The organism is Erwinia sp. 1181_3 (assembly GCF_052824965.1).
Genome location: NZ_VTDE01000008.1, coordinates 1 through 57,671, shown reverse-complemented (window position 1 = coordinate 57,671; position 57,671 = coordinate 1). Strand labels below are relative to the sequence as shown.

General features: G+C 50.4%; 52 protein-coding genes, 1 other RNA gene and 1 pseudogene (1 of these 54 running past the window's edge). 23 read left to right on the top strand and 31 right to left on the bottom strand.

The window, feature by feature from the left end; translation table 11 throughout:
• The 3 genes from qseG to purL form a co-directional block, all read right to left on the bottom strand.
• Window positions 1–513: the 5' portion of a two-component system QseEF-associated lipoprotein QseG gene (qseG, locus tag FY046_RS17885; protein WP_133845847.1), read on the bottom strand. Its footprint begins 219 nt before the window's first position; only the first 513 of its 732 coding nucleotides appear in the window; its start codon is at window positions 511–513; its stop codon lies off the left edge, out of view.
• A complete protein-coding gene (locus FY046_RS17880) occupies window positions 513–1,943 on the bottom strand; it encodes a sensor histidine kinase (RefSeq protein ID WP_133845846.1) in 1,431 nt (476 codons plus the stop codon). The genes qseG and FY046_RS17880 overlap by 1 nt, the downstream gene beginning before the upstream one ends.
• Window positions 1,944–2,564: 621 nt before the next feature.
• Window positions 2,565–6,449: a phosphoribosylformylglycinamidine synthase gene (gene purL / locus FY046_RS17875; protein WP_159338032.1), complete on the bottom strand. Its 3,885-nt coding sequence runs from the start codon at window positions 6,447–6,449 to the stop codon at window positions 2,565–2,567.
• 270 nt (window positions 6,450–6,719) lie between these two features.
• Between purL and mltF the strand changes: the two genes are divergently transcribed.
• Entirely contained in the window at window positions 6,720–8,177 is a 1,458-nt protein-coding gene (gene mltF / locus FY046_RS17870) for a membrane-bound lytic murein transglycosylase MltF (protein WP_133845844.1), read from the top strand.
• Window positions 8,178–8,220: 43 nt separating this feature from the next.
• On the opposite strand, the gene tadA is transcribed toward mltF, so the two are convergent.
• From tadA to murQ, 4 genes are read right to left on the bottom strand one after another with little or no spacing between them, the layout of a single operon-like run.
• Window positions 8,221–8,730, bottom strand: a complete 510-nt coding sequence (gene tadA / locus FY046_RS17865) for a tRNA adenosine(34) deaminase TadA (protein WP_197931309.1) — start codon at window positions 8,728–8,730, stop codon at window positions 8,221–8,223.
• A 41-nt stretch (window positions 8,731–8,771) separates the two neighbouring features.
• Window positions 8,772–9,410: a phosphatidylglycerophosphatase C gene (gene yfhb, locus FY046_RS17860; RefSeq protein ID WP_133845842.1), complete on the bottom strand. Its 639-nt coding sequence runs from the start codon at window positions 9,408–9,410 to the stop codon at window positions 8,772–8,774.
• A 3-nt stretch (window positions 9,411–9,413) separates the two neighbouring features.
• Complete coding sequence (locus FY046_RS17855) at window positions 9,414–10,778, bottom strand: PTS transporter subunit EIIC (RefSeq protein WP_133845841.1); 1,365 nt, start codon at window positions 10,776–10,778, stop codon at window positions 9,414–9,416.
• A 17-nt stretch (window positions 10,779–10,795) separates the two neighbouring features.
• Window positions 10,796–11,692 (bottom strand): N-acetylmuramic acid 6-phosphate etherase, encoded by an 897-nt coding sequence (gene murQ / locus FY046_RS17850; RefSeq protein ID WP_133845840.1) that lies wholly within the window; start codon window positions 11,690–11,692, stop codon window positions 10,796–10,798.
• A 187-nt stretch (window positions 11,693–11,879) separates the two neighbouring features.
• Between murQ and FY046_RS17845 the strand changes: the two genes are divergently transcribed.
• A complete protein-coding gene (locus FY046_RS17845; RefSeq protein ID WP_133845964.1) occupies window positions 11,880–12,719 on the top strand; it encodes a MurR/RpiR family transcriptional regulator in 840 nt (279 codons plus the stop codon).
• A 58-nt stretch (window positions 12,720–12,777) separates the two neighbouring features.
• The gene (locus tag FY046_RS17840; protein WP_133845839.1) at window positions 12,778–13,032 is read left to right on the top strand and encodes a YfhL family 4Fe-4S dicluster ferredoxin; all 255 of its coding nucleotides are present in this window, start codon (window positions 12,778–12,780) and stop codon (window positions 13,030–13,032) included.
• On the opposite strand, the gene acpS is transcribed toward FY046_RS17840, so the two are convergent.
• The 11 genes from acpS to rpoE all read right to left on the bottom strand — a co-directional run bounded on the left by acpS (window position 13,029) and on the right by rpoE (window position 22,356).
• Window positions 13,029–13,409: a holo-ACP synthase gene (acpS, locus tag FY046_RS17835; protein WP_159338031.1), complete on the bottom strand. Its 381-nt coding sequence runs from the start codon at window positions 13,407–13,409 to the stop codon at window positions 13,029–13,031. The two genes, FY046_RS17840 and acpS, sit on opposite strands and share 4 nt — an antisense overlap.
• Window positions 13,409–14,140, bottom strand: coding sequence for a pyridoxine 5'-phosphate synthase (gene pdxJ, locus FY046_RS17830; RefSeq protein WP_133845837.1), 732 nt, complete (start codon window positions 14,138–14,140; stop codon window positions 13,409–13,411). The genes acpS and pdxJ overlap by 1 nt, the downstream gene beginning before the upstream one ends.
• A 74-nt stretch (window positions 14,141–14,214) precedes the next feature.
• Window positions 14,215–14,952 (bottom strand): DNA repair protein RecO, encoded by a 738-nt coding sequence (gene recO, locus FY046_RS17825; protein ID WP_133845836.1) that lies wholly within the window; start codon window positions 14,950–14,952, stop codon window positions 14,215–14,217.
• Between the two features lie 5 nt (window positions 14,953–14,957).
• On the bottom strand, window positions 14,958–15,863 hold the full coding sequence (gene era / locus FY046_RS17820; RefSeq protein WP_133845835.1) for a GTPase Era: 906 nt from the start codon (window positions 15,861–15,863) through the stop codon (window positions 14,958–14,960).
• Entirely contained in the window at window positions 15,860–16,540 is a 681-nt protein-coding gene (gene rnc / locus FY046_RS17815; RefSeq protein ID WP_133845834.1) for a ribonuclease III, read from the bottom strand. Before rnc ends, era begins: the two co-directional genes overlap by 4 nt.
• Before the next feature lie 140 nt (window positions 16,541–16,680).
• On the bottom strand, window positions 16,681–17,616 hold the full coding sequence (gene lepB, locus FY046_RS17810; protein WP_133845833.1) for a signal peptidase I: 936 nt from the start codon (window positions 17,614–17,616) through the stop codon (window positions 16,681–16,683).
• A gap of 29 nt (window positions 17,617–17,645) precedes the next feature.
• Window positions 17,646–19,445, bottom strand: coding sequence for a translation elongation factor 4 (gene lepA / locus FY046_RS17805; protein ID WP_133845832.1), 1,800 nt, complete (start codon window positions 19,443–19,445; stop codon window positions 17,646–17,648).
• Between the two features lie 238 nt (window positions 19,446–19,683).
• Window positions 19,684–20,148, bottom strand: coding sequence for a SoxR-reducing system protein RseC (gene rseC / locus FY046_RS17800; protein ID WP_133845831.1), 465 nt, complete (start codon window positions 20,146–20,148; stop codon window positions 19,684–19,686).
• Window positions 20,145–21,101, bottom strand: coding sequence for a sigma-E factor regulatory protein RseB (gene rseB / locus FY046_RS17795; protein WP_133845830.1), 957 nt, complete (start codon window positions 21,099–21,101; stop codon window positions 20,145–20,147). Before rseB ends, rseC begins: the two co-directional genes overlap by 4 nt.
• Window positions 21,098–21,751 (bottom strand): anti-sigma-E factor RseA, encoded by a 654-nt coding sequence (gene rseA / locus FY046_RS17790; protein WP_133845829.1) that lies wholly within the window; start codon window positions 21,749–21,751, stop codon window positions 21,098–21,100. The genes rseB and rseA overlap by 4 nt, the downstream gene beginning before the upstream one ends.
• A 29-nt stretch (window positions 21,752–21,780) precedes the next feature.
• Window positions 21,781–22,356, bottom strand: a complete 576-nt coding sequence (gene rpoE, locus FY046_RS17785) for an RNA polymerase sigma factor RpoE (protein WP_062744587.1) — start codon at window positions 22,354–22,356, stop codon at window positions 21,781–21,783.
• A gap of 474 nt (window positions 22,357–22,830) precedes the next feature.
• Between rpoE and nadB the strand changes: the two genes are divergently transcribed.
• A complete protein-coding gene (nadB, locus tag FY046_RS17780; RefSeq protein WP_133845828.1) occupies window positions 22,831–24,432 on the top strand; it encodes an L-aspartate oxidase in 1,602 nt (533 codons plus the stop codon).
• On the opposite strand, the gene trmN is transcribed toward nadB, so the two are convergent.
• The gene (trmN, locus tag FY046_RS17775) at window positions 24,433–25,170 is read right to left on the bottom strand and encodes a tRNA(1)(Val) (adenine(37)-N(6))-methyltransferase TrmN (protein ID WP_446186331.1); all 738 of its coding nucleotides are present in this window, start codon (window positions 25,168–25,170) and stop codon (window positions 24,433–24,435) included. It lies immediately after the preceding gene.
• A 132-nt stretch (window positions 25,171–25,302) separates the two neighbouring features.
• On the opposite strand from trmN, the gene srmB reads away from it, so the two are divergent.
• On the top strand, window positions 25,303–26,631 hold the full coding sequence (gene srmB / locus FY046_RS17770; RefSeq protein ID WP_133845826.1) for an ATP-dependent RNA helicase SrmB: 1,329 nt from the start codon (window positions 25,303–25,305) through the stop codon (window positions 26,629–26,631).
• A 229-nt stretch (window positions 26,632–26,860) separates the two neighbouring features.
• Here srmB and grcA read toward each other — a convergent pair whose 3' ends face one another.
• On the bottom strand, window positions 26,861–27,244 hold the full coding sequence (gene grcA, locus FY046_RS17765) for an autonomous glycyl radical cofactor GrcA (RefSeq protein WP_133845825.1): 384 nt from the start codon (window positions 27,242–27,244) through the stop codon (window positions 26,861–26,863).
• A gap of 290 nt (window positions 27,245–27,534) precedes the next feature.
• On the opposite strand from grcA, the gene ung reads away from it, so the two are divergent.
• Both ung and FY046_RS17755 read left to right on the top strand, forming a co-directional pair.
• On the top strand, window positions 27,535–28,218 hold the full coding sequence (gene ung, locus FY046_RS17760) for a uracil-DNA glycosylase (protein WP_446186330.1): 684 nt from the start codon (window positions 27,535–27,537) through the stop codon (window positions 28,216–28,218).
• A gap of 190 nt (window positions 28,219–28,408) precedes the next feature.
• Window positions 28,409–29,974: a methyl-accepting chemotaxis protein gene (locus FY046_RS17755; protein ID WP_339507024.1), complete on the top strand. Its 1,566-nt coding sequence runs from the start codon at window positions 28,409–28,411 to the stop codon at window positions 29,972–29,974.
• A gap of 90 nt (window positions 29,975–30,064) precedes the next feature.
• On the opposite strand, the gene grpE is transcribed toward FY046_RS17755, so the two are convergent.
• Entirely contained in the window at window positions 30,065–30,646 is a 582-nt protein-coding gene (grpE, locus tag FY046_RS17750; protein WP_159338557.1) for a nucleotide exchange factor GrpE, read from the bottom strand.
• Window positions 30,647–30,769: 123 nt separating this feature from the next.
• Between grpE and nadK the strand changes: the two genes are divergently transcribed.
• The 3 genes from nadK to bamE all read left to right on the top strand — a co-directional run bounded on the left by nadK (window position 30,770) and on the right by bamE (window position 33,927).
• The gene (nadK, locus tag FY046_RS17745; protein WP_133845821.1) at window positions 30,770–31,648 is read left to right on the top strand and encodes an NAD(+) kinase; all 879 of its coding nucleotides are present in this window, start codon (window positions 30,770–30,772) and stop codon (window positions 31,646–31,648) included.
• Between the two features lie 86 nt (window positions 31,649–31,734).
• Window positions 31,735–33,396 carry a DNA repair protein RecN gene (recN, locus tag FY046_RS17740; protein ID WP_133845820.1) on the top strand — a complete coding sequence of 554 codons (1,662 nt, stop codon included), beginning with the start codon at window positions 31,735–31,737 and terminating at the stop codon, window positions 33,394–33,396.
• A gap of 183 nt (window positions 33,397–33,579) precedes the next feature.
• Window positions 33,580–33,927 (top strand): outer membrane protein assembly factor BamE, encoded by a 348-nt coding sequence (gene bamE / locus FY046_RS17735; protein WP_133845819.1) that lies wholly within the window; start codon window positions 33,580–33,582, stop codon window positions 33,925–33,927.
• A gap of 42 nt (window positions 33,928–33,969) precedes the next feature.
• On the opposite strand, the gene FY046_RS17730 is transcribed toward bamE, so the two are convergent.
• Both FY046_RS17730 and FY046_RS17725 read right to left on the bottom strand, forming a co-directional pair.
• A complete protein-coding gene (locus tag FY046_RS17730) occupies window positions 33,970–34,257 on the bottom strand; it encodes an RnfH family protein (protein ID WP_159338559.1) in 288 nt (95 codons plus the stop codon).
• The gene (locus tag FY046_RS17725; protein WP_133845817.1) at window positions 34,250–34,684 is read right to left on the bottom strand and encodes a type II toxin-antitoxin system RatA family toxin; all 435 of its coding nucleotides are present in this window, start codon (window positions 34,682–34,684) and stop codon (window positions 34,250–34,252) included. Before FY046_RS17725 ends, FY046_RS17730 begins: the two co-directional genes overlap by 8 nt.
• Window positions 34,685–34,843: 159 nt before the next feature.
• Here FY046_RS17725 and smpB point away from each other — a divergent pair, with 159 nt between their 5' ends.
• From smpB to FY046_RS17710, 3 genes are all read left to right on the top strand, one after another.
• The gene (smpB, locus tag FY046_RS17720; RefSeq protein WP_133845816.1) at window positions 34,844–35,326 is read left to right on the top strand and encodes an SsrA-binding protein SmpB; all 483 of its coding nucleotides are present in this window, start codon (window positions 34,844–34,846) and stop codon (window positions 35,324–35,326) included.
• A 49-nt stretch (window positions 35,327–35,375) separates the two neighbouring features.
• Window positions 35,376–35,739, top strand: a transfer-messenger RNA (tmRNA) gene (gene ssrA, locus FY046_RS17715).
• 204 nt (window positions 35,740–35,943) lie between these two features.
• Window positions 35,944–37,185, top strand: a complete 1,242-nt coding sequence (locus tag FY046_RS17710; protein WP_413453760.1) for an integrase — start codon at window positions 35,944–35,946, stop codon at window positions 37,183–37,185.
• 186 nt (window positions 37,186–37,371) lie between these two features.
• Here the strand turns inward: FY046_RS17710 and FY046_RS17705 are convergent, their stop codons facing one another.
• From FY046_RS17705 to FY046_RS17680, 6 genes are all read right to left on the bottom strand, one after another.
• Window positions 37,372–39,708 carry an AAA family ATPase gene (locus FY046_RS17705; RefSeq protein WP_446186329.1) on the bottom strand — a complete coding sequence of 779 codons (2,337 nt, stop codon included), beginning with the start codon at window positions 39,706–39,708 and terminating at the stop codon, window positions 37,372–37,374.
• Window positions 39,683–40,348, bottom strand: a complete 666-nt coding sequence (locus FY046_RS17700; RefSeq protein ID WP_446186328.1) for an ABC-three component system middle component 1 — start codon at window positions 40,346–40,348, stop codon at window positions 39,683–39,685. Before FY046_RS17700 ends, FY046_RS17705 begins: the two co-directional genes overlap by 26 nt.
• Complete coding sequence (locus FY046_RS17695; protein ID WP_136374704.1) at window positions 40,338–41,570, bottom strand: ABC-three component system protein; 1,233 nt, start codon at window positions 41,568–41,570, stop codon at window positions 40,338–40,340. The genes FY046_RS17700 and FY046_RS17695 overlap by 11 nt, the downstream gene beginning before the upstream one ends.
• Before the next feature lie 281 nt (window positions 41,571–41,851).
• Entirely contained in the window at window positions 41,852–45,001 is a 3,150-nt protein-coding gene (locus FY046_RS17690) for a DEAD/DEAH box helicase (protein WP_446186327.1), read from the bottom strand.
• Between the two features lie 70 nt (window positions 45,002–45,071).
• The gene (locus FY046_RS17685) at window positions 45,072–45,899 is read right to left on the bottom strand and encodes a hypothetical protein (RefSeq protein WP_136374706.1); all 828 of its coding nucleotides are present in this window, start codon (window positions 45,897–45,899) and stop codon (window positions 45,072–45,074) included.
• 174 nt (window positions 45,900–46,073) lie between these two features.
• Complete coding sequence (locus tag FY046_RS17680) at window positions 46,074–46,772, bottom strand: hypothetical protein (RefSeq protein ID WP_446186326.1); 699 nt, start codon at window positions 46,770–46,772, stop codon at window positions 46,074–46,076.
• Between the two features lie 126 nt (window positions 46,773–46,898).
• Here FY046_RS17680 and FY046_RS17675 point away from each other — a divergent pair, with 126 nt between their 5' ends.
• Together FY046_RS17675 and FY046_RS17670 are read left to right on the top strand one after the other, a co-directional pair.
• Entirely contained in the window at window positions 46,899–47,111 is a 213-nt protein-coding gene (locus tag FY046_RS17675; RefSeq protein WP_021530648.1) for a helix-turn-helix transcriptional regulator, read from the top strand.
• A 147-nt stretch (window positions 47,112–47,258) separates the two neighbouring features.
• Entirely contained in the window at window positions 47,259–48,791 is a 1,533-nt protein-coding gene (locus FY046_RS17670) for a YfjI family protein (protein WP_446186325.1), read from the top strand.
• A gap of 356 nt (window positions 48,792–49,147) precedes the next feature.
• Here FY046_RS17670 and FY046_RS17665 read toward each other — a convergent pair whose 3' ends face one another.
• The gene (locus FY046_RS17665; RefSeq protein ID WP_032819788.1) at window positions 49,148–49,771 is read right to left on the bottom strand and encodes an inovirus Gp2 family protein; all 624 of its coding nucleotides are present in this window, start codon (window positions 49,769–49,771) and stop codon (window positions 49,148–49,150) included.
• Between the two features lie 593 nt (window positions 49,772–50,364).
• Here FY046_RS17665 and FY046_RS17660 point away from each other — a divergent pair.
• From FY046_RS17660 to radC, 6 genes are all read left to right on the top strand, one after another.
• The gene (locus FY046_RS17660; protein WP_446186324.1) at window positions 50,365–50,799 is read left to right on the top strand and encodes a hypothetical protein; all 435 of its coding nucleotides are present in this window, start codon (window positions 50,365–50,367) and stop codon (window positions 50,797–50,799) included.
• A 19-nt stretch (window positions 50,800–50,818) separates the two neighbouring features.
• Window positions 50,819–51,622 carry a hypothetical protein gene (locus tag FY046_RS17655; protein ID WP_446186323.1) on the top strand — a complete coding sequence of 268 codons (804 nt, stop codon included), beginning with the start codon at window positions 50,819–50,821 and terminating at the stop codon, window positions 51,620–51,622.
• Between the two features lie 50 nt (window positions 51,623–51,672).
• Complete coding sequence (locus FY046_RS17650; RefSeq protein ID WP_123428825.1) at window positions 51,673–51,852, top strand: hypothetical protein; 180 nt, start codon at window positions 51,673–51,675, stop codon at window positions 51,850–51,852.
• 35 nt (window positions 51,853–51,887) lie between these two features.
• A complete protein-coding gene (locus tag FY046_RS17645) occupies window positions 51,888–52,316 on the top strand; it encodes a hypothetical protein (protein ID WP_446186322.1) in 429 nt (142 codons plus the stop codon).
• Between the two features lie 74 nt (window positions 52,317–52,390).
• Entirely contained in the window at window positions 52,391–53,212 is an 822-nt protein-coding gene (locus FY046_RS17640; RefSeq protein WP_050287073.1) for a DUF932 domain-containing protein, read from the top strand.
• Window positions 53,213–53,283: 71 nt separating this feature from the next.
• Window positions 53,284–53,754 (top strand): RadC family protein, encoded by a 471-nt coding sequence (gene radC / locus FY046_RS17635; RefSeq protein WP_446186321.1) that lies wholly within the window; start codon window positions 53,284–53,286, stop codon window positions 53,752–53,754.
• Between the two features lie 64 nt (window positions 53,755–53,818).
• Here radC and FY046_RS17630 read toward each other — a convergent pair whose 3' ends face one another.
• Window positions 53,819–56,308, bottom strand: a complete 2,490-nt coding sequence (locus FY046_RS17630) for a hypothetical protein (RefSeq protein WP_446186320.1) — start codon at window positions 56,306–56,308, stop codon at window positions 53,819–53,821.
• A gap of 437 nt (window positions 56,309–56,745) precedes the next feature.
• Here FY046_RS17630 and FY046_RS17625 point away from each other — a divergent pair, with 437 nt between their 5' ends.
• Together FY046_RS17625 and FY046_RS17620 are read left to right on the top strand one after the other, a co-directional pair.
• Window positions 56,746–57,066: a TA system toxin CbtA family protein gene (locus FY046_RS17625; protein WP_446186319.1), complete on the top strand. Its 321-nt coding sequence runs from the start codon at window positions 56,746–56,748 to the stop codon at window positions 57,064–57,066.
• 398 nt (window positions 57,067–57,464) lie between these two features.
• Window positions 57,465–57,671: pseudogene (locus FY046_RS17620) on the top strand (integrase arm-type DNA-binding domain-containing protein); the annotation flags it as partial.

The following is a 57,671-nucleotide window of genomic DNA, read 5'->3' as shown; positions in this document are numbered from 1 at the left end:
GTGGGCATAACGCATCCGCTCTTCGGATAGCTGTAAAAGCGATCCCTGCCCTTCACGCCACAACATCATTAACGGGCGCACAGAGGCCGGATAATCATAGCTGTAACTGTCCAGACGGTTCAAATACTGGCGACGCTCAACGGGGGTAATATTGCCATTATTCAACAATACGGCCTGTTTGAAGGCACTCTGCCAGTTATCCGTTGGCCAGCGCCGTGCTTCAGCACGTGCATCGGCTGGCGATAGCCGGATGCCACAGTCAATAGCGCGCAGCCAGTAAAGAGGATTACCCGTTGCGGCCTCATCGTTAAATGCCCATATATGCTCACAGGACACCAGCTGATAGTCGACGATTTTAACATCAGGCTCATTCAGTGTGATATCGGCGCGGCTGGCCACCTTTTGCGACGGCTGCTGGCTACACCCCAGCAGGCCAAACGCCAGTATGAAGGCGCCGGTCAGTCTGCCCATACGCCCGTGTTGCAGTAAGGCAGAAAAACGTGATGATTGCATTATAATAACGTCCCGGCGGTAGTGTTTAATTCGATGCGAAAGCAGACATCAGCATCAACGCTGTCGATCAGTTGCAGATCGCCCTGCAGCCGGCGCAGGCAGTCTTTCGCAATGCTTAATCCCAGCCCGCTTCCTTTTACCGCGCCTTTGCGCTGTAGATTTCCCTGGAAGAACGGTTCAAAGATCATTGCTCGCTCAGCCGCAGGAATAGGCGGGCCGGTATTTGCTACCTCAATCACCACGCGGTTTCCTTGCTGAAGACTGCGGATCCAGATATTTCCAGATTCAGCGCCGTAGTGTACCGCATTGGAGTAAAGATTATCGATTGCCCTCAACAACAACGTCGGTTCGGCACGACAGCTGTCAGCCTTAAGGTCGATGTTGATATGGAGTTGTTTAGCGCGGGCCGTGAGGCTGTGAGCGGCAACCAGTGAGTCGATCAGCGGCCGCAGCTGAACATCTTCCAGCGCTACCGGGCCATCAGCCAGCTTTCGGTTGTAGTCCAGCAGCTGTTCAATCAGCGTTTGCAGATGACGACTGCTGTCGTTAAGAATGCTGACCACCTCTTTCTGGTCAGCAGTCAGCGGCCCGGCAACCTCGTCAGCCAGCAATTCAGTGCCCTCACGCATGCTGGCCAGCGGTGTTTTTAATTCATGGGAAATATGGCGGAGAAACTCATGACGCTGCGACTCCAGCCAGGCCAGCCGCTCACTGAGCCAGATAATACGCTGTCCGAGTGAACGGAGCTCACGCGGGCCTTTGAACGCCAGACTGTGCCCCAGCGGCCGCCCTTCCCCCAGACGATTAATCATGCGCTCTACCGCTTTTACCGGGCCGATAATCATACGGGTAAACAGCAACACCAGCCCCAGGCTGAGCAGGAAAAGAATCAATGCCTGCCAGCCAAAATACTGGCCGCGTTCGGCAATCTCTCGTTGCAGTTGTAACCCACGTGAGAACACCACTTCACGTGTAGCCTGAACCAATTGACCGTTGGCGGCAGAGAACAGCTCGAGCTGATCGGCGGCCTGCGACACCGGGCTGCTGTTTTCGCATTTCATCTGGCTGAGTTGAGTGAGGTTCTGACGCAGGCTTTGCCAGGTACGAATATCCGGCAGTACCGGGGCGTGGGCATCCAGCATTTGTGAATAGCGGCTGCGCTGCGTCTGGTAGAGGCGTGCCAGCATCGGATCATCTAACACGCAATACTGGCGGTAGCTACGTTCCAGTTCCAGGGCGGTACGGGCCATGGCTTCGCTGCGACGCACATCGGTCAGCGTGGTGCGATTGGTATCGGCCGCCCGGTCGCTCAGCGCCGAGAGGCTTTCCCATGCCTGCCAGGCCAGCACCAGCAGCGGTAATAACACCAGTAAAAACGCCATCAGCACCAGCTGACGTAGCGATCGCGGTAACAGACGCCATTTCTTCACGACACAATTTCTCTTTCCAGGAGTTAGGGCGATGCTAGCTGAGAGTGAGCAGAGAAGAAAGTGTGAAAGCGTAAAATGAAAATGGCCGGTTCACTGAACCGGCCACTGGCGTTACGCCGGTGAGCCAGCGTAACTGAATAGGTGGTGCCTTACTCAACGTTGCGTCCGATGTTTGATAACGTCACAGAGTGAACGATTATCGGTGAGGTGGACGACAGGCACCGTATTGTGCGTCATTCTGGGTGTTATGAGCACTTGTCCGCTTACGCAGGGCTGTCATAACCAGGTGAATGAGCCACTGAGGTGATTATAGCAATTAACATGCCACATTGAAAATAAATTTATAAGCCATTAATAAATAAAACCTTATACATTGGAAGTATTCATCGGGCAGGTAATTTTGACCATCGGGTCCGGTTAAGTGTCGCCATATAACAACACCCACAGATAAATTTAATTTTTACCATTAAAATCAATAAATTAAACGTCTCCATTTAACGACAACTCACATCTAATTTGTTGTGAAATGGCAACACTCCCCTGCTAATCCCTTTAAGACAGGCGAAAAAAAACCGGCCATACGTTCAGGCCGGTTTATTACCATCGCGTCAACGCAGAGGATTAGCCCAGTTGTTTACGCGCATTGCGGAAGATACGCATCCACGGGCTGTCTTCGCCCCATTCTGCCGGGTGCCATGAGTTGCTGACCGTGCGGAACACACGCTCCGGGTGCGGCATCATGATGGTCACGCGACCGCTTTCATTGGTCACCGCCGTGATACCGTTCGGGGAACCGTTCGGGTTCGCCGGGTACTGCTGGGTCACTTTGCCAAAGTTATCCACGAAGCGCAGCGCCACCAGACCTTTGCTTTCCAGCTGGGCCAGATGAGCATCATTACGCACTTCCACGAAGCCTTCACCATGCGATACGGCGATTGGCATACGGGAACCGACCATGCCGTCCAGCAGCAGAGAAGGGCTGGCAGCCACTTCAACCAGGCTGAAGCGGGCTTCAAAACGCTCGGACTGATTGCGCACAAAGCGTGGCCACTCTTCACTGCCCGGAATCAGTTCACGCAGATTAGACATCATCTGACAGCCGTTACAGACGCCCAGAGCCAGTGTCTGTGGACGGTGGAAGAAGGTTTCGAATTCGTCACGTACGCGGGCGTTAAACAGAATCGACTTCGCCCAGCCTTCACCCGCACCCAGGACGTCACCGTAAGAGAAGCCGCCGCAGGCAACCAGCGCCTGCACGTCATCCAGACCACGACGGCCAGCCAGCAGGTCGCTCATATGCACGTCTACCGCATCAAACCCGGCACGATGGAAGGCCGCAGCCATTTCAACATGAGAGTTAACGCCCTGCTCACGCAGCACAGCCACTTTAGGACGTGCACCGGTCGCAATATAAGGCGCAGCAATATCTTCCTGTGGCTTAAAGGTCAGTGCAACGTTGAGGCCCGGATCGCGATCGTCTTTCTTCGCGTCATGTTCCTGATCGGCACAGATTGGATTATCGCGCAGACGCTGCATCTGCCACGTGGTTTCAGCCCACCAGGTACGCAGCGTGGTACGGCTTTCGCTGTACACGGCAGAGCCGCCGGAAGTGATCACAAAACGATCCCCTTCCACGGCCTGGCCCAGCACATGCACACAGTCAGCTAACCCATGAGAGGCAAAGACCTGCTCAACCGCCGCCCGATCGGCCGCTGCGATCTGAATCACCGCACCCAGCTCTTCGTTAAACAGGGCAGCCAGGCTATCGCTGCCCAGTGCCGCGATGTCGACGTCTACACCGCAGTGACCCGTGAAGGCCATTTCAGCCAGCGTGACCAGCAGGCCGCCGTCAGAACGGTCGTGGTAGGCAAGCAGTTTGCCGTCGGCCACCAGCGCCTGGATGGCATTATAGAAGCCAGCCAGTTGCTGCACATCACGCACATCGGCAGGCTTATCACCCAGCTGACGGTAAACCTGTGACAGCGCCGTTGCGCCGAGGGCGTTGGCCCCTTTGCCCAGATCGATCAGCAGCAGCGCGTTATCACCGGTCTGCAACTGCGGTGTGACGGTTTTACGCACGTCTTCCACTCGGGCAAATGCGGTGATCACCAGGGACAGCGGAGAAGTCATCTCACGCTGCTCATTCCCCTGTTGCCAGCGGGTTTTCATCGACATAGAGTCTTTGCCGACCGGGATAGTGATACCCAGCGCCGGACACAGCTCTTCACCCACCGCTTTCACCGCTTCATACAGGCCGGCATCTTCACCCGGGTGACCGGCAGCGGCCATCCAGTTGGCTGACAGCTTGATGCGCGTCAGCGGGCCAATGTCGGTTGCCGCAATGTTGGTGAGTGCTTCGCCGACGGCCAGACGACCGGAGGCCGCAAAATCCAGCAGCGCGACAGGAGCACGTTCGCCCAGCGACATCGCTTCACCGTAGTAGCTGTCGAGGCTGGCGGTAGTCACCGCACAGTTCGCTACCGGGATCTGCCACGGGCCGACCATCTGGTCACGGGCAACCATACCGGTTACCGAACGGTCACCGATGGTGATCAGGAAGGTTTTTTCCGCCACGGTTGGCAGGTGCAGTACGCGATTCACGGCATCTGCAACAGTCATTCCCTCACGCACCAGCGCGTCACCTTTCACTTTCAGTGTGGTCACGTCACGGGTCATTTTCGGGGTTTTACCCAACAGCACGTCCAGCGGCATATCAATTGGCGTGTTGTCGAAATGGCTGTCAGCCAGCGACAGGTGCATCTCTTCGGTCGCTTCACCGATCACGGCGTACGGTGCGCGCTCACGTTTACACAGCGCATCAAACAGCGCCAGGCTATCCGGCGATACAGCCAGAACATAACGTTCCTGAGATTCGTTACACCACACTTCCAGGGGGCTCATGCCTGGCTCATCGTTAAGGATGTCACGCAGGTTGAAACGACCGCCACGTTCGCCGTCGCTCACCAGCTCCGGCATGGCGTTAGACAGACCGCCCGCGCCCACGTCATGGATAAACAGAATCGGGTTCTCTTCACCCAACTGCCAGCAGCGGTCAATCACTTCCTGGCAACGACGTTCCATTTCCGGGTTGTCGCGCTGTACTGAAGCGAAATCGAGATCCGCGTCAGACTGGCCTGAGGCCATTGAAGACGCCGCACCGCCACCCAGGCCGATGTTCATTGCCGGGCCACCCAGCACGATCAGCTTGGCACCAATGGTGATTTCACCTTTCTGCACGTGGTCGGCACGAATGTTACCGATACCGCCTGCCAGCATGATCGGTTTGTGGTAACCGCGCAGCTCTTCGCCGTTATGGCTGTTAACGCGTTCTTCGTAGGTACGGAAGTAACCCGTCAGCGCCGGACGACCAAATTCGTTGTTAAATGCCGCGCCACCCAGAGGGCCTTCGGTCATGATGTCCAGTGCCGTCACAATACGGTCCGGCTTACCGAAATCTTCTTCCCACGGCTGTTCAAAGCCCGGGATACGCAGGTTAGAAACAGAGAAGCCGACCAGACCCGCTTTCGGTTTAGCGCCACGCCCGGTTGCGCCTTCATCACGAATTTCGCCACCGGAACCGGTCGCCGCACCCGGCCACGGAGAAATCGCCGTTGGGTGGTTATGGGTTTCAACCTTCATCAGGATATGCGCATCTTCCTGATGGAAATCATAGCGGCCCTGTGGATCGGCGTAGAAGCGCCCTACCTGAGAACCTTCCATAACGGCCGCATTGTCTTTATACGCTGACAGCACATGGTCCGGGGTTTTCTCGAAGGTATTTTTGATCATCTTGAACAGCGATTTCGGCTGCGTTTTGCCATCAATCACCCAGTCGGCGTTGAAGATTTTATGACGGCAGTGCTCAGAGTTAGCCTGAGCAAACATATACAGCTCGATATCGTTCGGGTTGCGCCCGAGTTTTTCAAACGCCGCCTGCAGGTAGTCGATTTCGTCATCGGCCAGTGCCAGGCCCAGTTTGATATTGGCCTGAACCAGCGCGTTGCGGCCTTCACCCAGCAGGTCGACGCTTTGCAGCGGTGCAGGCTGATGATGAGCAAACAGCGCATCGGCCTGGCTCAGATCGGCAAAGACGGTTTCCATCATGCGGTCATGCAGCAGTGCAGCCAGCTCTGACCACTGCGCTTCGCTCAACTGCGGTGCCTTCACATAGAAGGCCAAGCCGCGCTCAAGACGCAGTACCTGAGGGAGATCGCAGTTGTGGGCGATGTCTGTCGCTTTCGAAGACCACGGCGAGATAGTGCCGGGACGCGGAGTGACCAGCAGCAGGCGGCCTTCCGGGGTATGTTCAGCCAGAGAGGGACCGTATTTCAGCAGACGCTGCAAACGGGATTTTTCATCCTCGCTCAGCGGCGCGCTGACATCGGCAAAATGGACGTACTCAGCGTAAATATCACTCACCGGCAGGTGAGCATCCTGAAAGCGGGTCAGCAGTTTGTTAATACGAAATGCCGACAGAGCGGGCGAACCACGCAGAATTTCCATCATTAAAGATCTCTCGTCTCGAAGCGCCGGGCGACGCTTCTTTGGGCGCAACAGGGGAAAACGGGCGGTATTATAGAGAATCCCCACCGGTTACGAAACCGTTTGCGCAGAATTAATCGCGATAAGGAATTGACTGAAAAACGCACAAAACAGGTGGATTTCAGTTGCGGAGCTGCGCGGAGTTGAGCAGAATGCCCCACGCTCAGGACCAATTATAGACAATAAATACTGCCATAGAAGACAGATACCTGAGAACCATCGAGAGATAACTATTTGAAACGCCTTAAATTTAATTATCTGCTGGTCGGGCTGATCACCGTGCTTCTTGCGCTGGCACTGTGGCCCTCGATACCGTGGTACGGCGGTTCGACCGACCGTATCGCACAGATAAAATCGCGGGGAGTGCTGCGTATCAGCACCATAAATTCTCCGCTGACTTACTACACAGTCAATCAATCCCCAGCGGGTATGGACTACGAGCTGGCGAAGCGCTTCGCCGATTATTTAGGGGTTAAGCTGGAAATCACCGTGCGTCCGAACCTGGGCGATCTGTTTGATGACCTCGAAGATGATAAAGCCGACATGCTGGCGGCAGGGTTAATTTACAATAATGAACGGCTGGCGCGTTTTCGTGCGGGTCCGTCTTACTATTCTGTTTCACAACAGCTGGTGTACCGTATCGGCGCACCACGGCCGAAAAATTTGGGCGATCTGAAGGGGCGCCTGACGGCGGCGTCAGGATCGGCTTATCTGTCGACCCTGCGTGAAATGAAAGCGCATCAGTACCCCGATCTTGACTGGGCGATCTCGACCGATCAAACGCCTCAGGGCCTGCTGGAAGCCGTGGCCGATGGCAAACTCGACTATACCGTGGGCGATTCCGTCACTATCGCGCTGATGCAGCGCATCCATCCACAGCTGGCAGTGGCTTTTGATATCACGGATGAAGAGCCGGTCACCTGGTATGTCCAGCGTGAACAGGATGACAGCATGAATGCCGCGCTACTCGACTTCTTTAATCAGATGGGCGAAGAAGGCGCAATGGCCCGTCTGGATGAGAAGTACCTGGGGCACGTCGGCACGTTCGATTATGTCGATACTCGCACCTTTCTGCGTGCCATTGACGGAACGCTGCCAGACTTCCAGCCACTTTTCGAGAAGTACGCGCAGGTTATTGACTGGCGTTTACTGGCAGCCATCTCTTACCAGGAGTCCCACTGGAACCCACAGGCCACATCCCCGACTGGCGTGCGTGGCCTGATGATGCTGACGCGCAATACTGCGGATAGCCTGAATGTCAGTGACAGGACCGATCCGGAACAGAGCATTCGTGGCGGCAGTGAGTATCTGGTGCGTATGATGGAAAAGGTACCGCCAACGATCCCTGAAGACGAACGCATCTGGTTTGCTCTGGCGGCGTATAACATGGGTTACGCCCATATGCTGGACGCGCGTAAACTGACGGATAAACAGAAGGGTAATCCGGATAGCTGGGCCGACGTGAAGATTCGCCTGCCGATGCTCAGCCAGAAACGCTATTACAGCCAGACCAGTTACGGCTATGCCCGCGGCCATGAAGCCTATGCCTATGTGGAAAATATCCGCAAATACCAGATAAGCCTTGTCGGCTATTTGCAGGATCAGGAAAGAAAGCTGGCACAACAGGCGGCAACGGAAGCCGAACTGGGTAACGGCTATCCAACGGTTGAAGCGAAAATCGCATTGAACTGATGACTCAGCTCAGACAGGCGGACCGAAAAAAGAAGGTCCGTCCCTACGGGCGCTGGGCCTTCTTTTCGGCACGCCGCTGGCGGAAAAATTCACTCAGCAGCGCAGCACACTCTTCAGCAAGGACCCCCTGCTCAATCTGCACCTGATGATTCATCCCCGGGTGTCGCAGCACATCAAGCAGCGAACCGGCTGCCCCGGTTTTTGCATCTCGCGCGCCAAAGACCAGACGTCCAATACGACCGTGTACCATCGCCCCCGCGCACATCACGCAGGGTTCCAGCGTGACGTACAGTGTGGTATCCAGCAGGCGGTAATTTTCAATGACTTTGCCGCCCTGACGTATTGCCATCATTTCGGCATGCGCCGTTGGATCATGGTGACCAATCGGGCGGTTCCAGCCTTCACCAATCACCCTTCCTTCATGCACCAGAACGGCACCCACCGGCACTTCGCCCTCGTCCCAGGCGCGCTGAGCCAGTTGAAGCGCGTGGCGCATCCAGAATTCATCGTTAATGTCGGTCACCTGAGTCTCCAGCAAAAAAAAGCGCGGCATTATAGCGTTAAATGTCGCGGAGAGACTATCCTGCCAGACGCTTATTCCAACTGTTGTAACTCACCTACAGGTGTCACTCGGAAACGATGCTGGCAGAAAAACAGCAGTGGGTTATCCTGCTTGCTGTCGCTGTAACCGCTGTAAAGTTGTAACGGTGTGCCAATTTGCTCTTCCAGCTGCGCGACCTTTTCATGGCCGAGGCAGCGCATCGAGAGTACCCGGCCACCATAAGCGCGTGACATCTGGCTGGCGATCAATTTGACGCGCGGCAAAAATGCGGAGTCAAAATAGACCTGTTCGACCAGCGGCTGCGGTGAACCGGTTATCAGCCAGACATCGGCATCTTCACTGCTGAGATAATCTGTCAGCCGCTGCTGCACTACGGGAAATGCGGTCACTCGCTGGCGGAACCAATGGGCAAACTGCTGCTCTCGTTCTGCCAGACGCGCTTCACTGCGGCCAAACGTAATCGACCATAGCAGCAGGCTCATCGGCCAGCGCGCCGCACGACCTTTAATCAGCAACCCAAGCCCTGTCACCGGCAGCAGTGGCACCACCAGCAATAAATTGAGCGGCTGACGCCACAATAGCCAGCGCATAAAAGTGCCAAACATATCCTGCTGGTGCAGGGTGCCATCAAGGTCAAAAAATACCACGCGTCGTTCCCGACTGGTTGTCAAACCTTACTCCTCAGGGTCATTGAAGCCCATAAACCAGGCAAACAGGAAACCACAGATAACTGCGGTCAACCAGCCTGCCAGATACATCATGACCTTACCGGCCACAATCGTCAGTGCCAGTGGCAGCCCGGAAAGGCCAAACGTAATCAACGTGGCGACCTTAGCATAGCTAATGACCGCTCCGCCAACGGCGCCGCCGAGGCAGGCGGCAATAAACGGGCGCCCCAGCGGCAGGGTGACACCAAAAATCAACGGTTCGCCAATCCCAAGAATACCTACCGGCAGTGCACCTTTGACCAGTTTTTTCAGCCTTGCGTTACGTGTTTTGAGTAGTACCGCCAGCGATGCGCCAATCTGCCCTACCCCGGCCATGGCCAGGATCGGCAGCAGCGCATTCGCACCGTGCGCCTGAACCAGTTCAACGTGGATCGGCACCAGTCCCTGATGCAAACCGGTCAGCACCAGTGGCAGAAAGGTTCCGGCCAACAAGGCACCGACCAGCACACCACCGCGGTCGATCGCCAGTGTCGCCCCATGGGCAATCGTATCAGAGATCATCCCACCGACAGGCTGTAACAGTACAATAGCCAGTGACGCAGTAATAAGTGTAGTCAGAAGTGGGTTGAGGATCAGCTCCAGCGATTCGGGCAGACGCTGGCGCAGACGTTTTTCAATCCAGCACATCAGTACCACCACCAGCAGAACCGCTATTACCCCACCGCGCCCCGGTTGTAGCGGCTCACCAAATAACGTGATCTGCGCCAGTGCGGGGCTGGAGAGAATGCCCGCCATCACGCCACCCAGCGCGGTGGAACCGCCAAAAACTTTGGCGGTATTCACCCCAACCAGAATATTCATTATCGTGAAAACGGCACTGCCGAAGATCGCGGCCAGACCGATCAGATTAGGGTACTGCGTAGCAATATTCCCCACGATATCCGGACGTTTGATGATATTGATCAGCCCGGTGATCAAACCGGAGGCAATAAATGCCGGGATCAGCGGGATAAACACATTCGCCAACTGACGTAATGCATCACTCAGCGGCGCACGATATTTCGCTTTCGCCTGTGCCTTGTTCTGCTGCACAGTGTCGCCCGCCGCGATAACGCCTGCGGGTGAGATGAGGTTGCGCATCGCGTCCGTCACTTTTGCTGCCGCTCCGGGACCTGCGATAAACTGGTGCTGACTTCCCTGCTTCACGTACCCTTTTATCCCCTCCAGCTGACGCAGGTTATCCAGCGCCAGTTTGCTCTCATCAATGACTTCAACGCGTACCCGCGTCATACAGTTTTCCAGTCGGGCAATATTGGCAGCTCCGCCAATGCCCTGTAACAGCGCCTGTGCCAGCCGGGTGGATTTGTCCATGAGGGATCCTTTTTCCGTTATTCGTTAGAAAGTGCCGCGCGTAAAAATCCTTTATGCTGTGTCAGCCGCTGCTTTGCCTGCTCGGCCGGGAGATCCGCCAGGATCATTAAAATGGCCGTCTTAACTTCGTAGTGCACCTGCAGCAAGGCTGTTTCGGCCTGTTCTGCATCGCAGCCCGTCGCCTCACACACCATACGCCGCGCACGATCGACCAGTTTGATATTGGTCGCCTGCATGTCCACCATCAGGTTCTGGTACACCTTACCGATTTTCACCATGGCGCCAGTAGAGAGCATATTCAACACCAGCTTCTGTGCAGTGCCGGACTTCAGGCGGGTTGAACCGGTCAGTGCCTCCGGCCCGACAACCGGTGAAATAGCAATCTCTGCTTCGTGTGCGATCGGTGAGTCCGGGTTACAGGAGATCGCCGCAGTGCGGCAGCCAAACTGCCGGGCATACCGCAACGCGCCAATGACGTAAGGCGTTCTGCCAGATGCGGCAATGCCCACCACCATGTCGTTCACCGTCAGATTCAGCGCCTGTAAATCGCTGATGCCCAACTGCTCGTTATCTTCCGCTCCTTCCACCGCCTTGAGTAACGCACCAGGGCCACCGGCAATCAGCCCCACAATAACGCCATGCGCCACCCCAAAGGTAGGAGGACATTCGGATGCGTCCAGCACGCCGAGACGGCCGCTGGTGCCCGCCCCCATATAAATCAGGCGGCCGCCCGCGGTGAGCGCAGCAGCGGCCGCATCCACCGCCATTGCAACCTGCGGTAATGTCAGGGCAACGGCCGCAGCAACGGTCGCATCCTGCTGATTAAATTTAGACACCATCTCAAGCGTTGACAGATTGTCGAGGTCGAATGTGTCCGGGTTACGCGTTTCTGATACCAGTGAACCGAGATTCATTATTTCTCCTTTTGAATTTTTAATTCGCACTTAAGTTATAATAAATGAATATTTTATTCTACGCGACGACACATTTTCCCGTTCTTAATCATGGAAACCATTAAATGTCGCGTTAGACTTAGCCTGCTGAATGTTATCATTACAGATAATTCAATATGATGGGCCTGATTTCGCAAGAGGAAAAATGATGAGTTCATTGCTGCGTATCCGTCAGCTTTATCCTAGCCTGGCGCTGAACGAACGTCGGTTAGCTGACTACCTGCTGTCGCAGCCTGACCGGGCACGCCACCTGAGTTCACAAAAGCTGGCGGATGAATCAGGCGTCAGTCAGTCAAGCGTGGTAAAATTTGCGCAAAAACTCGGCTATAAAGGGTTCCCTGCACTGAAGCTGGCGCTGAGTGAATCGCTGGCCGAGAAAGATGCGATTACCGTGCATAACCATATTCTCAGCGATGATGCGCTGAAGGTGGTTGGCGAAAAACTGTTCACCGAGAAAAGCTCTGCCATTCGCGCTACGCTGGATATTAACAGTGAAGAGATGCTGCTGGAGACATTGCGTCTGCTGAAGCAGGCAAGGCGTATTGTGCTGGTCGGGATTGGTGCTTCAGGTCTGGTGGCGAAAGATTTTTCCTGGAAGCTAATGAAGATTGGCATCAGTGCCGTGGCCGAGCAGGATATGCATGCACTGCTGTCCAGCGTGCAGGCACTAGATGTGGGTGATGTGCTACTGGCTATCTCCTATACCGGTGAACGTCGCGAAATCAACCTCGCAGCACAGGAAGCACAGCGCATTGGTGCCACCGTGCTGGCCTTTACAGGCTTTACACCGAATACACTGCAACAGTCGGCCAGCCACTGTCTGTATACCGTTGCAGAAGAGCAGACAACACGCAGCGCCGCCATCTCGTCAACCACTGCGCAGTTGGCGCTGACAGACCTGCTGTTTATGGCGCTGATTCAGCGCGATCCAGAACGTGCTTCCAGTCATATTCGCCACAGTGAAGCGCTGGTGAAAAAGCTGGTTTGAGCCTGGAGTGCGCGTATAATACCCGCGCACTTTATCCTGTTAATGACTTGAGAGAATTATGGCACTGCTGATCACCAAAAAATGTATCAATTGCGATATGTGTGAACCGGAGTGCCCTAACGAAGCGATCTCAATGGGGGATGAATTCTACGAGATCGATACCGATCGCTGTACGGAGTGCATCGGCCATTACGACTCCCCCACCTGCCAGCAGGTGTGCCCGATTGATCATACGATTATCGTTGATCCGCTGCATATCGAGAGTCATGACCGACTGTGGGAAAAGTTCGTGGTGCTGCATCCTGCGGGCTAGCTCTCAATAATTACCGTCGCACAGGCATAGTGTCGTTCATCAGCCAGCGTAACGTGCACGTGCGCCACCCCCAGCTTCTTCGCCACTTCTTCAGCATGCTGGAAAAAACGCAGTCCGGGTTTACCCAGCTCGTCGTTATAGACTTCAAACTGATTAAACGCCAGGCCACCACGGATCCCGGTGCCAAAGGCTTTGGCTGCCGCTTCTTTTACCGCGAAACGCTTGGCGAGAAAACGCACCGGCTGCTGGTGTGCCTGGTACTGTGCCCACTCATTATCACTCAGCACACGCTTTGCCAGGCGGTCGCCGGACCGGGAGATCACCCCTTCAATGCGGGCGATCTCGACAATATCTGTACCCAGACCCAGGATTGCCATTAACGACGTGCTTCACGCATCAGCAGTTTCATCTCTTTCACTGCCTCAGCCAGACCGCTAAATACAGCACGCCCAATAATGGCATGCCCGATGTTCAGCTCGTGCATTTCTGGCAGAACGGCGATCGGTTGCACGTTGTGGTACGTCAGGCCGTGTCCGGCATTGACCTTCAGGCCTTTCCCGGCGGCATAGGTGGCAGCTTCAGCAATGCGCGCCAGCTCAGCATCGCGTGCCGTGCCTTCTTCGGCTTCAGCGTAAGCACCGGTGTGGATCTCGATATAAGGTGCACCGGCAGCAACAGCGGCATCAATCTGGCGATGGTCAGCATCGATAAACAGTGATACCAGGATGCCGGCATCATTCAGCCGTTTTACCGCCGCCGTCACTTTGTCCTGCTGTCCGGCCACATCCAGCCCACCTTCGGTCGTCACTTCTTCGCGCTTCTCAGGGACCAGACAACAGAAGTGCGGCAGGATGTCACAGGCAATGTCCACCATTTCATCCGTAACGGCCATTTCCAGGTTCATGCGTGTCTGGATGGTCTGACGCAGGATGCGCACATCGCGATCGGTGATATGACGGCGGTCTTCACGCAGATGCACGGTAATACCGTCTGCTCCTGCCTGCTCAGAGACAAATGCCGCCTGTACCGGATCCGGATAATGCGTACCACGTGCATTACGTACGGTAGCAACATGATCGATATTAACGCCCAACAACAGCTCTGCCATGATAGTCCTCTGAAGATCGCGAAAGGTTTTAGGGAGTGTACAACGTTCACGGCACGCAGGGATATTACCCGTGGCTATTCATCACCAGGAAGGGCTGCATCTGGTCGTTTTCTCGGCAAAAACTGGCGAAACAGTTCCGTGCTCTTTAGCGGTTTGCCCCCCAGATAAGGTTTAAGGGCAATGCGGGTAAAACGTTTGGCTGCGCGCAGGGTGTCTGCATCCGGGAATTCGCGCAGATACAGTGCGCGTAAATGGCGACCGGTAAAACTGCGATGCCCGACCACAAGACTGGCAATAAACCCCTTCTCTTCACGATAACTGTACGTCATGCCATCGGCGACTTCTTCGCCGCTGCCTGCGCAGTGAAGAAAATCGACGCCATAACCAAGATGACCCAGCATAGCCAGTTCAAAACGCCTGAGTGCAGGTTCGGGTGACCCGGCGTCAGCCGCCAGCGCCTGAATACAGTGCAGGTAGTCGAAGAAAAGCTCGCTAAAGGGGGTTTCATCTTCCAGCACGCGCGAAAGAAGTTCATTGACGTAGAGGCCGCAGTAGAGCGTTGTACCGCTGAGAGGAAGCGCCAGCGACACAGGTTCAGCGCCGCGCAGGGTTTTCACCTCGCCACGGCCGCCCCAGCGTACCAGCAGCGGCGTGAAGGGTTGCAACGCGCCCTTCAGACTGGAGCGCTTGGAACGGGCGCCTTTAGCCAGCACCCGTACCCTGCCATGCTGTTCAGAAAACAGGTCAAGCAGCAGGCTGGTTTCGCTCCAGGGACGTCCATGCAGGACAAATGCGCGTTGCCAGCCATCCATCAGTATCAGAGGTCGTCGGTGTAGCCCAGGCTGCGTAAGGCGCGTTCATCATCCGCCCAGCCGGACTTCACTTTCACCCACAGTTCGAGGTGAACTTTCGCCTCAAACATCTCTTCCATATCACGGCGAGCTTCCGTACCGATGACTTTTATTTTGGCGCCTTTGTTACCGATCACCATCTTCTTCTGGCCTTCACGTTCGACCAGAATCAGACCATTGATCGTCAGACCACCACGCTCGTTCGTCAGGAACTGTTCGATCTCAACCGTGACGGAGTACGGCAGTTCGGCACCGAGGAAGCGCATCAGTTTTTCACGGATAATTTCAGACGCCATAAAGCGCTGGGAACGATCGGTGATGTAGTCTTCCGGGAAGTGATGCTCCGCTTCCGGCAGGCGCTTACGGACGATACTGGCGATAGTATCAACATTAGTGCCTTTTTCGGCTGAGATCGGCACCACATCCATAAAGTTCATCTGCTGACCCAGGAATTGCAGGTGTGGCAGTAGAATACTTTTGTCTGTGAGGTTGTCGACCTTGTTGATCGCTAACAGCACCGGTACTTTGCCGTCTTTCAGCTTATTCAGTACCATCTCATCGTCGGCAGTCCACTTGGTCCCTTCAACAACGAAGATCACAATTTCAACATCACCGATCGAGCTGCTGGCAGCACGGTTCATCAGGCGGTTGATCGCCCGTTTTTCTTCCATATGCAGGCCCGGGGTATCGACATAGATCGCCTGATAATCCCCTTCGGTATGGATGCCCATAATGCGGTGACGCGTGGTTTGCGGCTTACGCGAGGTGATGGAAATCTTCTGCCCCAATAACTGGTTCAGTAAGGTAGATTTACCAACGTTCGGACGGCCTACAATAGCAATAAAGCCGCAATGGGTAGTTTGTTCGCTCATTCAATTCCCAGCTTAATCAGCGCCTGTTCGGCTGCTGCCTGCTCAGCTTTGCGACGGCTGGATCCGGTTCCCACAACCGGTTCTGCCATGCCGCTTACCTGACAGTGAATAGTAAATTCCTGATCGTGCGCTTCGCCCCGCACCTGTACCACCAGATAGGATGGTAACGGCAGATGACGACCCTGCAAGAACTCCTGCAGACGCGTTTTTGGATCCTTCTGTTTATCGCCCGGGCTGATCTCATCAAGACGGCTGGCGTACCAGCTCAGGATGAGTTGTTCCACCGACTGAATGTCGCTGTCGAGGAATACCCCGCCAATCAGCGCTTCTACGGTGTCAGCCAGAATCGATTCACGGCGGTAGCCGCCGCTTTTCAGTTCACCCGGCCCAAGGCGCAGACACTCGCCAAGGTCAAATTCCCGTGCCATCTCTGCCAGCGTGTTGCCGCGAACCAGCGTGGCACGCATACGGCTCATGTCACCTTCATCCACGCGCGGGAAGCGCTGATAAAGGGCATTAGCAATCACGTAGCTCAGAATAGAGTCGCCCAGGAATTCCAGTCTTTCGTTGTGTTTACTGCTGGCACTACGGTGAGTCAGCGCCTGCTGTAACAATTCCTGATGGGTAAAAGTGTAGCCCAGCTTTCGTTGAAGCTTGTTAATTACGATGGGGTTCATGCGTTACCAATTTCTTAATGCGTCAATTATCCTGCACACGGAACAGGGCTGAGCCTGAACACCAACACGATCTGTTTCGTGTGCAGTGGCCTGCCAAACCTGGCAGACCACCCTTTGCTAATGTCGCCCGCAGGCGATCATTAATGAATGCCGCCGATACGACTCAGGCGAACGCCGGTTGGCCATTGGCCTTCCTGCTTATCAAAGCTCATCCAGATTGCGGTCGCTTTACCCACCAGATTACGCTCAGGAACAAAGCCCCAGTAACGGCTGTCAGCACTGTTATCACGGTTATCGCCCATCATAAAGTACATGCCTTCAGGCACGACCCAGGTGGACTGCGGCTGACCTGCCTGCTGGTAGTAAGAGCCTGGCTGGCTCGGTGCCTGTGCAATCAGTAAAATACGGTGAGTGACATCCCCCAGCGTCTCGTTGCGGGTGGCTAAACGCACGCCACCCTGCATCGTTTCACCTTTCGGCTTCTGGAAGAACCCGTTGCCCAGTTCATTACCACTGAAACCGCTGAAGGTCTGAATGAAGTCACTCTCTTCAACATCCGAGTAAGTGACGGGCAGCGCAGTAGATGTCTGCTGAATCGACACGGTTTTGCTCAGCGGATCGTAAGTCACCCGATCGCCCGGCAACCCGATGACACGCTTGATGTAATCCATGCTGGGATCTTTCGGGTATTTGAACACCGCGATATCGCCACGCTTCGGATGACCCGTTTCGATCAGCGTCGTCTGGGTAATCGGATCTTTAATGCCGTAGGCATATTTCTCCACCAGGATAAAATCACCGATTAACAGCGTCGGCATCATTGAACCTGACGGGATCTGGAACGGCTCATAAATAAACGAACGCACCACAAACACCACGAACAGCACCGGGAAAACCGAAGCCGTTGTTTCTACCCAACCTGGCTGTTTGTCTGCCTTGGTGGCTTCGATACCTTGTGCCTGCGCGGCAGCACGTTTCGCACGCCGGGCCGGTGCCCATTTATATTTGTCGATACACCAGACAATGCCGGTAATCAGCGTTGCTATCGCCAAAATCAGGGCGAACATATTAGCCATTCCAGTTCCCTCGAAGCCCGAAGCCGGGCTTATTTACTGTCTTTACCCACGTGGAGGATGGCAAGGAACGCTTCCTGCGGTAACTCAACGTTACCGACCTGTTTCATGCGTTTCTTACCGTCTTTCTGTTTCTGCAGCAGCTTTTTCTTACGGCTGACGTCACCGCCATAACATTTGGCAAGGACGTTTTTGCGCAACTGTTTAACCGTAGAACGGGCGATAATGTGGTTACCAATCGCCGCCTGAATCGCAATATCAAACTGCTGACGCGGGATTAATTCTTTCATCTTCTCAACCAGATCACGGCCACGGTACGGCGCGTTATCATTGTGCGTAATCAGCGCCAGCGCATCCACGCGCTCGGAGTTGATCAACACATCTACGCGCACCATGTTCGATGCCTGGAAACGTTTGAAGTTGTAATCCAGTGACGCATAACCGCGAGAGGTGGATTTCAGACGGTCGAAGAAATCGAGCACCACTTCCGCCATCGGAATTTCATACGTCAGCGCAACCTGATTACCGTGGTAAACCATGTTGGTCTGCACGCCACGCTTCTCAATACACAGCGTGATCACGTTACCGAGGAACTCCTGCGGCAACAGCATATGACACTCTGCAATCGGCTCACGCAATTCTTCGATGTTGTTCAGCGGTGGCAGTTTGCCCGGGCTATCAACGTAAATGGTCTGATTGTCCGTTGTGACGACTTCATAAACCACCGTCGGCGCGGTAGTGATCAGCTCAAGGTCGTATTCACGCTCCAGACGTTCCTGGATGATCTCCATGTGCAGCAAACCAAGGAAGCCACAGCGGAAACCAAAGCCCAGCGCGGTAGAGCTTTCTGGTTCATAGAACAGAGACGCATCGTTCAGGCTCAGTTTACCGAGCGCATCGCGGAAGGCTTCATAATCATCAGAGCTGATCGGGAACAGACCGGCATAAACCTGAGGTTTAACCTTTTTGAAACCAGGCAGTGCTTTGTCTGCCGGGTGACGAGCCAGCGTCAGGGTATCCCCTACTGGTGCGCCGAGGATGTCTTTGATCGCACAGACCAACCAGCCGACTTCGCCGCAGTTCAGGACATCGGTATCAACGCGTTTCGGGGTGAAGATGCCCAGACGGTCAGCATTGTACGTCTGACCGGTGCTCATCACCTTAATTTTTTCGCCTTTGCGCATGGTGCCGTTTTTAATACGCACCAGAGAGACGACGCCAAGGTAGTTGTCGAACCAGGAGTCAATAATCAACGCCTGCAGCGGGCCATCCGGGTCACCCTGTGGTGGCGGGATATCACGGACCAGACGTTCAAGCACGTCAGGCACACCAATACCCGTTTTTGCCGAGCAGCGCACGGCATCGGTGGCATCAATGCCGACGATGTCTTCAATTTCCTGGGCAACACGATCGGGATCGGCAGCAGGTAAATCGATCTTATTCAATACAGGTACGACTTCCAGTTCCATTTCCATTGCGGTGTAGCAGTTTGCCAGGGTCTGGGCTTCTACGCCTTGCCCGGCATCTACCACCAGCAATGCACCTTCGCAGGCGGCCAGAGAGCGTGAAACTTCATACGAGAAGTCTACGTGACCTGGGGTGTCGATAAAATTGAGCTGGTAAGTTTTACCATCTGGCGAATGGTAATCGAGGGTAACGCTTTGCGCTTTAATGGTAATACCGCGCTCGCGTTCCAAATCCATAGAATCCAGAACCTGCGCAGCCATTTCACGTTCAGACAATCCACCACAAATCTGGATCAGACGGTCAGAAAGCGTTGATTTGCCATGGTCGATGTGGGCGATGATAGAAAAGTTTCTTATGTGCTTCATTATTGAGATTTTTCTGCCTTACAAATTCTGGAACTCTCGCGATGCGAAGTCAGGAGAGCGTGATATCACAGGCGAACACTGGCCCGAAAGGCAGCATTCTACACTACATATCAAAGGGGTGGAATCTTCACGGTCAGGCAAAAACGCATGCATGACCATATCGAACGGGAAACAGGGAAGATGACGAGGTGAAATAAGGCGGTTGGCGAGGGAATACAGCCAACCGTCTTTTCGCGGGTCAGGCATCGGTACTGACGTGAATAGCGTCAGGTGGCAATGCCACGCTGAGGATCACCGGCTGGAAAGAGGCAGAACGGCCCAATATTCCGGAGATACCTTTTGCAATAATAAACCCGCCCACGCCGCCCAGCAGCGCACCGCAGGCAGCCGCCAGATCGCTGTGAAACAACATCTGAAACACACCGGCCAGGACAAAAAGCCCGATCAGCGGGGTCATGTAAACCAGAAACGCCGAGCTGAGCAGGCTGGTTTCAGCAATGCCCAGTTCGATACGCTGGCCGGGGGTAAGCGGCTGCGCACTGGCGATTTTCATCACATGCGCGTTCTTCGGCCCGAGCTTATCCAGCATGTGACTGCCGCAGCCTTTGCGTGCCGAGCAGCTGCTACAGGATGTTTTGATTTCGGAGTGCAGCGTGGCAATACCATTCTGCCACGACACTACCGTTGCCCATTCTCTCATCATGGCGCGGCCCCTAAAGTGACACTATCAGCAATACGTTTAGCGGTAGCCGGTGGCAGTTCACCCACTACCGTGATCTCCGCATTATTACGCACTTCAGTTTGGACCGTACGACGACCAGTGCGCAATTGCTGTGGCGAACTGGTTTTATCGGCAAGCGTCACGTTAATGGAGAAGCTAAACAGGCCATCAGTAAAGAGGATGGTTTCAACCGGACGGTCAAGTGAGGGAAGCTGACGGCGGCTTTTCGCCACTTCCTTCATCCCTGCTGGCAGCCAACCCGCTTTCCAGTTAAATGTCACGGCATTTGACGTAGGGACAGATAACACCGGAGGAAGCTTGGCGCTTTCCAACCCCTGCATGATATTGCGAACGCCGTCATCCACCGCGAAACTGACCACCCGATACTGTTCGAGTGTCTCGCCATCACGATCGAGGAGATCAACCCGCAAAGGCAGTTTCGTTTCGCTGTCCAACCAGACGATATAACTGTAACGAGTGCCATCACGAGGGACGATGCGAATCACTTCACACAGCTGATCGGCAATACGCGTGCGTCCAACGGAAACAAAATCGTAGGTTTCAGCCAGACGGTCGAAATCTGCATACACCAGCGCAGGCAGCGAATCGACAATATGATCCCCCGTCATGGTGAACGGCTCAAGGCCCGATTCAAAATAGCTGACCTCATTGCCACGCTGGATAATCTCGCGGCGCGGGCCATCCATCTGAAGCAACTGCGCATAGCTTTTGTTGTTGATGATGGAATGACGGTAGCGTAGTGACTCGATGCCCAGTCGCGATACGTTGATATAGGCGAGTTCATAGCTGAGAGACTGACTGGCCTGTTCCATCTGATGTAACAACGCCCCGGAGGGCGTTGACGCGGCCGGGGCGACAGAGGAGTAAATCAGGCAGCCAGCGATAAAACTGGCGGCGCACCAAAACGGCTTCATTGCTGCGGTTGCATTCCTAACGACTGAGTACCTGGAACCTGAGCAGCAGCCTGTTGATCAGGGCTTTGCTCAAACTGTAACTGCTCAGCATGCAGACGACGTTGCAGTTCGTAATCCTGCAATAGCGCGTTAACGCGGCGACGTTGATCCTGCACCTGCTGATTCGCATTAAGCTGCGTACTGGCGTTGTCCGCTGGCACACCGAGGCTGACCGGAGAGGCTTGCCCCATCATCGGCAACGTATTGAATACCGGAGAATCTGGGGACTGGACATCAGCCGGTTTGTTGTACTGCTGCACACCGACGATCACCGCCAGTGAAACGCAGGCAGCCAGGCCCACCTGAGTAATCTGAGCCGCCCATGGACGCAGTTTCGCCCAAAATGGCATGGCTGCGACCTGTGCCGGCACAGGCTGTTCTTCCGGAATCAGATGCGTAATATTTTTTGCTGGCTCATTCTCAATCGCTGCCATCACACGGGCAGAAATATCAAAATCAAGCAGTTGTGGGACATCGCCGCGCAGTGTGTCGCGAATCAGATGATAGCTTTCCCAGTCTTTTTGCAGCACAACGTCTTTAGACAACGCAGACATCAATTCATTGTCCAGCGTTTCACCGTCCATAAGAGCGGAAAGTTGTTCTTTCTGCATGCCTCAATACCCTTCCTGTGTCGCTATCGCTAGCGTTGGATAAGCGGTTGAATTTTATTATCAATAGCTTCACGGGCGCGGAAAATACGTGAACGAACCGTACCGACCGGGCAATCCATGATCACAGCTATCTCTTCGTAGCTCAGGCCATCGAGTTCACGTAAGGTGATTGCCATACGCAAGTCTTCGGGTAACATCTCGATGGTACGAAAAACTATCTGTCTCAATTCTTCCGACAACATTAAGTTCTCAGGGTTCGAAATTTCTTTCAGCGCTCCCGCACTTTCAAAATTCTCGGCGTCGATAGCGTCCACATCGCTCGATGGTGGACGACGTCCCTGAGCAACCAGGTAATTTTTGGCCGTATTGACGGCAATCCGGTAGAGCCAGGTATAAAAAGCACTGTCGCCCCGAAAAGATTCCAGCGCACGATAGGCTTTAATAAACGACTCTTGCACTACATCAGGCACATCCCCTGACGGCACATAGCGGGAAACCAGACTGGCCACTTTATGCTGATAGCGAACTACCAGTAAGTTAAATGACTTCTGATCTCCCTTCTGCACTCGTTCAACGAGGACCTGATCCGTTAGCTGCTCGCTCATCCGAGGTAAGATCTCCCCAAACTTGTCTCCACGCGTAATCGCACTTCCAGCAATAACTCAATCATTATGAACAAGCATCCAGTCTGAGTCGCATTCATCGGAAAAGTTCCATTACGCCATTATATTTGTTGTGCCATCAGGGGACATCGACAAACCAGCACGCGTTTTTATGCATTCTCGCTGACCTGTGGGCCACTGCCTCTCTCTCACTCCCGGAACATCATCGCTCAGGAGCCTGATGACGCCCGCAGAGTAACGCAAGAAGCCAGTTTTTTCACCTTATAATCACGTCAACACGTGACAGTTCGCCAGAGTAAAGCCTGCCTGGTGCATTTACGTGATGTCACCAACGCCGTGAGGCTTGTTCAATTTTTGATTTAGCTCCCACTGTGGAGAGGGGCCAATAAAAAGCCTTTTTGCCTGGATAAGTGAGTGCTATGCTCAACAAACAATCTGTTTAGTAAATTAAACAACATGACTCTTTCTTCCGATTACAGCTGTGATGTGTTGATTATTGGTAGTGGCGCGGCGGGCTTATCACTGGCATTACGCCTGGCAGAGAAACATCAGGTCACCGTACTGAGTAAAGGTCCGGTCAGTGAAGGCTCAACGTTTTATGCCCAGGGCGGGATTGCCGCCGTGTTTGATGAAACAGACAGCATTGAGTCGCACGTTGAAGATACGCTGATTGCAGGGGGCGGCCTGTGCGATCGCGAGGCCGTCTCGTTTATCGCCAGTAATGCACGCCATTGTGTGCAGTGGTTGATTGATAACGGCATGCTGTTCGATAAAGAAACCCCGGTGGACAGCGAAGAACGCTATCACCTGACGCGTGAAGGCGGTCACAGCCATCGTCGCATTCTGCACAGCGCGGATGCCACCGGGAAAGCCGTGGAAAACACGCTGGTCAGCCAGGCGTTAAGTCACCCAAACATTACCCTGATTGAGCGCGGTAATGCTGTTGACCTGATCGTCTCCGATAAAATCGGCCTGCCTGGCGAGCGCCGCGTGGTGGGCGCTTACATCTGGAACCGTCAACGAGAAGCCGTAGAAACCTGCCGTGCACGTGCCGTGGTACTGGCCACCGGGGGGGCAGCAAAAGTCTATCAGTACACCACCAACCCAGATGTGGCCTCCGGGGACGGTATTGCGATGGCATGGCGCGCGGGCTGTCGGGTCGCTAATCTCGAATTCAACCAGTTCCATCCGACCTGCCTGTTCCACCCGGATGCACGTAACTTCTTGCTGACCGAGGCACTGCGTGGAGAAGGCGCGGTGTTAAAACGCCCGGATGGCAGCCGATTTATGCCCGACTTCGATGAACGAGGCGAACTGGCGCCACGCGATATTGTGGCACGCGCCATTGACCACGAAATGAAACGCCTTGGCGCTGACTGCATGTACCTGGATATCAGCCACCAGCCGCCGGAGTTCGTGCGCGCGCACTTCCCGATGATCTACGAGAAACTGCTGACACTGGGCATTGATCTCACCACACAGCCGATCCCGATTGTTCCGGCAGCGCACTACACCTGCGGCGGTGTCATGGTCGACCAGCAAGGGCGTACCGACCTTAACGGACTTTATGCTATTGGAGAGGTCAGTTATACCGGGCTGCATGGCGCCAACCGCCTGGCATCGAACTCGCTGCTGGAGTGCCTGGTGTACGGTTGGTCTGCGGCAGAAGACATCAATCAGCGCCTGCCTGCTGTTGAGAGGGTCGAGGGCCTGCCCGCGTGGGATGAAAGCCGCGTGGATGATTCCGATGAGCGCGTGGTCATCCAGCACAACTGGCATGAACTGCGGTTATTTATGTGGGACTACATGGGGATTGTACGCACCACGAAACGGCTGGAGCGCGCGCTGCGCCGCATCACGACGCTACAACAGGAAATTGACGAGTATTACGCCCATTTTCGCATTTCCAACAACCTGCTGGAGCTGCGTAACCTGGTGCAGGTCGCTGAGCTGATGGTACGCTGTGCAATGGCACGTAAAGAGAGCCGGGGCCTGCATTACACCCTCGACTATCCGGAAGCCCTGGGCGAGGCGTTACCAACGATTCTGGCGCCCTGATTAGCGGAACAGATAGAAATCGCGGGTCAGGCTGCAGTGAGCATCGGAATACTGATGGTCCGGCCCGCGTATCGTCATGCGATCCAGTAATTGCTCGCCCGGCTTGGGTGATAACGCCAGCAGCACCCGATTGGGCGGCCGGGTATCATTATCGGCAACATCAGTGCGAAAACGCAGATGCCAGCCGCGCTGTAAAGCCAACTCAACCAACTTACTTCCCGCCGACTCCGGCAGGATCACACAGAAGAAGCCCTCTTCCGCGATCAAGTTTTCCGCGCACACCAACAGCACATCATGCGTCAGATCGGTGGTATAGCGCGCCGAAGCCCGCTCAGGCGATGCACATTCCGACCCCGGTGAAAAATAAGGGGGGTTACTGACGATAAGCGAATAACGCTGATCGCAGCGCTGAGACCATTCGACAATATCGGCCTGGTGCACATGCACTCTTCCCGACCAGGGCGAGGCCGCCACATTTTCCTGCGCCTGCGCGGCCGCCATTTCATCCAGTTCAACGGCATCAATGTTCACTGACTCTGCCGTTCTCTGCGCCATCATCAACGCGATCAAGCCGCTGCCCGTGCCGATATCCAGCACTCGCTGTACATTCGCGACAGGGGTCCATGCACCGAGCAGCACACCATCGGTGCCGACTTTCATGGCACAGCGATCGTGGGCGACAAAAAACTGTTTGAAGGTGAATCCGTTGGCGCGGAGAATGGCTTTCTGTTGTGACATTTGACTGACCTGAAAGGGAAACGGCGCTAGCATAGGACAAACTGTGACGAAGGAAAAGTCATTAACTCCACACAAACAGATGAAGATCGTGTTCAATCTGTCTATAATCAGCGCCCCAAACTGAGGTAGACCATGACTGTAACCACTTTTTCCGAACTCGAACTAGACGAGAGCCTACTGCAAGCCCTGCAGGAGAAAGGCTACACGCGTCCTACTGCCATACAGGCAGAAGCTATTCCGGCAGCACTGGAGGGTCGCGACGTTCTGGGTTCGGCACCAACCGGTACAGGCAAGACTGCGGCCTACCTGCTGCCCGCATTACAGCATCTGCTCGACTTCCCGCGTAAGAAGTCTGGCCCGCCACGCATTTTAATCCTGACCCCAACGCGCGAACTGGCGATGCAGGTTGCAGACCAGGCGCGTGAAATGGCCAAACATACGCATCTGGATATTGCCACTATCACGGGTGGCGTTGCGTTTATGAACCATGCCGAAGTGTTCAGTGAAAACCAGGACATCGTGGTAGCGACTACCGGGCGTCTGCTGCAATACATTAAAGAAGAGAATTTTGACTGCCGTGCAGTTGAAACGCTGGTTCTCGATGAAGCCGACCGCATGCTGGATATGGGCTTTGCTCAGGATATCGAAACCATTGCGGCTGAAACCCGCTGGCGTAAGCAGACTTTGCTGTTCTCCGCCACGCTGGAAGGCGAAGCGATCAAAGATTTCGCCGAGCGCATTCTGAACGAGCCGATTGAAATTGAAGCCGACCCGGCGCGCCGTGAGCGTAAGAAAATCCAGCAGTGGTACTACCGCGCGGATGATATCAAACACAAAACTGCGCTGCTGATCCACCTGATGAAACAGCCGGAAGTGACCCGTTCAGTGGTCTTCGTGCGTAAACGTGAGCGTGTGCACGAGCTGTGTGGCTGGCTGCGTGAAGCAGGCATTAACACCAGCTATCTGGAAGGGGAACTGGTTCAGGCGAAGCGCAACGAAGCGATTAAACGTGTGGCTGAAGGTCGTGTAAACGTCCTGGTCGCAACCGATATTGCTGCACGCGGCATCGACATCGACGATGTCAGCCACGTGTTTAACTTCGATATGCCAGTGACCGCCGACACCTACCTGCACCGCATTGGCCGTACCGGCCGTGCAGGCAAAAAAGGTATCGCTATTTCACTGGTTGAAGCGCACGACAACATGCTGCTGGGCAGAATCATTCGTTACATCAAGGAGCCGCTGAAAGCGCGCACCGTTGATGAACTGCGCCCGGTCACGCGCGCACCCAGCGAAAAGCTGCAAGGCAAACCCTCGAAGAAAGTGTTAGCCAAGCGCAAGCAGTTAAAAGATAAAGAGAAGCAGGAAGAGAAGCCGCGCGTTAAAGAGCGTCATCGCGATGCCAAAAATGTGGGTAAACGTCGTAAGCCAACAGCAGCAAAAACTGACAGTGCTGAATAATCACACTGCATGACAAAAAACCGCCTTATTGGGGCGGTTTTTTATTGCCTGAAATTGACAGAAACAGGGGTCAGAGCAAGAAAACTCACGTTCTAATACAAATGAATAATTTTCGTTAGATCCCCGGCCTGTTAAAAACAGATTCTGCACAATGTAATCATGATGTTAATAAAAAAGGACCGAAGGTGTATTTTTCACCCCCGGCCCTTTTATCGTACCCCGTTCAGGCTTACAGGCTTTCAGTAAAGGTACGGGTAATCACATCTCGCTGCTGTTCTGGCGTCAATGAGTTAAAACGCACGGCATAGCCCGAAACACGGATAGTCAGCTGTGGGTATTTTTCCGGGTTTTTTACGGCTTCTTCCAGCGTTTCACGGCTCAGGACGTTCACGTTCAGATGCTGGCCGCCTTCCACGCGCACCTGCGGTTTCATTTCCAGTGGAATTTCACGATATTCGATCTGGCCAAGCTCGCTGACTGGCACGATCTGATCTTCGCTATAACCTGCTTTGGCACAAACGCAACGCGCTTCCGCTTTATCACTGTCCAGCAGCCAGAATGAATTCAGTAATGCACTGTTGGATGCTTGAGTAATTTGAATTCCGGTAATCATGTGAGTCGCCTCCCAGGCAATACGGCGCTGCTCTCATTTCCAGCGCCAGGTTGATGAAAAAAACCGTGATCTTCTGGGATCTGTATACCAGCACCAGAATGGTGTCTCCTTGATACAAATCAACCTGCGAGGAGGAATTTAAAGCCTGAAAACAGCAACTTTCTGTTTTATATCAATTTTATCAAATCAAAAAATTCTTCTTTTTTTGCAAATTTTCAACTTTATTTTAAGTATTACCTTGTGGCAAAGCGCGATAAGCTACGCACTTTGATGATGAGAAGGAGACGGTAATGGTCAATACCATGACCTGGCACGACGTGCTGGCCGAGGAAAAAGAGAAGCCTTATTTCAGGGAAACACTGGCAAAAGTCGCGGCAGAGCGCGCAGCCGGTAAGACCGTCTATCCACCGCATAAAGACGTTTTTAACGCATTTCGTCTCACTGAACTGGGCGAAGTGAAAGTGGTGATTTTAGGTCAGGACCCCTACCACGGTCCGAATCAGGCACATGGGCTGGCGTTCTCCGTTCTGCCTGGTGTTGCGGTGCCCCCTTCACTGGTGAATATGTATAAAGAACTGGTCACGGATATTCCTGGTTTTGAGCGACCAAAACACGGCTTTCTCGAAAGCTGGGCACGTCAGGGCGTGATGCTGCTCAACACCGTACTAACCGTGGAAGCGGGCCAGGCACATTCACATGCTAAATTCGGCTGGGAAACCTTTACGGATAATGTGATTGCGGCCATTAATCAGCATCGTGAGGGCGTGATATTTCTGCTGTGGGGCTCTCACGCGCAGAAAAAGGGCGCGATTATTGACCGTAACCGCCATCACGTACTACAAGCCCCCCACCCTTCCCCGCTCTCTGCGCATCGCGGTTTCTTCGGCTCTGCCCATTTTTCGAAAACCAATCAGTGGCTCAGTGAGCACGGCGAAACCCCCATTGACTGGGTTCCGCACTTACCTTCCGAGTAAGCTCGATTATCAGGGGGTATCAACCCCCTGCCAGGCACGGGCATCCCGTTCATTTACATTCCCACACGTAATAATGCGATTTTCGTCACAATTTTTTATCAAGATTTCCCTCTCCCTGCCGATCTGATCGGCTTCAGGGTGCATATTCATGCGCCCAAGATTGGCTGGTCCATTCAGGGGAGAAGAACGGATGTTATCCATGAAGAATATGAAAGTAGGTGTCCGTCTGGGCGCCGCCTTCGGCCTGGTGATACTGTTATTGATTATCGTTAGTGCCACAGCAACACTCAAAATTGGCAACATTAATCAGGCGGTAGACAGTATCGTCAGCGATCGTTATATCAAAGTCCGGCTGGCATTTGATGTACGCGATGGCGTCAACGAACAGATTAAATATTTGCGCGGTATGGTTCTGGATATTGCCCGTCCGGACAGTAACGTCAAACGGTTTAAGCAGCTCGATGGCGCGACGCAGAAAACCAATGCGGCGATTGAAAAAATCGCACAGTTGCAAAGCACTGAGATGGGGATTAAAAAAATCCAGGACGTCAAAGATGCCGCCCAGCGTTTTGAGAGTGATAAACAAGAACTGCTGACCCTCATCCGTGCAGGAGATGTTGCGCCGGCCACGGAATATGTACTGCGAAAAATCACCACCTCGCAGAATGCGTTTCTCGATATAGTGGTGAGTTTTGCGGATTCACAGTCCTCACAGTTGCAGGCTGAAGGAGCCAATGCCGTCAGTGATGGCACCACCGCCATTCACATCACGCTGATTTTCTCGCTACTGGCTATCGCTGCGGCGATGCTGCTCGGCTTCTTCTTAACCCGTTCGATTGTGCGCCCGCTGCGTGAAGCCGTCGGCATTGCTGAAAATGTTGCCGCTGGCGATCTGCGCACCACCATTCATGTCAACTCGACGGATGAAACCGGTCAGTTGATGCTGGCGCTGAAAAATATGAATGACAATCTGCTAAAAATTGTTAACGAAGTCCGTTCCGGTACGGACCTGATTGCCACGGCATCCAGTGAGATTTCAGCGGGTAATATGGATCTCTCCTCACGCACTGAGCAACAGGCCAGCTCCCTCGAAGAAACCGCCTCTGCGATGGAGCAGATTACCGCCACGGTGAAACAAAACGCCGATAACGCTCGCCAGGCCAACCAGTTAGCCGCTCAGGCCTCTCTGGTGGCGGTACAAAGCGGCGATGCGGTGAAGCAGGTGGTCAGCACGATGGAAATGATCAACGGATCATCGAAGAAAATCGTCGATATTATCAGTGTGATTGACGGTATTGCCTTCCAGACCAATATCCTGGCGCTGAATGCGGCGGTAGAAGCCGCCCGTGCAGGTGAGCAAGGGCGTGGTTTTGCCGTTGTGGCTTCAGAGGTTCGCAGCCTGGCACAGCGCTCGGCATCTGCTGCCAAAGAGATTGCACAGCTGATTCAGGATTCTGTTGCACGGGTGGATGAAGGTGGCCGCCAGGTCGCAAAAGCCGGGCTGACCATGGACGACGTCCTCAGCAGCGTGAAAAACGTGACCGGAATTATCGGTGAGATTACTATCGCCAGCGCCGAGCAAAGCAGCGGCATTGATGAGATCAACATGGCCATCACGCAGATGGATCAGGTGACTCAGCAGAATGCGGCGCTGGTGAATCAGTCGGCAGCGGCAGCCCAGTCAATGCAGGAACAGGCCGAACAACTGTCTCTGGCAATACGCGTGTTTAAGGTGAATGAACCCGCTTACCACTAATTCACCGGCAAAAAAATAGCCGCACTAGGCGGCTATTTTAAACAGGCAGACACAGGGGCGACCGGAAAAAAAGGTCCCCCCCTACAGCAATTAATTTTTAGCTTTCGATACTGCAACCATCGCCGGGCGCAGCAGGCGACCGTTCAGGGTATAGCCACGCTGCATCACCATCAGCACATGATTTGGCGCAACGTCTTCAGATTCCATCATAGACATTGCCTGATGGACTTCCGGGTTGAACGGCACGTTGATATCCCCCACCACTTCCACGCCAAACTTGCGCACAGCGCCCAGCAGGGATTTCATGGTCAGTTCGATGCCTTCAATCATAGCGGCCAACTCAGGATTGGATTTATCCGCCACTTCCAGCGCGCGTTCCAGGCTATCAATCACTGGCAACAGCTCGTTGGCAAATTTTTCCAGCGCAAATTTGTGCGCTTTTTCCACATCCAGTTCACTACGGCGACGGATGTTTTCGATCTCAGCCTGAGCACGAAGCTGTGCGTCACGCACACCGCCCAGTGACTCCGCCAGTTGGGCTTCCAGTTGTGCAATACGCTCATCCCGCGGGTCCACCACTTCTGCTGTCTCCGCGTCCTGGGTTTGCGCCTGCTCCATCTCAATTTCGTCTGAGACTTGCTCGTTAGGTGTGTTCTGTTCTTTACTACTCATGAATTTCTCCGCGTTTGTGCATATTCATCTCGCTGGTTCGCTTATTATGGGGATCAGAATCGCGGTTTCAAGGGAACCAGTCACATTGTCGGGGGAGTTTACCTCGTGAGGAATGCCAGGAACATGAATAACCACTTCAACTGCATCGGGATCGTCGGCCATCCACGCCATCCCACTGCACTAACCACCCACGAGATGCTCTATCGCTGGCTGACAGCGAGAGGCTATCAGGTGATTATTGAGCAGCAGATTGCGCGTGAGTTAAAACTGGAAGGCGTGCAGACCGGAACGCTGGCAGAGATTGGCCGCAAGGCCGACCTGGCGGTGGTGGTAGGCGGTGACGGGAATATGCTGGGCGCAGCAAGGGTGCTGGCACGTTACGATATTAAGGTCATCGGGATTAATCGCGGCAATCTCGGGTTTCTCACCGATCTCGATCCTGATAACGCTCAGCAGCAACTCGCTGACGTGCTGGAAGGAGAATACTTCATCGAGAGCCGCTTCCTGCTGGAAGCTCAGGTCTGCCGCCAGTCCGGCAGCCCGCGTATTGGTACGGCTATCAATGAAGTGGTGCTGCACCCGGGTAAAGTGGCACATATGATCGAATTCGAAGTGTACATTGATGAAAATTTCGCGTTTTCACAGCGTTCGGATGGCTTGATCATATCGACGCCGACCGGGTCGACGGCTTATTCACTGTCAGCAGGTGGCCCTATTCTGACGCCATCGCTGGATGCTATCGCCGTGGTACCGATGTTCCCCCATACCCTCTCGGCTCGCCCGCTGGTGATCAATAGCAGCAGTACGATTCGTCTGCGTTTTTCTCATATGCGCAGCGATCTGGAGATCAGTTGTGACAGCCAGATAGCACTCCCCATTCAACAGGGTGAAGATGTATTAATCCGGCGAAGTGATTACCACCTCAACTTGATACACCCTAAAAATTACAATTATTTCAACACGCTAAGCTCAAAGCTGGGTTGGTCAAAAAAATTATTCTAAAACTGCTGCCAGCGGGTTTACTGTTTATAAAACCAGTATATACTGTATGAAAAACCATATCTGTGTTTTCATACAGGAACACCATCATGCTGGCACAACTGACCATCAGTAACTTCGCGATTGTACGTGAGCTGGAGATCGACTTTCAGCGCGGAATGACGGCCATTACCGGTGAGACCGGCGCAGGTAAATCCATCGCTATCGATGCGCTAGGTTTATGCCTGGGGGGCCGGGCCGATGCAGATATGGTGCGCCAGGGTGCGGCACGCGCCGACATCTGTGCGCGATTCTCGCTGAAAGATACCCCCTCAGCCCAGCGCTGGTTAACCGACAATCAACTCGACGACGGCAATGAATGTCTGCTGCGCCGGGTGATCAGCAGCGATGGGCGTTCGCGTGGCTTTATCAACGGCACCGCCGTGCCTCTTTCACAGCTGCGCGATCTCGGCCAGGCGCTGATTCAGATCCACGGCCAACATGCTCACCAGCTCCTGCTCAAACCTGAACATCAAAAAAATCTGCTGGATGCCTATGCGGGCGAACCGTTGCTGATGCAAAACATGGCGCAACACTATCGCCAGTGGCATCAGAGCTGTCGCACCCTTGCCCAGCATCAGCAACAGTCACAGGAGCGTGAAGCCCGTCGTGAACTGTTGCAGTATCAGCTCAAAGAGCTGAATGAGTTCGCCCCGGTCAGCGGTGAATATGAGCAGATTGATGAAGAGTACAAACGTCTCGCGAACAGCGGTCAGCTCCTCTCCACCAGCCAGCAGACTCTGCTGATGCTGGCTGATGGCGACGATAACAATCTGCAAAGCCAGCTGTATAACGCACGCCAGCTGATGGCAGAACTGATTGAGATGGATGATAAGCTCAGCGGCGTCTTTGCCATGCTGGAAGAAGCCGCAATCCAGATCAGCGAGGCCAGTGATGAACTGCGCCATTATTGCGATCGGCTGGATCTCGATCCCAACCGTCTGCATGAACTGGAACAACGGCTGTCACGCCAGATCGGCCTCGGGCGTAAGCACCACATCGCTCCTGAAGAACTGCCGACTTTCTACCAGCAGCTACTCGCTGAACAGTTGTTGTTGGATCAGCAGGAAAGCGACCAGGATGAATTGAGCCAGGCCGTCAGCCTTCATTACGATGCTGCCCTCAACTGCGCACGGCAGTTGCATGAGCGCCGGGTTCACTTTGCTGATGAGCTTACCGGGTTAATTACCGAAAGTATGCATATGCTGTCGATGCCCCACGGGCGCTTTACAATTGATATCCAGTTCAACCCCGAGCATTTGACTGCGGAAGGCGCTGACCGCATTGATTTCCGCGTCAGCACCAACCCTGGCCAGCCGGTTCAACCGTTAGCGAAGGTCGCTTCCGGCGGGGAACTGTCACGTATTGCGTTAGCGATTCAGGTCATTACTGCACGTAAGATGGACACACCGGCGTTGATTTTCGATGAAGTGGATGTCGGTATCAGCGGACCCACCGCCGCGGTAGTCGGTAAAATGCTGCGTCAGTTGGGTGAGTCCACGCAGGTTATGTGCGTGACGCATCTGCCGCAGGTCGCTGGCTGTGGTCATCAGCATTTCTATGTCAGCAAAGAGACCGATGGCGCGATGACAGAGACGCATATGAAGCCCCTGGACAAGCGTGCACGCCTGCAAGAACTGGCGCGCCTGCTGGGTGGCAGCGAAGTCACACGCAACACGCTGGCGAACGCAAAAGAACTTTTAGCCGCGTGAAGATTGCACTTTTTTACCGGATTGTGGTCATATCGTTGCTTCGCAGAGGTTTTAAACTGCGGAAAGGTTTATTATCATCGGCAAGTTACGCTGGTATCATCATTGCACACTGATAAACCCGAAAGACCCGGAGCTGCGGTTTCAGGGGAAACGAATATAGCCACAAAGGAATAAACATTGATTATGCGCTGTAAAACGCTGACTGCTGCTGCGGTGGTTCTTCTGATGATGACCGCGGGTTGTTCCACTCTGGAGCGCGTGGTTTACCGCCCGGATATCAACCAGGGCAACTACCTGGTTGCGAACGATGTTGCTAAAATTCATACGGGGATGACCCAGCAGCAGGTTGCCTATACCCTGGGTACGCCGATGATGCATGATCCGTTTGGCAGCAACGTCTGGTATTACGTGTTCCGCCAGCAGCCAGGCCACGAGGCGGTGAAGCAGCAGACACTGACCCTGACCTTCGATCAGAGCGGCACACTGACTAACATTGATAACAAAGCTGCTCTGTCTGCTAACGCAGGCTAAAAGCAGGTTGTGAGCTCAACAAGATAAGGCGCAGATTGCGCCTTATTTTTTTGCCGCGCGTTCAGCACGCTGACGACGAAGATCTTTAGGGTCGGCGATCAGCGGACGATAGATTTCAATACGATCGCCGCTCTGTACCACATCATGCAGTTTCACCGCGCGACTGAAGATGCCTACTTTGTTTTCCTGCAAATCAATATCGCTGCGCAGAGCCAGCAGACCAGAAGCGACAATGGCCTGCTCAACGGTGCTGCCCTCTTCGACCTTTACGCTGTAAAGGTACTGTTTATCTGGCAATGCATACACCACTTCAACAGCGATATCAGGCACTGTACACCTCTTTCGCCCGCTGGGTGAAAGCCTGTACCATGCTGCTGGCCAGCTCTTTAAAAATACGGCCAAAAGCCAGTTCGACCAGCATATTGGTGAACTCGAAATCCAGATTTAACTCCACTTTGCAGGCTTCATCGCTCAACGCCGTAAAGCGCCAGCCGCCGCTCAGTTTGCGGAACGGGCCGTCAACGAGTTGCATATGGATGCTTTGGTTATCCGTCAGCGTGTTACGCGTGACAAATGTCTTACTGATTCCAGCTTTAGAGACATCCACCGAGGCCGTCATTTGATCAGAACTGGCATCCAGCACCCGGCTACCGGTGCACCCCGGTAAAAACTGCGGATAACTGTCAACATCATTCACTAAGCGGTACATTTGTTCCGCACTGTACGGCACCAGCGCCGAACGACTAATCTGGGACATATCGATTCCTGTCATTTTCTAAACATACCAATAATACCATCGCCGGCAATCAAACAAAAATTCTCTCCTGCTAACCATCTGCTAGAATAGGCTTTTCCCCCATGCCTGGCGCTACAGGGGATGCCATTAATCACTGCTTCATGTACACTAAGTGGCACTATGACAAAGAAAAAAGCACATAAACCCGGTTCCGCGACCATTGCCATGAACAAGCGCGCCCGCCACGAATACTTCATCGAAGAAGAGTTCGAAGCCGGGCTTTCGCTCCAGGGATGGGAAGTCAAATCTCTCCGCGCCGGTAAGGCCAACATCAGTGATAGCTACATCATGCTACGCGATGGCGAAGCCTACCTGTTCGGGTCAACTTTCCAGCCTCTGAGCGTCGCCTCATCGCATTATGTTTGCGATCCCACGCGCAGCCGTAAGCTGCTGCTGAAAAAGCGCGAGCTGGATAGCCTGATTGGTAAAGCCAATCGGGATGGTTTTACTATCGTTGCACTGTCGATGTACTGGAAGAATGCCTGGGCCAAGCTGAAGATCGGCGTGGCGAAAGGTAAGAAAGAGCACGACAAGCGCGATGACATTAAAGATCGTGAGTGGAAACAAGACAAAGCACGTATCATGAAGCACGCTAATCGCTAACCTACTGGTACAACGACAGGTTTTTCTGATATACTGCGAAACAGTACTTGGGGCTGATTCTGGATTCGACAGGATTTGCAAAGCCCTAGGAGCATGCCGAGGGGCGGTTTGCCTCGTAAAAAGCCGCAAAAAAATAGTTGCAAACGACGAAAACTACGCACTAGCAGCTTAATAACCTGCTTAGAGCCCTCTCTCCCTAGCTTCCGTTCTTAAGACGGGGATCAAGAGAGGTCAAACCTAAAAGAACTCGCGTGAATACCTTGCCTGGGGTTGAAGCGCTAAAATCTAATCAGGCTAGTTTGTCAGTGGCGTGTCCGTTCGCAGCTGACCGGCGAATGTAAAGATGGACTAAGCATGTAGTGCCGACGGTGTAGTAATTCTGGACGCGGGTTCAACTCCCGCCAGCTCCACCAAAATCTTCAATCGATGATTACCAGAGTCATCCGATAAAGTCTAAATAGCCCGCATGGCGCAAGCCCTGCGGGCTTTTTTGTGCCTGAGATTTGTCCCGGGAAGTCTGAAGCAAACTAATTAAATCCGAACCTTTTAGGCACCTTGTTAGGCACCTCATAAAGCATTATTGTTTTTGAGGTGCCTAAAACTATGGAAACCCGGCAATGGCAAGACAAACCAAACCTTTATCCGTCAAAGAAATCGAATCCGCCAAACCCAAGGAAGCGGACTACGTTCTCTACGATGGCGATGGCCTTGAGCTACTCATCAAATCCACCGGCAGCAAAATATGGCAGTTTCGCTACATTCGTCCTGTCACCAAGAAACGTGCAAAGAAGAGTATTGGCCCCTACCCGTCAGTTACCCTTGCTGATGCCCGAAACTATCGTGCAGAGTCTCGTTCTCTTCTGACGAAACAGATCGATCCTCAGGAGCATCAACAAGAACAACTGCGCAGTTCGCTTGAAGCTAAAACCAATACTTTCCAGCTCGTTGCTGAACGTTGGTGGAATGTAAAGAAAGCCAGTGTGACCGAGGACTATGCAGAAGATATCTGGCGCTCTCTTGAGAGAGATATCTTTCCTGCGATTGGTGACGTCATCGTTACAGATATTAAAGCTCATACTTTGGTTCAGGCCGTTCAACCGGTTCAGGCCAGAGGAGCGCTTGAAACCGTCCGACGCCTGTGCCAACGAATCAATGAGGTCATGGTTTATGCTCAAAATACTGGCCTAATTGATGCGGTTCCTAGCGTCAATATTGGCAAAGCCTTTGAAAAGCCTCAGAAGAAGAACATGCCAAGCATCCGCCCGGATCAGTTACCTCAACTCATGCAGACTATGCGTACCGCCAACATTATCCAGTCAACACGATGCTTGTTCATGTGGCAGCTTCTTACAATCACTCGCCCAGCCGAAGCAGCTGAGGCTCGCTGGGATGAAGTGGATCTGGAAGCGCGAGAATGGAAAATCCCCGCATCACGGATGAAAATGAACCGTGACCATACTGTTCCCTTGTCAGATGAAGCAGTGGCTGTTCTGGAGTTGATGAAGTCGTTAAGCGGCAACCGGGAATTTATCTTCCCTAGTCGTATCAAGCCCAACCAGCCAATGAATAGCCAAACCGTAAACGCTTCACTGAAACGTGCAGGTTTTGGTGGTGTGCTTGTTTCGCATGGGCTTAGATCAATTGCCAGTACGGCACTTAATGAACAAGGCTTTCCGCCTGATGTTATTGAGGCAGCACTTGCCCATGTGGATAAGAATGAAGTACGTCGTGCGTATAACCGCAGCGATTACCTTGAGCAGCGACGGCCAATGATGCAGTGGTGGGCTGACTTTGTTAAAGCTGCTGATAATGGAAGTATGATTGGGGGTGGCATGAAAGGAATGCGACTTATCGGATGAGATATACCAGCTCAAATTTGAGCTGGTATATCAAATGGTACAAGTAAAAGCCTATTAAGCAGTTACAGATGTGCCACAGATGCATTAGAAAAAACGCAGGTAGTTAGTAATTAGTGCCAAATCACATACTCTTGGTAAAGTAGTTGAATGGTTCTATTCCTGATCGCCATGCAAATAAAGCTCTAGTTATGAACGAAACTGCGCTTCTTTTGCTAATCGTTGCATGTTGAGAGAATTAGTTGCCAATCCTGCTCGATTAAAACGGTATCGCATGTATGCTGAAATATCTTCCTCATGTGACGACACGATGAGCTGGCAATGTTTTAGCTCACAGCGAAGCAAGTCGGTCAGTGATGCTATGTTCACCTCATCCAGAGACTGAGAGGGGTCGTCAATGAGAATAAGCGGTACATCTGCATAAACTTTATTGAGCGACAGGAAGAAGGCAAGGCTAAGTGCTGAGACTTGACCTGTACTCATCGACATAACTGCATCATGGTCTGACTTTTCCGCTGTCAGGAACCTTAGTTGCTTGCCATCTCGACTCTCAATGAACAATCCAAGACCTCGCTGGTAGTTCTGGATAAGTCGCCCACTGTAGATATGGAAAATAAGCTCAATTTCCGAAATGGTCTGATCAGCATATTTTTGCTCCGCTTTGACTAAAGTCGCACGCAGCTTGTTGACCTTATCTTTGGCTTTTTCTGCTGCTGCGTTCTCGCGTTGAATTTTTTGGAGATCTTCCAAGCATTTTTTAAGCCTTCCACTTTGCGCTTCATTAGCCTTTATCTTGATATATAACTCTTTATCTTTTAAATCTTGTGGTACGCAGATGTAGAAGTCCTGTATATCCTTGAACACCGCATGGATGGTCTGGTGCCAGTCTTCGGGTAAAGCAAACATCTCGTCTGTTTTCTTAGCACGCATCAAATTGCATAACTCTTCTAGCCTAGCTTCAACAACTGTTTTGTCGTTGCTGAAAGTGTATGTGATTTGAATACCCTCGGCTGTGAGCCGTTCAGCTAGTTGCTGGATTGCGACTAAACGTGGTTTAGCTGCTGTCAAAGTTTTATACAGCGTGTCGTCGAACTTAAGCTTCAAGATCGCTTCACGCTCCGCAATGCCTGCCTCAATGATGGCGAGTTCAGAGGTCATCGATGTAATCAAACTTACTAATTTTTTACCATCAGTGCCCAAGGTATCAGCAATTATCTGGGCTCTTTCCTCAATGGCTTTGAGCATCAACTGGTGGGTTTGCCAGTTGTTACCGCATAATGGGCAAAGCTGGTCTTCCGGGTAAAGCTTAGCGTGTTCATCAATTAGTTGTTGCTTCAAGCGAGATAATTCGGCTGCAGCGCTATCATTGATTGTATTTTCTTTTTGAAGACCATTACGTTCAGTAATCTTCGTTTCAAACCACTCAAGCCGATTCGGCAGCCACCCCTTCAACGTACGTGCCTGCTCAACCGTAATGACTGAAGCTCCCATTTTGATGATGGCTTTAGCTGTGGTGTGTTGATCGAGTTCCTTTTTCGATTCTTCCAGCTCTTCAAGCTTGTTGATATCCGCCCCCATACGAGCCAAGCTATTAAGTAACTCCATGTGCGTATTAACATCAGCTTCTATAGTTTCATTATTAGCCCTGATACGAATAGCTGCTTTCTGAGCAAGAAGGTCGCTTAGTTTGCGTATTGAATCCAATAATTGAGTGTGAAAGTCTTGAGCATATGTAGGAAAGACATTCTCCTTATCCCAAGCGGGTTCATACTCAGCAGTCGATACTTTTTTATATTCAACTCTTCCTAAATCTGCTTGAACCATTGCACGCAAGGTAGTGCACTCGTTGTTAAGGGAATCCTGGTCTGCATTGCGTTTCTCATCGCCTAAATACTTGGTGATTTTTGCCGAAACAGATCGGCAGTTTTCAATTTCAGCGGCGATATCACTAATATTAAATAAGCTCCCTAGCTTATCTTTACGCTCATCTACACGAGTATGAAGCAGCTTATTTTGCCCTTGTTCTAAATAATTCAAAAATGAGAAATTCTCCCTAAAATTTCTCCCAAAAATATCATCAAGAAACTCGTCATTACGTTTATTGGATTCTATATAGGCTTTAGAGTCAAAATCTGGCAATTCATAAAGTAAAAAGTGTTTAAATTTATCAGCACGGTTGTTCGCTTTAGTTTCGAACGTCTTACGAGGCGTATGTCTAGCTAACACTAACTTGCGTTCGCCGTCTGAAAATTCGATTTTTATCGATAGATCTTTCTTACCTGAACGAATATTCCAGAACAGATTATCATCATAATTTGTTTTACTTTTTGTCATTAATGTCGAGAAAAGATTGTCTATTCTCTTTATCTGGCCTGTAAGCAGCAACTCGACCGCATCGAAAATACTAGTCTTACCGTATCCATTTGGCCCATCTAGAGTCAATAGAGAAGAAGTGCCTAAATCTAGATCGATGTGCTTAAACGCTTTAAAGCAAGAAATTTCAATTCGGATTATTTTCCAACTCATTGTTAATCAACTCCTTGATAATTTCGTCGGCATTATTTGTAGTAAGCTTCTGAATAATTTCATATATTTCCACTAATCCCTCTTCTGCGACAGCTTCACTAGCCTGTAGGCGCAAGGAGACGAGTTTCTCTCTTGTGAATGGAAGTTCGAGAAATGGAAGTTTGATGAAAATCTTTGCAGCTACACTGTATTGTGTTGCAGCCAGTGGTTCACTCTTATAATTAATGAACTGACTCTTGTCCGATATCGTGGCCGCTAGCTTTTCAAATGAATAATCTTGAATTGCGGTTTCTTCGGTATCGCTATAGTACAGAATATATTTTTTGAAAAAGTGAGGGTCTTCTTCAATTGCGAATATTTGTTCCTCGAAGTCTTTGAACTCTGCTAATTTTTTTAGACGGTGAACACAGATAAGATCGCAGTTCTTTTTAAAGGTTGGATGATTAATAAAAGACTCTGGCACCGATTGGTTGATAACGGCATTTAATGCTGCAGGGTTCGTAAGCTCATCCAACCTATGTAAGATCGCAAACCTGATAGCAGAACCGAATTCACGAATGTAGAATCCCGTCAGTTCTGTCTCATGCTCTTTTTTGAAATCATGAGCGATTAATGCCTCATCAATAATTTTATTTATCATTCAGTCTAGCCTCTGCGTCTTCTTTACTCATTATGCTTAGGCAAAATGATTTAGTGAAATTACTATCGATGCGATCTTTAACCTCCTGATCGCTTAGATCATCTGAATCGGTGTATTTGGTATTAATCGTAAAAGACTCACAAGACCTGCATGCAATTAGATGGTTGTACTCGAATAGCAGTTTACGAAGTTCCCCGTTGCTTTCCATTTCTCCCACCAAATCAGACGTACAACCTTCTCGGTCATCAATCAAAGGCAGGTCAAGGGCAGTAGGAAGATAAAACTTTTTTTCACCATCTAAGTAGTGAGGAAATAATTTTAGAATGGGCTCAATATTCATGGCTTCAATCAGCCCGGAATAACGCCTAATATCTGCTTTTTGAAGGCTTGAAAATCGCTCAGAAGGCTTCATTAATTGACAGAGCGTCTTCATTTCACTGGTCTCCGTAATCCGAATGTGCTCGAAGAGACGCCGAGCTCTGGCATACGTTTTATCACTCATACTAGGCAATGCTTGGTCAAGTCTATCTTCAAGGTAGCTGTGTAGCCTAGCCTTCAGATCAACAGCATAGTACTCAGTGCTGTTATAAGGATTCCGGATCAATATGTCATCTAATAAAAGCTGCGCAACAATCCTGCTTTCGTAAGCAGCTTTGTTGGCTTTTTTACGATCATCTTGAACTAAGCGGTGTATTGCTACTGCTTTGGAACTAATTTTTTCGGAGAGGAGGCAGTAGTTATAATGTAAAAGATTCTCACTTAGAGTAACTGATTTGCTGATACAGATCTGCGTGATAAGCTCTTTTGTCAATTTTTCGATTTCGCCCAAACCACAATACTTATTCTTACCATAGACGTAGAATTGGACGTTTTCTCCATTTGTTCCAGTATAATCGCTAGTATCGTTTAACGGCACGGAAACATGAAAATAACGAGAAATCCCCACGGTTCTGTCAAATTCGATAGCTGCAGATTTTTCCAAAGCTTCAGCATAGCCGCTACGGTAACTACTAATCTTAGCCTTTACTTGATGAGCGCTAACTAAAGTACCGTGTTTATAAATAGCAAAATCGTCACTACTGTCCAATTGGAGCTCAAAATCTACATCGCCTTGACTTATTAGCTTGAGGCAGTGGTAGAGCGCAACTTTTCCTTGGTAAACGTACCCGCTCCATGTAGATACAGCGGTAGCAGGATATTTTTCAACCTGTGCATTACTCACATTGCTCACCTCGCCAATTATTTTACTTCTATTGAATTTAGTCTCGGCGTAATCGCATAAACCTTATTCGACGCATCTAATCCCGAAACTCAGTTGAGGAAATGTTCCATATCAGCGCCTTCCCCCTCATAAAAGTCAACTCGGTGAAATTCTGCTTGAACACATCCTCCCTTCTTAATTTTTTTGCTCATCACTATCATCATCAACCACTTCCCAACGTGGAGCCCTGTATCGAAAAGCCTGATAGCGAGGCAAAGAAAAATCTATTTAAATCAGCACATTCAAATAATATCATCAAAATCAGAGTGCGTCTGACGCTCATTAAAAATTTTATGCAATTGGACACGGCTCAAGATATTCTTGTTTGCGTAGGAAAACTCAAGTTTCTCAACCATATCAAAACCACGCCTCACTGCGGCTGAAAGACTTTGCAAGAGGGATTCATTAAGATCTTCTTGGCTTGAAGCCAAATCTAGCTCTTCAGTCATTCTAGCTACCACACCCATGATAAAAGACAGGCCTCTTGGAATGAAAGTTGAAATAAGTTCACGGGCTCGCGGGCACATTTTCACAGTTTCGGACTTACCATTTGGATCGCCACCAAGGCTTATTTCTATAGCGTTAAGTGGTTTGCCGGTAACCCATGCCTTTAAACCTGGAGTAAGAGCACTGAGAACAGCAGAATTTACAGGATATGTGACTGATTTTCCTACGGCCGCGTTCGCAGAGCGATATACATCTCGTAATAGATATTCGCGCGCGCTCGAGTCATCTTTAAGCCAATCGATCGTCCAATCAATCCAGCCTTCAATTGTGGTGGACAAAGAACCTTTCTCTTCCAGCAGACGAGCCCTAAGCCGCCCAAGTAAATCAAGAGGTAAGCCACTTTGCGAAGCTATTAATACAACTTTAGCATCGGGAGTGTCTTCCACTGCCTTCCTCGTTTGCTGCCAAAGTTCCTCGACCTTTTCGTTATATTCTTTTTGTTCAGAATGTTTGATGGCAAGGAAAGCACTCAACGATCGTGACATTAAATTGTTTGGCGGTATCACTTCTGCACCGGCAGCTGTAAGAGCTGCGAGTCGGTTGATTGTATAAGTGACTTCCCGATCTTTTAGCTCTCCCTCCATTACCCGGTCAAGAACTATGCCCAACGGATCTGTTATGGCAACGCAGCGATCATCCTCCGGCAGCACTGATGCAAGCTTTTTCTTTAATGGCTCATTTAATGTTTTTTTATGAATAAATTTGATTATAGGTTCAGGAATAAGGATAACAATACCATTAGCAAGATGTCCTGCCCGCCCTGCTCGTGCTGCCGCATTTAATAACTCATGGGCCTCAAGTTCTTCGCGGTCACCTGGATTTTCACCGGCTCGTTTATCTCCAGCAAGTATAGCCAAATGAGCGGGAAGATTTAGTCCCTGTGCAAGGGTCGGCGTAGCTACAATCACGCGTGCGCCGTCAATACGTCGAAAAAGTTTCTCAGAAAGAGAACGCTCTAGCCGAAGCATGGTTGAATTATGTGGAACTGCACCAAAATTCGTCTCATCGAAAATAGAGTGCTTTGAATCGCCTAACTCCTGTACCAGCGCTTCCCAAAGAGCCCGCTCACTTTCATTCAAAACAACGACCTGCCCAAGCTCACTAGCAATATTTCGGGCAACCCCAATCGCGTCAGCTTTTGTGTTAACAAAAACGATTGTTTTGAGGCCGCTGTTATTAGCACTAACTGCTATATTTGCAGCGATGCCATTGGCATTAGGAGTCGCCCAAACACTTCCATTGTCAAAGCCGCCAGCAAGTTGCAGGGGAACATTAGCGATAGAGGTGAACGCAAATGAATCGGGTGTGGATATCCAATTATGTTGTAAACCCCAGACAACATAGGGCTTGCCCAGAATTTCACGCTTCGCTCCTACACGCAAAGTCTTTGCTTTTTTGCCTTTTTCTTCATTTAGATTCTTCTGTTTCTTCAAGGCGCGCTTAATGGATTCATTGATTTCACACTCTTCATAGACAACAACACCTCTTGCCTGACGACTGGGCTTCCAAAGTAAGTCGACTGACTTACATGGACGATGAGTCAGATCAGCAATCCATTCAGCAAATTGAGGACCATTTTTAAGCATTGCCGACAAGAACAGCATATCTGCATTGGGGGATGCAGCGCTAAACGCCAACAGGCATAGCATTCCATCCAGAGCTCGACCGATCTTTCCCGACTGAGGGCTCAAAAGGTGACATTCGTCAAAGACGAGAAGGCCAACTTTCTGAAATGAGGTGGCTGAAAATGACAGCATGGCTAGACACCGCTCAGGCGTCATCACCTCTATGTCCTGTAATTGGGCATCATCTAGAAGTAAGGAATCAAAATCACTAGATACTTCGAGACCAAACTCATCCTGTGGGAAGATCGCCTGAAGATCTTCAGTTAACTGTTCCACAAGAGCATGAGTAGGAGCCAAGAAAATAACTTTCTTACCGCGTGAGAGTGTTCCGGCAATCTTAAGCGCACTGACAGTTGTTTTCCCTGCGCCAGTGGGTAGGACTAGGACAGCTGATGTGCCCGTTTGATAGAAATCTTCTTTGATAGCTTCTCGATGATTCTGCCAAACGAAAGGCATGTCAACAGCGCGTATACCTAGCCACTTTTTCCAAATAGCATTATCAGCCCCATCTGGTGGGGATAGCTTGGTTAGAGCCGATTTTTCGATCGCATCTGCCGCAGAAAGCAGAAGTGAAGCTAAATGTGCCGGTCCAGAATATACTGTTAGCAATTCACCATCGAGCGAATCTCTTAGATTGTAATTAGTTTGGGATGATAATTCGATAACGCAGCGAAATGCTTCTTGCGCGTTCTTAAATCGTTTCGGTACGGCTTCAGGTATTTCCGCGGACATCATGTCTACAGCTAACAGTTCGATGCCTTCAGAAAGAGTGGCAGCAAGAAGCCGAAGTGCCCGCCTTTGAATCGCTCCTTTACCTGCCTTCAGCAACCGCCAACTATTTGCGCGCTTGAGGATCGAGTCTAAGCGCCCGCGAACAAGGTCTCTAATATGATCCACAAGGACTTTTATTTCAACTGGACCTCTACCAGCAGGGATTGCAGCCGCAGCCTCATTTGCATCTGCATACTGTTCAGCCGCAAGGAAAAGCACGGCTGCAGCAATAGATGCATCCACTCTATCACGGTCGAGGAGAGGCGCATCGCTATTTCCAGACTCACTGGACCGCCTAGAAATAATCTGTTGGGCTGTACCTGCCACGAATGCTGAGGCTCGGCGTAAAGCGGGATCCTCCTCGAGAGAAGCTATGATTTCATATGCATCAGCGATACGATCGAGAGACCAATGCTCCGTTTCGGGCCCGATTTGTTCTTTTCCCTTAAGTCTCGCGGATACAAGTTCAGCGTAATGCCGCGTCAGCAACTGCGGTATCTGACTCGCATTAAGTTCGGGCAGGTCGGGTGCTGAGCGGAGAAGTTGAGAGGTTAGTGCATCAAACATCTTCTGCCTCAAATTCATTTAGCCTAGTAATCACTTGATTAGCGAGCTCTTGAAACCAATCTCGTAAATCGCCATCAATCAAAAGAGTTGCCCCGATGCGTTGATTCCTAGCTATATGCATGAGGTCGTTATATCCCTTGAAAAGATTTTTCCTTTTTTTTACCGTGGCAATGTTAGAGCCAACAGTAAGCGCTGCTTGATAAGTTCTATACTGTTTGTCCAAAACTCTCGCAGCCGCACGTGTAGCCTCAGTGCCATTTATGCCGCCCTCCCTAATAAGGCTAACAGCATTAGCTACAAGATCACGACTTCGCTTATTCTCATGATGTTCGGTGAAGGTAGGCATGATTTCGTCTCTGAATTTATCTCTGGGATTTTCAGTGCATTTATCTTCGAAAATTGTCACACCTACAACAACAGGTTCATCTGGATGCAATGTTATCGAAAGGCCATCTAGACCTTGCGTAGTTGAACTAATGTGAGGATCTTTAAGAAATGTACGATCTGTTGCTGTTTGCCGCGCTGTCATCCAAGAAATGCACTCAAAGAGAAATCCATCTCGATGGTAGCGAGACACTTCACGTTGTTTCTCGTTCTCACCTTTTATGCGCATTTGTCCTCTGGCTCCAGCATAAAGCTCTCCATTTGAAAATGCTGGCCCCTGGAGTTCAAGCTCAACGATGATTCTTGCTGCGTGCTGTGCCTGACCGAGCGCAATGACAGCAATCAATTTGGACAATTCATTGAGATCATTAACAGACCAAAGTAGACCACTGACATCATCATCTACTTCAACAACTTTAGTTACAAGTGCTGTCATATATCGAAAATCCCTATTGCCGCGTTCCACTTTATTGTGAGAAACATCACAATTTAAACAACCATATAAAAATAGTTTTAAAAATCCTGCGCCAATGAATCACTACATTCATGTAACATTAATCACCATGTTAAGCCAACCTCTATAACGGCATGAAAAATAAGGAAAATAAATTTATTTTTTGTGAGCAACCTCACTAAACGCAAACGCCAAATAAATATCTTTCTTCAGCCAGCCTTTTATTGTTCTCTTCAGATTGCTAGAGTCCAAATTAGAAGAGATTTCTTTAGGTTCATTTTCAAGAAACTCTACTAATTCAACCTCAATTCCCTCAATTGCCTTAGATTCGGAGGCATATTTCCCCAAAGACTTTTTGGAAAATAAAAGTCGAATGATTTCAAATTTTATGGGGAGATATTTTTCTTCTTTGGATTTTTTAGCATTTTCACACCTTTCCTCTTCTTTTTTTTCCTTATCTTTAGCCCACTCCTTATTTTCTCGGCTTCCCTGCCATTTCCCATAAAAATACATGGCATCTTGAATATACTTACTGCCATTGGTAATCCGCCCTATGCCTGACACGAGACAGGCCAGATGGTAATAACATAACGATATGTATAGATACTTATCAAACTTTCCCTGCAAAACTGCATCAACCCAGATAGATGCAGCCTCACTTTTCAGCAACTGTGTACTTTCTGCCAGAAAATATTCAATCCCACCATATTCATTTTCTCTCTCTGCGCAAAATCTTTGAACATCCTCTTGATATTTTTTTGTCGATATTTCCCTCTCATTTTTTAATTCATCAAGCTTGAGTTCATAAGAGTCTTTCAACTCGTTAAAAAGGGCACTAACATCATTTCCTTTCAAAATCGCCTCCAGAATGTCAATACGTGAGCTAATGTTTTTTTATACTTAACCTCACGTCTCCCATACATTTCTTTCTACCGTTAGTCTCTGTCCTGTTCAAAACAACCCAAACAGAGGCAAAGCAAAATGACCATATCAACAGTGAAAGTACTACGTTTACCCGCAGTTGTCAGCAAGCTCGGGATCGCCAGATCGACCATCTATGACTGGCTCAATGCCAAATCCCCACGTCATGACCCAGCATTCCCGAAACCCTACCCTCTAGGTAAACAATCCGTTGGCTGGCTCGAATCCGAACTTGACGATTGGGTTTTGCAGCGCAAACACGCACTGCTCTGATCTTCTCTCTCCTCTGCAGGCGACTGTCGAAGGAGCATCCTGAAATACCACATAAAAAAACATTCACCGCATGCCCTTACCCGGCAGGGTTAGTCGCATCGGTGATGTCATCCCTGCGTTATTTGGATTGAAAAAAAGGAAATTGAAATGTCATATTTACCCCCTGCACTTCCACTGGTTAATTCTGCCAGTCCCTTCCCCGTTGATGCATTGCCATTGCTAATGCAAAACGCCATCAACTATCTTCAGGATGGTGGAAAAGTACCGACTGTACTGGCCGTGAACGCTGTTTTAGCGGCAGTATCGCTGGCCTGCCATTCGCATATCAATGTACTCAATCCCTACACGGGCACGGAGGAGCATTGTTCACTCAACATCCTGACGCTCGCTGATTCAGGAACGGGCAAATCGTCCGTCAGCAAACAGGTAATGAAACCCTTTGATGCTTTCAGGGCTGAGTTGGCCGAATCGCATCGGGTAAACATGGTTGTCTGGCGCGAAGATTATGTCGTCTGGAAAACCAGTTTGAAGGCGCTGGAAAGTAAGCTGCGCGATGCAGTTAAAAAAGACCAGTGTACAGACGAGGCCCAGGCAGCCCTGAAATCTCACGCATCGGTTGAACCCGTCAAGCCTCTACTTTCGACGCTGGTCTACAATGACACCTCGCTTGCCGCGCTCATCGCTGGCCTGAATGCCTATCCCTGCGCAGGTCTGATTTCTGATGAAGCAAGCAACTTCTTTGACGCACGTCTTAAAGATAATCTGGCGTTCTTCAATAAAGCCTGGGATGGCGATGTGTATGAGCATAATCGTCATCAGCGTGCCACCCAGTGCTTTAAACCCACGCTGACGGTGTCATTGATGTTACAGCCTTCGCTTTTTTTCGATTACATGAAAAAGGATGGTGATAAAGCATTAGAGAGCGGTTTTTTATCCCGCTTTCTCTTTTCAAATATCACCCCAAACAACACACTGAGTTCCTGTGTGATGAGCCACCATTATCGTCCGGCTACCGCTTACCGTGATGAAAGTGCTTTAACCTGCTTTCACGACCTGATTGGTAAATTACTCGGGCAACAGCTTAAACAAATTAATTCAGGTGAAGGTAAGAAAAAGGTTCTCAAGCTTTCACCTGAAGCTGAAGTCCACTGGGAGACGATGCGTGAAAACTGGCTGAGATACACACTCCCGGGTGGTGCCTGGTCATATATCAAACCCATGGTACTTAAAGCCAGTACGAATGCGTTGCGTATCGCTGCGTTGCTGAATTACTTCGCCAACCGAGACGACGACATTATTACTCTTGATGTTATTTCGCGGGCATCAGCGATGATGAACTGGTATCTCAATCATACCGCGGCCTGGTTTTATCAGTTCACGGATGAGTATAAATTCCAGCAGGACGTGCAAATACTGACTCAGTGGATCTATCATAAATTCAGGTCCACTAATGGCTTACCGTTCAAAAAGAACGATGTCATTAAATATGGTCCGAACAAATTTCGCCGCAGCGAAAGACTGGAACCATTGCTGAATGCCATCATGAACACAGGTGTTTTCGCTTATATTGTTAAATCCCCTGAAAACCCGGCGATTTATATTACCTGGCGCATGAACGATGGTCGCTATATGCCATTTTATGAGGATAAACAGCCACCTTCGCCTCAGAACCCTACTTAGCCAGAATAGCTACCTCATACCTGAGCACTATTTTTTTGGATAACGCAACAATACACAGGCTCATTGTCCGGAGGAGATCGCGAGCCTTATCCATCTGAAAAATACACAGTGATACATTGCTCCTCTGCTACAACCGCTACTGTAGCGAACTGTAGCGGCATTCTGGAAAGTACCCGCAAATGAAACCTGCTCTTTTGCTCACAAATCACCCAGCACGGGACAGACGGAATCACTTCAACACAGTTTAGCGAGGAAGCATTACAGCTCAGACAAGTTGCTCTATTGTTATAGCCTGTGTCGCTACAGCGCTGCTACAGCCGTGTCAGATTGTGGTTTTGATTGGACCTCTCAATGATTCAGGACTGGCTGCAACCAAAATTCCTGTGTTTGTCAGAATTATCTTTGCTAAATCGCTTAGCCAGATAAGACAGTCTTCTCATGATAGTATCGTAATGCCAGGCAAAATGTTCCCCATTTGCATTCAAATTAAAATCACCTTCATGTACAAACTCTATCAGGGGATAATATTTTTTTTGATACTCCTGATATGCGTGAAGGTTCAACGTTCTGATCCATGCCTCCATAATCATCAATCCCAGACAGTGAACGTAATGTCCCTGTATCGGATAATAGGTACCGGCACTGTAATAGGCATCGTTATTCAGCATCAATGCCACATGATAATGCTTCTTTCCTTTTTCTTCACCGAACTCTCTCGCCCATACATAACGAACGTTACGGGGATGAACTCGTTTACCCTGTTTTACCTTTCTCTTCTGCGTTTGTTTAATCTGTGATTTTAACGACTCCATAAAGCGGGTTATCAATTGATGATCTGTCTTATAGCTTTCGTAATTAGCATCAGGAAACCTCAGAATAATATTCAGGATAAACGTCCTTGGGTACTCACGTAAGGAATTCTGCAGTGTTTCATGAATACGGTTGATGTGATGCTGATTGTAACCCATATCGTTGCTCATACTTCAATCCTTGTGTTATTCATTTCAATACAATCTGCAGGAAGAGTTAATTAATACATTCAAATTTACATTTTAGGCAATAGTCAATGTTATTGACTTAACTGTATTAAGTCATCTTTATTATTATAATACCAATCAGACATGTAATATTAACCGACAGGCATTTTTGCTATAGAAGAAAGAAGCACTTAATAACATCAATTAACTTACATAATATAGTCAATAATCACTCTGAAGTTAGATACTTTAAAATGAGTAATCAGCATTATGATGATTTGTGATTTATCCGACGGATAAAATTGTATTACAGATCATTTCAAACCTATATCACCCTGATGAATCAGTCTGACTAATGTCATTCGGTTGCTGCAACTTGTTGATCTGTCGAACCGATCGATACTCAACATTAGATAGTTTTAATCTATTAATTATCATAAATTGATCGGTTTTCTAATAGATAATAACGATCAATTCCAGTTAACCGATCTGTATTAACGATTATCCGCAGCATCATTTAATCAATACGATCAGCCTGCTCCCCTTAAAACGGAAGCGGGCTTTTTTGTAATTAAATCATTAGGAAAGGAAACCATATGCTCAGAAACCATTATGCAGCTCTGGCTGGATTAGTGCTGCTTAGTCACAGTGCCAGCGCCGTACAGGCTGACCAGCAATGGGGGGACTGGTACGGGAATATCAGTGCCATGGAGTTTGAACTCAATACTCAAAATGCTTCAGGTGAAGTGCTCACACTTACGTGCACAAGCGGAAAGCTGGCTGCTGCTTACAGCGTACCTGCGGAGGATTACCGCGTCTCGTCACAAACAGGACTTTCTGAACCTGGAGTCAGTATCAATGGTACGAACCATCCTTTGGATGAAACGGCCTTTACTGCGCTAAAAGCGACAAGTGAAAAAGACGTAATAAAAATGACCTCTATGAATGTCGCTATCTCTAAACAATTCAGCGCCAAAGGGCTGAATGAGGCGCTGGCTGATGCCACATGGCAGGACTGTATTAATCATTAATAAACTGAAAGGAAACCTTATGCGTAAACTCGTTGTTTTATCTCTCAGCTCCGCTGCACTGTTTATTCCATTGGTCTCGTCTGCAATGACAATTCACGGCGACATACATCCCGAACGCTATACCTTCTTTCTGACTCAGGAAGGCAGTAATCAACTGAAACAGGCAAATGACAGGATAGCGAAGAACCCGCAGGCTTATACGCTTGATGTGAATCATACCGGCATTCAACCCTTTGACGCTGTTCGCTGGGACAGGAAGCCTGTAAAAGCCGTTACCTGCGTCCTGGTAGACGGCGTGATGATGGGACAAAAAGCCACGTGGTCACAATGTAAAGACGAGAGCGGTGCTGAATATTTCGGCAATAAAGGCTGGCTGGTACGTGATTACGTCGCAAAAGCCTGTGAAGTCGGAAAATCAGATTGTCCTGTTTATCTTGTGCTTCAGACAGATCCGCCAACAATGCGCAGCGATATGGCTAATTTCGTTCCTGCCCCTAAAAACTTTAATGCTTCGACAAGCCTGACGGATGAAATTAAATCTGAAGGTTGCCAGATGGCGGATAACTCATTTGAACATGCCAAAAGTACTCTGCGTTGTCGTGCCATTAATACCGTGCGTTTCATCCGTAAACAAAATACCGAAGCGGCATATGAAGCAGATTTAACCACCACGACGGGTGAAGCATTCACGATGTCAGTGGGGTATACCTACGGTAATCCGTCCGCCAACGAACCGGGCTGGCGCACTATTTCGATCAACCAGGGAGACATCATTACTGATATCCGTAAACAGGGCCATTGGGTTCCCAATGGTTATAAATAATCTTATCAATGAGATAACTTTTTATTCGGCATTCAGCTAATGGAGGTTCAGTGGAAAAAACATTACAGCAGGAAACGCCACCAACCGTGGACTGTACCTGGCAACTTGTTTTGAGTGTTGCCGGTGTGACATTGATGCGCAGCAATTCAGTTGGGGTTAAAGCACTGGGAGCCAGTCTCACCACACTGAGTCTGATTCGCATCATTAAAAAATTCGCCACACTTGCCTGATCTCCCTTTCTGAGTGCTCAGAGGATAAAAGCAATATGTCTGAAAATACCCAGGGGAAACTCAAGGGACTGAAAGAGAGACTAAACCTGCGCCGAAATGTCTCCTCCACTGATAATCCGGTTGAGCGGGTTGAAGAAAGTGTCAGTGAGCAAACGACAGAAGGGCCAGAATCCCGTACTACACGATATAAGCGATTGCTTGAAATTATCGTTATCAACGGCTTGCTGAACATTGCTGAAGATAAACTCAGTGACGATGTATTTATCGAGTCGGTGTTCAGTAAGGCTTATGAGCTTCTGCCCGTACCGGTCAGGCTGGTTGTCAGAAGGGAATGGTGCCTGGCTTATCTCCAGTCACGGAAAGCCCCGTTACTGGCGCAACTCCAGCTCTACCGGGCCGAAAGACACGACTCAGCAGAACTTGTGCCACCTGCGCTGCAACCAACGTTACCGCCAGCGACCTAATCAGACTCATTAATAACAGACAGGGCCATCCTTCGGGGTGGCCTTTTTTATGCCCATTTTCTACAGGAGTTTTTATGACCCGTTTAGCCAGCCGCTTCGGCTCAGTCAATCTTGTTCGCCGCGACCGCCCGTTAACCCGTGACGAACTGGCACACTATGTGCCGAGTGTCTTCAGCGAAGATAAACATGAATCCCGCAGTGACAGGTACACCTATATCCCGACTATTTCCCTGCTCGATAACCTACAACGCGAAGGCTTCCAGCCATTCTTTGCCTGCCAGACCCGAGTTCGGGATCAGAGCAAGCGAGAGCACACCAAACATATGCTGCGCCTGCGTCGCGAAGGACAGATCACTGGCAAACAGGTGCCAGAAATCATCCTCCTTAATAGCCACGACGGCTCCAGTTCATACCAGATGCTACCGGGATTATTTCGTTCAGTTTGTCAGAATGGTTTGATTTGTGGTGAGTCGTTTGGGGAAGTACGCGTGCCGCATAAAGGTAACGTGGTGGAGAAAGTCATTGAAGGGGCTTACGAAGTACTGGGGATTTTTGACCGGGTGGAAGAGAAGCGCGATGCCATGCAGTCGCTTTTGTTACCGCCACCGGCACAGCAGGCGATGGCGAAAGCAGCATTAACCTATCGCTTTGGTGAAGAACATCAGCCGGTGACGGAATCGCAGATACTATCTCCGCGCCGCTGGCAGGATGAAAGTAACGATCTCTGGACCACTTACCAGCGTATTCAGGAAAACCTGATTAAAGGTGGACTGTCTGGGCGAACTACCAAAGGTAAACGGGCACATACACGCGCCGTTAAAGGTATCGACGGTGATGTGAAACTCAATCGTGCCCTTTGGGTGATGGCCGAGAATATGCTGCAGCTTGCTTTATGAACTTTTTTACCATCCATCTCTTCACGCCCTGCCGCTAAGCCGGTGGAGCTTTTTTGTTTTCAGGAGCAATTATGTCCGTACTCAATATATTCCCGGTATTCACTGCCAACGAGCAACGTGTCATTCGCCGTGCACTGCACCTGCTGGAGAAGTATCAGCGTCAACCCAGTGAGCCATTTATCTCCACCAGCGTCACTAAAACCTGGCTACAACTTCAGATGGCTCACCTGGAGCGTGAGGCCTTCATCGTGATGTATCTCGACAATCAGCACTGTCTGCTGGAACGAGAAACACTGTTTACCGGCACGCTCAGCCATACCGAAGTGCATCCCCGTGAAGTGGTTAAATCGGCCCTGAAGCACAATGCAGCTGCGGTCATTCTGGCCCATAACCATCCTTCAGGTACGACAGAAATCAGCCAGCAGGATAAACATATCACCCAGCGGATCGTAAAAGCGTTGGCACTGGTGGAAGTGCGAGTGCTGGATCATCTCGTTGTCGGGAACGAAGTTGTTTCTTTTGCGGAGCTTGGTTGGTTGTGAACCAACCAAGCAATAATCCAATAGTGGCAGTTTAATACATGGACATCATCACTCTTTGGCTATACTAATGCTGCCCGGCATCTTCTGCTGGCACAGCTGCAGATTGTCGCAACAGACGACGCTGATTACGCTTTTTCCACTTTGCTTGCAACCACTCGCTATGTGACGGCATATTAAGGTATAGCTGCTGCGTCATATCAGCGAGAATGCGAAGGTCATCTGTGTAACCGCGCTGTCCATTTCCCATTTCGGCATGGCGGCCACCTGCTGTACTCCAAGCTTCATAAAGCGAATATGGTGCGAACAGCTCTAGACCAGTTAGGAGTACTACGGGAGCCCTTGTTTGCTGGCGCTCAGGAATGTATTCACGTCCCCAGACCGCGAGTTTTGCAATCCGCTGAATCTCGGCTGGGGAAAGGTCCCCAGCCTGCTTCATGGTTGCAAAAACGAGAATCGCGCCAGGAAAGCGGATAGCAAGTTGTTTCATTCTTTCTACATCTTCTACTTCAAATGCATCAGCTACTGCATTTTTCTCTTCGGAATTCTCGCCTCTGAAGCTTTTTGCCTCTCCAAATACGAGCTCTGCGTGATGATCTAGTCCATTGAAGACTTTGCGTTGATGCCAGAGTATGAGATCAGCTTCAATGTGATTTTTTGGGGCCAACTTCAGTATTTGGCCAGTTGACCATGTAACTTTGGTGTCATGATTTCCGAATGTTTTAGCGAGAAATCTCAATGTCAGTGATGCGGCATATCCTCCACGAGCATAATCAGGGAGTGCGAACGGACCAATAAGCCTGTAGGCCCAACGAGATAACTGACTTGAACTTGGATCTAATGATGGAAAACGGAACTTTTTTAGGCAAAGACTGCATGCTACTTCATGATCCAGTTCGCGAAGTGCATGCCATCCCCAAGTAGAGCATTTTGAACACTTCAACTCCAAGCCAAGTTCAACAGCACCACGTTCAATTAAAGTTTCTGCATTTTTATTTCGCCATATATCCCCCTTCACCGCGTTTTTAATCTTGTTCTGAAATTCCTGGTTTTGGATTGAGGGTGAGATGGGGCTCCGCGAGATTTTATTTAGAAGCTTCACGATCTCTGCGTGAGCAAAGCTGCTAATGCCCCAGAAACCACCGAGTGTGTTAACAATTTGCTGTGTGGCTTGTCCTGCATCGGAGACTTGGCTTTCGATTCCATTGGTTTTTAGCCACTCACTGATAGAAGTTGTACCATCGTTTAGACGCCAGAGGTCGGACGTATTTTTGTAATGGCAAAAAACAACAAAACCTTCTGTCGTAGACAAAATTTTTCTCTGTATCGACTGAAAACGCGGGAACTTAGGCAATCGGTAATCATTGGGAAAGACGGTTGCGATTCGGTCTGTATTTGACCAATTTTGAAGTTTCACAACGTTCGTCCAACGAGCGTCGCTATTGCCATATCTCTCAGCGAAATCTGGATGGAGATTGTCGAATCGAAGTTCGGTTCGGTCAGCATCAATTTGTGTGTCGAACGTTTTTTCTCCTGCAGAAAGAATGGGGCGTGTATTACGAACGGCAAAATGTGGGGACGGACGCCAAATTGGAGGGTACCAATCTTGTCGGACATTTGCCCCCTCCCGATCTACGCGCAAATAGTCAGCGTACAGTTGTTCGATGTCTGCAGAAGGGAGTGACCTTGCAAACAACACGTTAGCATGGGTCATTACGCCGTGTGGATTTCCTCGAAGCGGTCTATGGCAATGCTCGATGTATTCTCTACAGTACGGGGAAAGCACGTCGAGCCATTGGACTGGAATTGGGCGGACATTCCTTCTTACTGCACGAAGATTCCAATAGTCAATTAGATCGCGCGAGTCCTGTGCATCCATGACGAAGAGCGTTGGATCCGTATGGTCCTGATAATTAATCTCAATATTCGAGTGACCAATTTGTAATGCGGAATTAAATCCATCCTTGAACAGCTCAGTTAGCGAATCTGCGGTAAGAACGATCTGTTTGGGGTCAAAAGCATCGCGGAATCCTTGACCAAAATATTCAAGATCATCAGCCTCTGGAAAGCTCCCGAAAAGGCAGGCACAGAACGGCTTAAAAGATTTCGTCTGAGGTATGACATCTACAATATTGTGATCATGCCTACGTACGAATTGAAATTGCTTCTTATACAGATCTTTGTATAAGTCGAAGACATCAAGGCCCGCTTTGCCACGCGGTTCGTCAGCTCGTCTTAGCATGTCAGACAGTTGGAGTATTCGGTCTGGATCAAAGCCTAATCCTGTAGCCAGTCCCGCCTCAGCCTCAACGAGGAAATCAGGCTCGAAAGCATCAAGATAGCCATTTACGATCCGCAGGGCGCTTTCAGGTTTGTAATCATTCCTATCCCACCATTTAGGTACATGGCCGAAAATGGGAATGATAGGGTTGAAATTGCCACCCCACAAGCAGGTGTTTATTTGGAAGATTTCCAGCAATCGTTTATTGTCGCTGGGTTTTATGAGGAATGCGAATCGAATCGGTCGTAGCGTTACGACGGCGCTGATGTGAGCCATAATTCTTCCTGTTGGAGTGTAGGGCGATCACCTTGAAGTCGCATAATCTATTTGTCAGGCACCGCGCAATTGAACGTTTACAGACATTCTACTTTGATTTATCAACCGTTTGAAAATGGATTACACAGGATGTAGTGTGAAAGCAGAAGAGGATAGGCCCACTCCTAAAATTTGATACAACACTCAGTTAATAACGTCAGTTCCTGGCACACTGCTGACTTTCAATTTATTGGATTGAAAGTGTTAGATGTAAAAGATCAAGTTGGAGCCAATAACCTTACCTCTTTGTCCGCAAGCCAGATAATCATGCATCTTGCTGTATTAACCCAGCATTGCTCGTACTTGTAGTTACTGCAACATCATTTATATCGTTATTTTCGCTCATAGTTCAGTAGAGCAGTACCCCCTCGGCTTTTACTTTTATCAGGATTCAATACATGAAAATTTCATCTGTACCGGCCACGTTGCCGGTTTCGCCACGCCTGTCGCCCGTCCAGTTATGGCAGCAATTGTTAACATATCTGCTGGAGCATCATTACGGCCTCACACTCAATGACACACCGTTCCATGACGAACTTGCCATACAGGAGCATATTGAAGCTGGCATTACACTTGCTAATGCGGTGAATTTTCTAGTTGAGCGCTATGAACTTGTACGTATTGACCGAAAGGGATTCACCTGGCATGAACAAACACCTTTTCTTACCGCTACCGATATTCTCACAGCCAGGAAAGCTACCGGATTAATGCACACATAAATAGCGTTAGTCTTCTTTCCTATCTCGCCTTTCTTTTCTCATCAAAAAGAGGTGAAAAAACTTTTAGGCACCTATATAGGCACCTATATAGGCACCAAAGAAAAGTTGAATTAGAACTTAGATCAATTATTTCAATAAATTACATCACTAATTCAGACTCCCCCAGCCCACCAAATCTTTTCGCGGCGGTTCCAGAGCCGACCGCGTAGAAGTCCTGAAAGCCCACAAGGTTAACGCCGAGTGGGCTTTTTTGTGCCCTCGATTTGCCCCGCGAAGTCCGAACTCAACTCATTAAATCCGAACATTTTAGGCCGGTTGATAGGCCCAATGAAAACGATTATGTTTTTCGATGGGCCTCCAGGAGCAGAGACTGAGCATGGCAAGTCAAACCATAGCCATTGACCGATACGGAAATCAAAGCCGCCAAACCTAAAGACGTCTATTACCAACTTTAAATAATGATGGGCTGACGCTCTTAATGAAATCCAGTGGAAGTAAACTCTGGCAATTTCGCTACTATCACCCCTTCACCAAGCAGAGTTTTGAAGCCTACCCCCCCGATGACACTTTCCGACGCATGGAAGCTGAGAGCAGAATCGCGTGCA

Excerpts from the sequence above, each read along its gene's own strand:
- FY046_RS17675 (WP_021530648.1), top strand. The coding sequence starts at position 46,899 with ATGACCATATCAACAGTGAAAGTACTACGTTTACCCGCAGTTGTCAGC.
- FY046_RS17705 (WP_446186329.1), bottom strand. The coding sequence starts at position 39,708 with ATGAGTTGGAAAATAATCCGAATTGAAATTTCTTGCTTTAAAGCGTTT.
- FY046_RS17655 (WP_446186323.1), top strand. The coding sequence starts at position 50,819 with ATGCGTAAACTCGTTGTTTTATCTCTCAGCTCCGCTGCACTGTTTATT.
- rseA (WP_133845829.1), bottom strand. The coding sequence starts at position 21,751 with ATGCAGAAAGAACAACTTTCCGCTCTTATGGACGGTGAAACGCTGGAC.
- smpB (WP_133845816.1), top strand. The coding sequence starts at position 34,844 with ATGACAAAGAAAAAAGCACATAAACCCGGTTCCGCGACCATTGCCATG.
- nadK (WP_133845821.1), top strand. The coding sequence starts at position 30,770 with ATGAATAACCACTTCAACTGCATCGGGATCGTCGGCCATCCACGCCAT.
- FY046_RS17700 (WP_446186328.1), bottom strand. The coding sequence starts at position 40,348 with ATGATAAATAAAATTATTGATGAGGCATTAATCGCTCATGATTTCAAA.
- lepB (WP_133845833.1), bottom strand. The coding sequence starts at position 17,616 with ATGGCTAATATGTTCGCCCTGATTTTGGCGATAGCAACGCTGATTACC.
- FY046_RS17630 (WP_446186320.1), bottom strand. The coding sequence starts at position 56,308 with ATGGCTCACATCAGCGCCGTCGTAACGCTACGACCGATTCGATTCGCA.
- FY046_RS17685 (WP_136374706.1), bottom strand. The coding sequence starts at position 45,899 with ATGACAGCACTTGTAACTAAAGTTGTTGAAGTAGATGATGATGTCAGT.
- trmN (WP_446186331.1), bottom strand. The coding sequence starts at position 25,170 with ATGTCACAACAGAAAGCCATTCTCCGCGCCAACGGATTCACCTTCAAA.
- nadB (WP_133845828.1), top strand. The coding sequence starts at position 22,831 with ATGACTCTTTCTTCCGATTACAGCTGTGATGTGTTGATTATTGGTAGT.
- rpoE (WP_062744587.1), bottom strand. The coding sequence starts at position 22,356 with ATGAGCGAGCAGCTAACGGATCAGGTCCTCGTTGAACGAGTGCAGAAG.
- FY046_RS17710 (WP_413453760.1), top strand. The coding sequence starts at position 35,944 with ATGGCAAGACAAACCAAACCTTTATCCGTCAAAGAAATCGAATCCGCC.
- rseB (WP_133845830.1), bottom strand. The coding sequence starts at position 21,101 with ATGAAGCCGTTTTGGTGCGCCGCCAGTTTTATCGCTGGCTGCCTGATT.
- era (WP_133845835.1), bottom strand. The coding sequence starts at position 15,863 with ATGAGCGAACAAACTACCCATTGCGGCTTTATTGCTATTGTAGGCCGT.
- acpS (WP_159338031.1), bottom strand. The coding sequence starts at position 13,409 with ATGGCAATCCTGGGTCTGGGTACAGATATTGTCGAGATCGCCCGCATT.
- radC (WP_446186321.1), top strand. The coding sequence starts at position 53,284 with ATGTCCGTACTCAATATATTCCCGGTATTCACTGCCAACGAGCAACGT.
- FY046_RS17725 (WP_133845817.1), bottom strand. The coding sequence starts at position 34,684 with ATGTCCCAGATTAGTCGTTCGGCGCTGGTGCCGTACAGTGCGGAACAA.
- murQ (WP_133845840.1), bottom strand. The coding sequence starts at position 11,692 with ATGAATCTCGGTTCACTGGTATCAGAAACGCGTAACCCGGACACATTC.
- ung (WP_446186330.1), top strand. The coding sequence starts at position 27,535 with ATGGTCAATACCATGACCTGGCACGACGTGCTGGCCGAGGAAAAAGAG.
- bamE (WP_133845819.1), top strand. The coding sequence starts at position 33,580 with ATGCGCTGTAAAACGCTGACTGCTGCTGCGGTGGTTCTTCTGATGATG.
- FY046_RS17625 (WP_446186319.1), top strand. The coding sequence starts at position 56,746 with ATGAAAATTTCATCTGTACCGGCCACGTTGCCGGTTTCGCCACGCCTG.
- purL (WP_159338032.1), bottom strand. The coding sequence starts at position 6,449 with ATGATGGAAATTCTGCGTGGTTCGCCCGCTCTGTCGGCATTTCGTATT.
- rseC (WP_133845831.1), bottom strand. The coding sequence starts at position 20,148 with ATGATGAGAGAATGGGCAACGGTAGTGTCGTGGCAGAATGGTATTGCC.
- FY046_RS17840 (WP_133845839.1), top strand. The coding sequence starts at position 12,778 with ATGGCACTGCTGATCACCAAAAAATGTATCAATTGCGATATGTGTGAA.
- FY046_RS17645 (WP_446186322.1), top strand. The coding sequence starts at position 51,888 with ATGTCTGAAAATACCCAGGGGAAACTCAAGGGACTGAAAGAGAGACTA.
- FY046_RS17755 (WP_339507024.1), top strand. The coding sequence starts at position 28,409 with ATGTTATCCATGAAGAATATGAAAGTAGGTGTCCGTCTGGGCGCCGCC.
- lepA (WP_133845832.1), bottom strand. The coding sequence starts at position 19,445 with ATGAAGCACATAAGAAACTTTTCTATCATCGCCCACATCGACCATGGC.
- grpE (WP_159338557.1), bottom strand. The coding sequence starts at position 30,646 with ATGAGTAGTAAAGAACAGAACACACCTAACGAGCAAGTCTCAGACGAA.
- recN (WP_133845820.1), top strand. The coding sequence starts at position 31,735 with ATGCTGGCACAACTGACCATCAGTAACTTCGCGATTGTACGTGAGCTG.
- FY046_RS17855 (WP_133845841.1), bottom strand. The coding sequence starts at position 10,778 with ATGGACAAATCCACCCGGCTGGCACAGGCGCTGTTACAGGGCATTGGC.
- srmB (WP_133845826.1), top strand. The coding sequence starts at position 25,303 with ATGACTGTAACCACTTTTTCCGAACTCGAACTAGACGAGAGCCTACTG.
- grcA (WP_133845825.1), bottom strand. The coding sequence starts at position 27,244 with ATGATTACCGGAATTCAAATTACTCAAGCATCCAACAGTGCATTACTG.
- FY046_RS17670 (WP_446186325.1), top strand. The coding sequence starts at position 47,259 with ATGTCATATTTACCCCCTGCACTTCCACTGGTTAATTCTGCCAGTCCC.
- FY046_RS17640 (WP_050287073.1), top strand. The coding sequence starts at position 52,391 with ATGACCCGTTTAGCCAGCCGCTTCGGCTCAGTCAATCTTGTTCGCCGC.
- FY046_RS17845 (WP_133845964.1), top strand. The coding sequence starts at position 11,880 with ATGAGTTCATTGCTGCGTATCCGTCAGCTTTATCCTAGCCTGGCGCTG.
- FY046_RS17660 (WP_446186324.1), top strand. The coding sequence starts at position 50,365 with ATGCTCAGAAACCATTATGCAGCTCTGGCTGGATTAGTGCTGCTTAGT.
- tadA (WP_197931309.1), bottom strand. The coding sequence starts at position 8,730 with ATGCCGCGCTTTTTTTTGCTGGAGACTCAGGTGACCGACATTAACGAT.
- recO (WP_133845836.1), bottom strand. The coding sequence starts at position 14,952 with ATGGATGGCTGGCAACGCGCATTTGTCCTGCATGGACGTCCCTGGAGC.
- FY046_RS17665 (WP_032819788.1), bottom strand. The coding sequence starts at position 49,771 with ATGAGCAACGATATGGGTTACAATCAGCATCACATCAACCGTATTCAT.
- rnc (WP_133845834.1), bottom strand. The coding sequence starts at position 16,540 with ATGAACCCCATCGTAATTAACAAGCTTCAACGAAAGCTGGGCTACACT.
- pdxJ (WP_133845837.1), bottom strand. The coding sequence starts at position 14,140 with ATGGCAGAGCTGTTGTTGGGCGTTAATATCGATCATGTTGCTACCGTA.